The sequence below is a fragment of the Peribacillus sp. FW305-BF15 genome (genome assembly GCF_058783805.1).
This window is the reverse complement of record NZ_JBYSYV010000011.1, coordinates 25,356-76,710: the sequence shown is the minus strand read 5'-3', so window position 1 is coordinate 76,710 and position 51,355 is coordinate 25,356. Positions and strand designations below refer to the sequence as shown.

44 protein-coding genes, 1 riboswitch and 1 other annotated feature are annotated in these 51,355 nt (G+C 41.1%); of the genes, 31 read left to right on the top strand and 13 right to left on the bottom strand.

Translation table 11 applies throughout. The annotated features are described in order from the left end of the window. The coding region (locus AC3WLU_RS13595; RefSeq protein WP_492597398.1) for an SH3 domain-containing protein at window positions 1–1,748 on the top strand (1,748 nt) is incomplete at its 5' end. Window positions 1,749–1,792: 44 nt separating this feature from the next. On the opposite strand, the gene AC3WLU_RS13590 is transcribed toward AC3WLU_RS13595, so the two are convergent. After that, complete coding sequence (locus AC3WLU_RS13590; protein ID WP_057279116.1) at window positions 1,793–2,227, bottom strand: Rrf2 family transcriptional regulator; 435 nt, start codon at window positions 2,225–2,227, stop codon at window positions 1,793–1,795. 313 nt (window positions 2,228–2,540) lie between these two features. Between AC3WLU_RS13590 and AC3WLU_RS13585 the strand changes: the two genes are divergently transcribed. The 6 genes from AC3WLU_RS13585 (at window position 2,541) to galE (ending at window position 10,624) form a co-directional block, all read left to right on the top strand. After that, window positions 2,541–3,233: a DsbA family protein gene (locus tag AC3WLU_RS13585; protein ID WP_057279115.1), complete on the top strand. Its 693-nt coding sequence runs from the start codon at window positions 2,541–2,543 to the stop codon at window positions 3,231–3,233. A gap of 2 nt (window positions 3,234–3,235) precedes the next feature. Then, on the top strand, window positions 3,236–3,646 hold the full coding sequence (locus AC3WLU_RS13580; protein ID WP_063574908.1) for a disulfide oxidoreductase: 411 nt from the start codon (window positions 3,236–3,238) through the stop codon (window positions 3,644–3,646). A 270-nt stretch (window positions 3,647–3,916) separates the two neighbouring features. Beyond that, window positions 3,917–4,558 carry an NAD(P)-dependent oxidoreductase gene (locus AC3WLU_RS13575; protein WP_492597397.1) on the top strand — a complete coding sequence of 214 codons (642 nt, stop codon included), beginning with the start codon at window positions 3,917–3,919 and terminating at the stop codon, window positions 4,556–4,558. Between the two features lie 373 nt (window positions 4,559–4,931). Continuing rightward, window positions 4,932–5,819: a UTP--glucose-1-phosphate uridylyltransferase GalU gene (gene galU, locus AC3WLU_RS13570; RefSeq protein WP_098864690.1), complete on the top strand. Its 888-nt coding sequence runs from the start codon at window positions 4,932–4,934 to the stop codon at window positions 5,817–5,819. A gap of 137 nt (window positions 5,820–5,956) precedes the next feature. Next, a complete protein-coding gene (locus AC3WLU_RS13565) occupies window positions 5,957–9,559 on the top strand; it encodes a CDP-glycerol glycerophosphotransferase family protein (protein WP_492597396.1) in 3,603 nt (1,200 codons plus the stop codon). A gap of 93 nt (window positions 9,560–9,652) precedes the next feature. Next, window positions 9,653–10,624 carry a UDP-glucose 4-epimerase GalE gene (galE, locus tag AC3WLU_RS13560; protein ID WP_492597395.1) on the top strand — a complete coding sequence of 324 codons (972 nt, stop codon included), beginning with the start codon at window positions 9,653–9,655 and terminating at the stop codon, window positions 10,622–10,624. Between the two features lie 171 nt (window positions 10,625–10,795). Here the strand turns inward: galE and AC3WLU_RS13555 are convergent, their stop codons facing one another. Beyond that, window positions 10,796–11,620 carry an ATP-grasp domain-containing protein gene (locus AC3WLU_RS13555; RefSeq protein WP_145504282.1) on the bottom strand — a complete coding sequence of 275 codons (825 nt, stop codon included), beginning with the start codon at window positions 11,618–11,620 and terminating at the stop codon, window positions 10,796–10,798. 64 nt (window positions 11,621–11,684) lie between these two features. Continuing rightward, window positions 11,685–11,897 (bottom strand) — a binding site (T-box leader). Window positions 11,898–12,043: 146 nt separating this feature from the next. On the opposite strand from AC3WLU_RS13555, the gene AC3WLU_RS13550 reads away from it, so the two are divergent. Continuing rightward, window positions 12,044–12,934 carry a PhzF family phenazine biosynthesis protein gene (locus tag AC3WLU_RS13550; protein ID WP_492597394.1) on the top strand — a complete coding sequence of 297 codons (891 nt, stop codon included), beginning with the start codon at window positions 12,044–12,046 and terminating at the stop codon, window positions 12,932–12,934. A 123-nt stretch (window positions 12,935–13,057) separates the two neighbouring features. Here AC3WLU_RS13550 and AC3WLU_RS13545 read toward each other — a convergent pair whose 3' ends face one another. Together AC3WLU_RS13545 and AC3WLU_RS13540 are read right to left on the bottom strand one after the other, a co-directional pair. After that, window positions 13,058–13,777, bottom strand: a complete 720-nt coding sequence (locus tag AC3WLU_RS13545; RefSeq protein WP_492597393.1) for a pentapeptide repeat-containing protein — start codon at window positions 13,775–13,777, stop codon at window positions 13,058–13,060. A 16-nt stretch (window positions 13,778–13,793) separates the two neighbouring features. Next, a complete protein-coding gene (locus AC3WLU_RS13540) occupies window positions 13,794–14,072 on the bottom strand; it encodes a PadR family transcriptional regulator (RefSeq protein WP_222620182.1) in 279 nt (92 codons plus the stop codon). A 267-nt stretch (window positions 14,073–14,339) separates the two neighbouring features. Here AC3WLU_RS13540 and AC3WLU_RS13535 point away from each other — a divergent pair, with 267 nt between their 5' ends. The 4 genes from AC3WLU_RS13535 to AC3WLU_RS13520 all read left to right on the top strand — a co-directional run bounded on the left by AC3WLU_RS13535 (window position 14,340) and on the right by AC3WLU_RS13520 (window position 17,167). After that, complete coding sequence (locus AC3WLU_RS13535) at window positions 14,340–14,960, top strand: class I SAM-dependent methyltransferase (RefSeq protein ID WP_411740318.1); 621 nt, start codon at window positions 14,340–14,342, stop codon at window positions 14,958–14,960. 343 nt (window positions 14,961–15,303) lie between these two features. Next, window positions 15,304–16,005: a class I SAM-dependent methyltransferase gene (locus tag AC3WLU_RS13530; protein ID WP_492597392.1), complete on the top strand. Its 702-nt coding sequence runs from the start codon at window positions 15,304–15,306 to the stop codon at window positions 16,003–16,005. A 135-nt stretch (window positions 16,006–16,140) separates the two neighbouring features. Continuing rightward, window positions 16,141–16,320, top strand: coding sequence for a hypothetical protein (locus tag AC3WLU_RS13525; RefSeq protein WP_492597391.1), 180 nt, complete (start codon window positions 16,141–16,143; stop codon window positions 16,318–16,320). Between the two features lie 13 nt (window positions 16,321–16,333). Further along, a complete protein-coding gene (locus AC3WLU_RS13520) occupies window positions 16,334–17,167 on the top strand; it encodes an STAS domain-containing protein (protein WP_492597390.1) in 834 nt (277 codons plus the stop codon). A 115-nt stretch (window positions 17,168–17,282) separates the two neighbouring features. On the opposite strand, the gene AC3WLU_RS13515 is transcribed toward AC3WLU_RS13520, so the two are convergent. Both AC3WLU_RS13515 and AC3WLU_RS13510 read right to left on the bottom strand, forming a co-directional pair. After that, the gene (locus tag AC3WLU_RS13515; protein ID WP_063574917.1) at window positions 17,283–17,939 is read right to left on the bottom strand and encodes a potassium channel family protein; all 657 of its coding nucleotides are present in this window, start codon (window positions 17,937–17,939) and stop codon (window positions 17,283–17,285) included. A 23-nt stretch (window positions 17,940–17,962) separates the two neighbouring features. Beyond that, window positions 17,963–19,285: a TrkH family potassium uptake protein gene (locus AC3WLU_RS13510; RefSeq protein WP_492597389.1), complete on the bottom strand. Its 1,323-nt coding sequence runs from the start codon at window positions 19,283–19,285 to the stop codon at window positions 17,963–17,965. 152 nt (window positions 19,286–19,437) lie between these two features. Further along, a riboswitch (cyclic di-AMP (ydaO/yuaA leader) is annotated at window positions 19,438–19,580 on the bottom strand. Between the two features lie 329 nt (window positions 19,581–19,909). On the opposite strand from AC3WLU_RS13510, the gene AC3WLU_RS13505 reads away from it, so the two are divergent. After that, a complete protein-coding gene (locus tag AC3WLU_RS13505; protein WP_034310797.1) occupies window positions 19,910–20,101 on the top strand; it encodes a hypothetical protein in 192 nt (63 codons plus the stop codon). A gap of 400 nt (window positions 20,102–20,501) precedes the next feature. Here AC3WLU_RS13505 and AC3WLU_RS13500 read toward each other — a convergent pair whose 3' ends face one another. Further along, entirely contained in the window at window positions 20,502–21,101 is a 600-nt protein-coding gene (locus AC3WLU_RS13500; RefSeq protein WP_095679272.1) for a TetR/AcrR family transcriptional regulator, read from the bottom strand. Window positions 21,102–21,219: 118 nt separating this feature from the next. Between AC3WLU_RS13500 and AC3WLU_RS13495 the strand changes: the two genes are divergently transcribed. From AC3WLU_RS13495 to AC3WLU_RS13475, 5 genes are all read left to right on the top strand, one after another. Next, window positions 21,220–21,945: an ABC transporter ATP-binding protein gene (locus AC3WLU_RS13495; RefSeq protein ID WP_413003178.1), complete on the top strand. Its 726-nt coding sequence runs from the start codon at window positions 21,220–21,222 to the stop codon at window positions 21,943–21,945. After that, entirely contained in the window at window positions 21,942–22,958 is a 1,017-nt protein-coding gene (locus AC3WLU_RS13490) for an ABC transporter permease (protein ID WP_492597388.1), read from the top strand. Before AC3WLU_RS13495 ends, AC3WLU_RS13490 begins: the two co-directional genes overlap by 4 nt. 228 nt (window positions 22,959–23,186) lie before the next feature. Continuing rightward, window positions 23,187–23,795 (top strand): VanZ family protein, encoded by a 609-nt coding sequence (locus AC3WLU_RS13485; protein WP_187050157.1) that lies wholly within the window; start codon window positions 23,187–23,189, stop codon window positions 23,793–23,795. A gap of 38 nt (window positions 23,796–23,833) precedes the next feature. Further along, complete coding sequence (locus AC3WLU_RS13480) at window positions 23,834–25,300, top strand: aminoacyl-histidine dipeptidase (RefSeq protein ID WP_492597387.1); 1,467 nt, start codon at window positions 23,834–23,836, stop codon at window positions 25,298–25,300. Between the two features lie 1,023 nt (window positions 25,301–26,323). Continuing rightward, window positions 26,324–27,022: a GntR family transcriptional regulator gene (locus AC3WLU_RS13475; protein ID WP_057279099.1), complete on the top strand. Its 699-nt coding sequence runs from the start codon at window positions 26,324–26,326 to the stop codon at window positions 27,020–27,022. A 76-nt stretch (window positions 27,023–27,098) separates the two neighbouring features. Here AC3WLU_RS13475 and AC3WLU_RS13470 read toward each other — a convergent pair whose 3' ends face one another. Both AC3WLU_RS13470 and AC3WLU_RS13465 read right to left on the bottom strand, forming a co-directional pair. Further along, window positions 27,099–27,419, bottom strand: coding sequence for a hypothetical protein (locus tag AC3WLU_RS13470; RefSeq protein WP_492597386.1), 321 nt, complete (start codon window positions 27,417–27,419; stop codon window positions 27,099–27,101). A gap of 99 nt (window positions 27,420–27,518) precedes the next feature. Further along, window positions 27,519–28,268, bottom strand: coding sequence for a sulfite exporter TauE/SafE family protein (locus AC3WLU_RS13465; protein ID WP_492597385.1), 750 nt, complete (start codon window positions 28,266–28,268; stop codon window positions 27,519–27,521). A gap of 523 nt (window positions 28,269–28,791) precedes the next feature. On the opposite strand from AC3WLU_RS13465, the gene AC3WLU_RS13460 reads away from it, so the two are divergent. Further along, window positions 28,792–29,535: a hypothetical protein gene (locus tag AC3WLU_RS13460; protein ID WP_492597384.1), complete on the top strand. Its 744-nt coding sequence runs from the start codon at window positions 28,792–28,794 to the stop codon at window positions 29,533–29,535. A 775-nt stretch (window positions 29,536–30,310) separates the two neighbouring features. Here the strand turns inward: AC3WLU_RS13460 and AC3WLU_RS13455 are convergent. Beyond that, on the bottom strand, window positions 30,311–30,688 hold the full coding sequence (locus tag AC3WLU_RS13455; protein WP_413004227.1) for a YndA family protein: 378 nt from the start codon (window positions 30,686–30,688) through the stop codon (window positions 30,311–30,313). Window positions 30,689–31,326: 638 nt separating this feature from the next. Between AC3WLU_RS13455 and AC3WLU_RS13450 the strand changes: the two genes are divergently transcribed. Further along, window positions 31,327–32,739: a glycoside hydrolase family 18 protein gene (locus AC3WLU_RS13450; protein ID WP_413004229.1), complete on the top strand. Its 1,413-nt coding sequence runs from the start codon at window positions 31,327–31,329 to the stop codon at window positions 32,737–32,739. Between the two features lie 302 nt (window positions 32,740–33,041). After that, on the top strand, window positions 33,042–33,827 hold the full coding sequence (locus tag AC3WLU_RS13445; RefSeq protein WP_492597383.1) for a PhzF family phenazine biosynthesis protein: 786 nt from the start codon (window positions 33,042–33,044) through the stop codon (window positions 33,825–33,827). Window positions 33,828–34,052: 225 nt separating this feature from the next. Here AC3WLU_RS13445 and AC3WLU_RS13440 read toward each other — a convergent pair whose 3' ends face one another. Next, the gene (locus AC3WLU_RS13440; RefSeq protein WP_063574929.1) at window positions 34,053–34,637 is read right to left on the bottom strand and encodes a LysE family transporter; all 585 of its coding nucleotides are present in this window, start codon (window positions 34,635–34,637) and stop codon (window positions 34,053–34,055) included. 103 nt (window positions 34,638–34,740) lie between these two features. On the opposite strand from AC3WLU_RS13440, the gene AC3WLU_RS13435 reads away from it, so the two are divergent. The 9 genes from AC3WLU_RS13435 (at window position 34,741) to AC3WLU_RS13395 (ending at window position 48,795) form a co-directional block, all read left to right on the top strand. Next, complete coding sequence (locus AC3WLU_RS13435; protein ID WP_095679261.1) at window positions 34,741–35,295, top strand: helix-turn-helix domain-containing protein; 555 nt, start codon at window positions 34,741–34,743, stop codon at window positions 35,293–35,295. A gap of 181 nt (window positions 35,296–35,476) precedes the next feature. Beyond that, window positions 35,477–35,950, top strand: coding sequence for a MarR family winged helix-turn-helix transcriptional regulator (locus tag AC3WLU_RS13430; RefSeq protein ID WP_063596025.1), 474 nt, complete (start codon window positions 35,477–35,479; stop codon window positions 35,948–35,950). Between the two features lie 70 nt (window positions 35,951–36,020). Then, window positions 36,021–36,872 carry a pirin family protein gene (locus AC3WLU_RS13425; protein WP_413004236.1) on the top strand — a complete coding sequence of 284 codons (852 nt, stop codon included), beginning with the start codon at window positions 36,021–36,023 and terminating at the stop codon, window positions 36,870–36,872. Window positions 36,873–38,274: 1,402 nt separating this feature from the next. Beyond that, entirely contained in the window at window positions 38,275–41,085 is a 2,811-nt protein-coding gene (locus AC3WLU_RS13420) for a bifunctional metallophosphatase/5'-nucleotidase (protein WP_492597382.1), read from the top strand. Between the two features lie 54 nt (window positions 41,086–41,139). Further along, window positions 41,140–45,471, top strand: a complete 4,332-nt coding sequence (locus AC3WLU_RS13415; protein WP_492597381.1) for an endonuclease — start codon at window positions 41,140–41,142, stop codon at window positions 45,469–45,471. A gap of 589 nt (window positions 45,472–46,060) precedes the next feature. Then, window positions 46,061–46,723: an L-serine ammonia-lyase, iron-sulfur-dependent subunit beta gene (sdaAB, locus tag AC3WLU_RS13410; RefSeq protein ID WP_034310833.1), complete on the top strand. Its 663-nt coding sequence runs from the start codon at window positions 46,061–46,063 to the stop codon at window positions 46,721–46,723. A 40-nt stretch (window positions 46,724–46,763) separates the two neighbouring features. Then, window positions 46,764–47,639, top strand: coding sequence for an L-serine ammonia-lyase, iron-sulfur-dependent, subunit alpha (gene sdaAA, locus AC3WLU_RS13405; protein ID WP_053536547.1), 876 nt, complete (start codon window positions 46,764–46,766; stop codon window positions 47,637–47,639). A 299-nt stretch (window positions 47,640–47,938) separates the two neighbouring features. Further along, complete coding sequence (locus AC3WLU_RS13400) at window positions 47,939–48,085, top strand: YuzK family famiily protein (protein ID WP_162489976.1); 147 nt, start codon at window positions 47,939–47,941, stop codon at window positions 48,083–48,085. A gap of 173 nt (window positions 48,086–48,258) precedes the next feature. Beyond that, complete coding sequence (locus AC3WLU_RS13395) at window positions 48,259–48,795, top strand: DinB family protein (RefSeq protein ID WP_492597380.1); 537 nt, start codon at window positions 48,259–48,261, stop codon at window positions 48,793–48,795. 263 nt (window positions 48,796–49,058) lie between these two features. Here the strand turns inward: AC3WLU_RS13395 and brnQ are convergent, their stop codons facing one another. Next, the gene (brnQ, locus tag AC3WLU_RS13390) at window positions 49,059–50,399 is read right to left on the bottom strand and encodes a branched-chain amino acid transport system II carrier protein (protein WP_063574932.1); all 1,341 of its coding nucleotides are present in this window, start codon (window positions 50,397–50,399) and stop codon (window positions 49,059–49,061) included. Between the two features lie 309 nt (window positions 50,400–50,708). Between brnQ and AC3WLU_RS13385 the strand changes: the two genes are divergently transcribed. Next, window positions 50,709–50,957, top strand: a complete 249-nt coding sequence (locus AC3WLU_RS13385; RefSeq protein ID WP_492597379.1) for a hypothetical protein — start codon at window positions 50,709–50,711, stop codon at window positions 50,955–50,957. A 31-nt stretch (window positions 50,958–50,988) separates the two neighbouring features. On the opposite strand, the gene AC3WLU_RS13380 is transcribed toward AC3WLU_RS13385, so the two are convergent. Beyond that, a partial coding sequence (locus AC3WLU_RS13380; RefSeq protein ID WP_492597378.1) for a hypothetical protein occupies window positions 50,989–51,355 on the bottom strand: 367 nt, incomplete at its 5' end.

Sequence of the window (51,355 nt, the reverse complement as noted above, 5' to 3'; positions counted from 1 at the left end):
GAACGAAAATGACGGTGTATTCGGAATCCAAAGGCTGGGCGAAGATCAAAGCCAATGGAAAAGACGGCCATGTCAGTACCAAATATCTATCGACAACAAAACCAGGAACGGGATCAACGGCAGTCACGCCTGAAAAAACGACGACGAAATATGTAAACGTAAGCTCTGGAACGCTCAATATGAGAAAAAGCGGGTCGGAAAGTGCGAGCATAGTCGCAAAGCTGTCAAAAGGAACGGAAGTGACGGTCTATTCGGAATCCAAAGGCTGGGCGAAAATCAAGGCAAATGGGAAGGATGGGTATGTCAGTACTGACTACCTATCAACGGCAAAGCCTGGAACGGACTCCAAACCATCCATACCTGAAATAACGACAACCAAATATGTAAATGTCAGCTCGGGTTCACTGAATATGCGGAATAAGCCGTCGGATAGTGCTTCCATCATTGTGAAATTGGCAAGGGGTGTAGAGGTAGAAGTCATCTCGGAATCAAATGGCTGGTCAAAAATTAAAGCGTATGGCGGAGAAGGTTATGTCAGTACGAAATATCTATCAGCAACGAAGCCAGGTTCTGTACCGGGACTGAATCCAGATGGAGAAGCAAACACATTAGTTAAATATGTAAATGTAAGTGATGGCTCGAGTCTGAATATGCGTTCAGCAGCATCGGCTTCCGCTTCAATTATAGCCAAGCTCGTAAATAATACGACCGTAACGGTGTATTCAGAGTCTAATGGCTGGTCAAGAGTCACGGCCAATGGAAAAACCGGATATGTCAGTACGCAATATTTAACGGCCAAAGCACCGGAAGGTCAGGGAAGCTCGAATGGATCGATAATCAGGATCGATAAAGAGTATAATCTTACGATGGAAAAGATGGTTGAAATTCAAATGGCCGTAAACGGTCAGACGGATAAGAAGTATAAAACCTACATACGCGAAGATGGATTAACTTTAATCAATTCAACAAAAGGTACCGTTAAAGGAACCGGATGGCGTGTCAGGGGCGGAGCTGGATCGAATTATTGGGCAGTCGGACCTGTAAGCAATTATCAATCATTGAACATTAAATCAAAAGTAAGGGGCTCTGACGGATATTATTGGTATGAGGTGGACTATAACAAGACATGGGTAAATGCCAGTCCGGAAGATATAGAATATAATCTTAACCCAAATAATTTCGTGAATGATCCAGTCCATTCATTCCAATTCGTCAAGCTCTCCCAAGTCACCAACATGAACGTTTCTGAAGTGAATGATAGAATCCTTTCAGGCAAAGGGATACTACAAGGCAAAGCGGCAACCTTCACTGCGGCAGGGGAAAAATACGGGGTCAATGAAATCTACCTGATTTCACATGCTTTGCTGGAGACCGGGAATGGCACTTCTCCATTAGCGACTGGCGTAAAGGTGAACGGGAAAACGGTCTATAATATGTATGGAGTCGGGGCGTTTGACGGAACGGCGCTAAGCAGCGGCGCTCAATACGCCTATAATGCGGGCTGGTTCACCCCGGAAGCGGCCATCATAGGCGGTGCTGAATTCATCGCCAAAGGATATATCTCTGCTGGGCAGGACACGCTTTATAAAATGAGGTGGAATCCTACAGCTGCAGAGAAATATGGATATGCATCACACCAGTATGCGACTGATATTGGCTGGGCAACAAAACAAGTGAAACAGATTTATAATTTATATAGTTTATTAGATTCGTATAAATTGACGATTGAGGTTCCTAAGTATAAATAAGGAAATGGAAAAAAACACATGAGTCAGGCTCATGTGTTTTTTTGCTACTCAGTTTTATCCTTTTCCAGAATCCCCTTGACGACATCCTCGATCGTCACCGCTCCCAACGCCTTTTCCAAGGCAAGTTCAGCAACGGAAAAGATGGGTTCTATTGTATCTTGTATATTTCTTCCAACGGTGCATGCTGGATTAGGATTTTCATGAATTCCAAATAATTCTTTATCGGAGACAATGTTGACAGCGTGATAAACATCGAGCAAAGTGATATCAGACAATTCCTTGGCCAATGTCGCTCCGGCGATACCCGGCCGAACATTCACTAAACCTGCATTCTTCAGCATGCCAGTGATTTTTCTGATTAAGGCTGGGTTAGTGTTTACACTTTTTGCAATAAAATCGGAAGTGTTAACGCCTTCTTTGTTTATTTCTAAAAGAGATAATATATGGATTCCTACGGAAAAGCGGGTACTGATGGACATCTCTTTTTTCTCTCCTTTAAAATCTCTATTCCTATATAGTATAAATTATTTAACATGTAATTCAAGTGGTTACAAGTTATAATGGCCTGCAAGAATAATATTTATCCATTAACCGTTTCCTTGTCAAGTCACGCCGTTGCTGCAAAGGCAAAAATAAAAAGTATGTGTAATTGACAAACAAGCATGGTGAAACTTATATTATAACGTGTAAATGAATCAGTTACAGGTGAAATGTGCAGGAAGGGGGAATTGAAATCGGCCGCCATGGCTGGGTAAGGAATATCGACACAACTACAAGTGATGGAGGTATATGATGGCTAATAAAAAAAAGGGTAATCAAAAACAATCTTCTGCATTCACGTTTTGGATCATCGGGTTAATCGCTGTAATCATTATTGGCTTTATATTTTTAGCAAATGGGAAAAAAGACGAAGATACAGCCGTTAATGAAATCGATTATAAATCACAACCATATTTGGGAGAAAAATCGGCTCCTGTCCAAATAGTGGAATTTGGGGACTATAAATGTCCAGTCTGTAAGACATTCGAGAAGCAATTCTTCCCTTCTATACAAAGTGAATTGATTGATACAGGAAAAGCGCAATTTTATTTCATGAATTATTCGTTCATTAACGTCGATTCAACCAGATCCGCTAAATTCGCGGAAAGTGTTTATCAGGAATTAGGCAATGAGACCTTTTGGGAATTTCATGAGCTTTTGTTCGATAAGCAGCCAGCTGACCTGAAATATGAAAAGGAAGATGTCTTTACGGACAAATTCTTAGAAGAAACATTGAAAGAAATCGCAAATGACAAAGATGTGAAAAAAGTCGTTACCTCGTTTAAAGCCAAAAAGTCCGAGGACCAATGGAACAAGGATATGGAGTTGGCCGACGAATTGGGCGTTACTGGAACACCTTCCTTATTTGTCAATGGCAAGAAGTTTGAAGGAAATACAATCGATGATTTAGTGAAAATGGTTGATGATGCAGCGAAGGAGAAATAGTGATGAACAAGCCTCTATTATTTTCTTGGATCCTGTCCATCATTGCCACTGCCGGAAGTCTCTACTTTAGTGAGGTTCTCCATTATGTACCCTGCACCTTTTGTTGGTACCAAAGGATCCTGATGTACCCGCTCGTCATCTTATTGGGCCGGGCATTTTATGAACAGGACCTGAAAATCTATCGATACATCCTCCCATTATCGATTTTGGGCATGGCGGTGTCAGGGTATCACTATAGTCTGCAAAAAATTCCAGCACTACAGCATTTCGAAATGTGCCAAAGCGGTGTTCCCTGCTCAGGTGAGTATATAAATTGGCTAGGATTCATCACGATCCCGTTTTTGTCCTTCATCGCCTTTACGCTCATCACAATCTGCATGGCACTGCTAATGAAAAAGAAAATCAGCATGTAATGAAGCGCACCATTCTAAAAGGAATGGTGCGTTTTTATTTGGATGAAAATATCGACGAAAATCTTGATATATCATCAAAACTCGGACTATATCGACGAAAAACAGCAATAATTCATCGAAACCTGGATTATATCCACGAAACTGCGGATATATCTCCGAAACATCTCTAAATAATAAAGTTGACAAACTGGTAACCTGTAACTTATATTATTACATGTAAGTAATTTGATTACAATTGATTTTAAAAACAATATATAGGAGGAATGTAAAATGAAAATCGGTATTATTGGTGCGAGCGGAAAAGCTGGAAGTCTGATTTTAAAGGAAGCATTGACTAGGGGACATGAAGTTACGGCCATTGTCAGGGATGAAGCTAGAGTCCAAATTCAAGGAGCTTCCGTACTGGAAAAAGACGTATTCGATCTGAAAGCAGAGGATATTAAAGAATTCGATGTTGTAGTGAATGCATTTGGCGCTGCTCCGGGGAAAGAACATCTGCATGTGGACGCAGGAAAAATCTTGATTGAAGCAATGAAAGGCGCTCCACAAACGAAACTGATCGTTGTTGGCGGAGCTGGAAGCCTTTTTGTTGACGAAGCAAAAACGATTCGTGTCCTGGATACGCCTGAGTTTCCTAAAGAATACTTTGCAACAGCGTTGAATCAATCCAAGAACCTTGGAGATCTGCAAAACGCCACTGATATACAATGGACCTTCATCAGCCCTTCCGCCTTCTTTGATCCGCAAGGAAATAGAACAGGCAGGTATAAACTGGGTAAAGACAACCTTCTTGTAAACTCAAAGGGCGAAAGCTATGTAAGTTATGCCGATTTTGCCCTTGCAGTACTTGATGAAATTGAAAATCCGCAGCACATCAACCAGCGCTTTACCGTTGTTGCCGAAGCTGAATAATTTAGTGACGTCTCTCCTCTGGGGTGACGTCTTTTTTTTCGATAGTAACTTCTGAAATTGCCATACTCGCCAAGGAAGCCGATCAAAGAGCTGACGGTGGGCACCGATAGGGAAGAAACCAAGCGGAAATTTGAAGCGGGTGAGATGATCAATAATTGATAAGTCTTTAGATCTATGGGCGGTAAGTAAGAAAATAAGGCCTTTTCCTTAAAATCGGGGAAAGGCCTTAAATATTTTGGTTGCGTTTACAAATGAAGGAATTTTTTCTGTTAATATATTTACAAAAAGAGAGTCTATGTTACTATAAAAAGGATGATTCAGAAAAAAATGGGTCGTTTTGTTGATTTATCCTAATATGAAGGAGTTACAAAGAATGAAAAAAGTTAAAAAGGCCATTATACCTGCAGCGGGATTGGGAACCAGATTCTTGCCCGCAACGAAGGCTATGCCTAAAGAAATGCTGCCAATAGTCGATAAACCAACTATACAATATATTATAGAAGAAGCCGTGAAAGCGGGAATTGAAGATATAATCATTGTCACAGGAAAGAATAAACGAGCGATAGAGGATCATTTTGATAATGCGTACGAACTAGAGAATAACTTAAGTGAAAAAGGGAAATTCGATTTATTGGAGAAGGTGCGATACCCATCCAATTTGGCTAATATCCATTACATTAGGCAAAAAGAACCGAGAGGCCTCGGACATGCTGTTTGGTGTGCACGTAACTTTATTGGTGATGAGCCATTTGCCGTCCTTTTAGGCGATGATATCGTGGAAAGCGATGTGCCCTCCCTGCGTCAATTGATCAACGAATATGATGCGACAGGTTCGTCCATCATTGGTGTGCAGCCGGTGAATGAGAACGAAACACATAGATATGGCATCATCGACCCGCTTACGCAAGATGGCAGGAGATACGAAGTGAACCGTTTCGTCGAAAAACCAAAACAAGGAACGGCACCATCCAACTTAGCCATAATGGGAAGATACATACTGACTCCGGAAATATTCGATTTCCTGGCCAAGCAGGAAACAGGGGCTGGCGGTGAAATCCAGTTAACGGATGCCATCCAAAAACTGAATGAAATCCAAAGTGTCTTCGCTTATGATTTTGAAGGGAAACGCTATGATGTCGGAGTTGTCGATGGCTTTGTGAAAACGACAATTGAATTTGCCCTGCAACGCCCCGATTTAAGAGACGACATTTTAAAAGTAATGGAAAATATCCTCGAAATGCACAAGGCAGTGGATAAGTGATCTTTTAAATTAATAGAGTAATTAGTTTAGAAAAAATCTCCAACTATTGATCATTCATAGTTGTTATTTTTGGTTACTGAAATGCAAACATAATTTTGAATGGTGAATATAAATCCATAAAAGGGGATGCCTATTTAGTGAATAAGAAGGTAATAAAAAGAAAAGTCGATTTCCTTAAACAGCCTATTGTTAATTTCCTATTAAAGGAAAATCATCAGCGTGTAAATAGATATGCAAAGTATTATGAGAAATTAAGCATTCAAAAAAACACCATTCTATATGAGAGCCGTGATGGAAACAGTATGACCGACAGTCCATACGCGATGTTTAAATATATGCTGGAAAATCAGGACTATCAAGATTTTGTGCACATTTGGTCCATCCAGGATTTCAGTGTCCTCTCAGGTGTAATGGCGAAGTATAAGGATATGCCGAATGTTCAATTTGTTCAACGTAATTCAAAGGAATATTTAAAGTGGTTGGCAACAAGTGAGTATTTAATCAATAATTCCACATTCCAGTCTTTCTTCATCCCTAAAAGCGATCAGATTTACATCAATACCTGGCATGGAACGCCCCTTAAGAATATGGGCTTTGATATACCCGGTAATCCTTCGGTCTCTCAAAACGTGGTCAGGAACTTCTTGAGTGCAGATTTCATTTTGAGCCCTAATGCCCATACTACCAACATATTTACACATAGCTATAAGTTAAATGGACTGTATAAAGGTGAAATAATAGAAGAAGGATATCCGAGGATCGATTTGACGCTGAATACGAATCCGGAGGAGTTTAAGGATTATTTAAGGACCCTGGGTTTGAAAATCAGTGATGCTAAGGAAAATATTTTATATGCCCCGACTTGGAAGGGGACGAACCTGGCCAAGGTGGATAATGATCTTCTTCAAATCATTGCTGATATTCATTATTTACAAAGTCAAATCGGTGAACAATATAACTTATTAATTAAGGTGCATCCATTTCTATATAAAGAAGCGGCCAAGCACTCGGAAATCAAGGATCGGCTAATACCAGACCATGTGGATACAAATGAATTGCTTGCTGCAGTCGATTTGCTTATCACGGATTATTCCAGCATTTTCTTTGATTACCTTGTTACCGATAAGCCCATTCTATTTTACACTTGGGATACGGACGTTTATGCAGAGCAAAGGGGACAATATCTCCAAAATGACGAACTTCCGGGACCCATGCTTTTTAACTCAAAAGAATTGGCGCTAGCCATTAAAGATATTAAAGATGTGAAATTGAGATATTCCGATAAATATAAAAAAATGCAGGAAAAGTTCACGAACCATGAGGATGGAAAAGTAACAGAGAGAATAGTCAAAAATATATTCAATAAGTCTACGAAACAACTAAACATAATTACCGGGCTGGATTCCGCAAAGGAAAAAATATTAATTTATCCGGGCGGTTTGAGGGATAACGGGATTACATCCTCTTTCCTTAACTTAATGAATAATATTGATTATGATAAATATGATGTCAGCTGTTTTACGGGCACTCCTCACTCATACGAGGTTTTGAAAAATATGGGCAAGGTTAATAAGAATGTGCGTTTTCTATTCAAACCTGGCTTGCCTGTTTATAACATACTGGAAGTCTATAAAGATAAATTCATCCATAACAGAGGGGAAAGAGGTTTCTTAGGGAAGAAGCTTTACCCGGAAAATGCCTATATTAGAGAGCATGCACGTTTATTCGGCAAAACAAAGTTTGATTTTGTTATCGATTTTAGCGGTTATAGCCATTATTGGGCTAAATATCTGCTTGCGGCGGATGCAAAAAAGAAAGTTTGTTATATGCATAATGATTTGCTTTCTGATAGTGAACGCATCATTAACGGAAAAAGACCGCACCGGATTAATCTAAGGGGGATTTTTTCGGTATACAATCGATTTGATAAACTGGTAAGCGTGTCTGAGGGAACGATGGAATTAAACCGAAAGAATCTATTGGAGTATGCAGACTTCGATAAATTTGATTATGTAATGAATTCCATCAACCCGGATAAAATCCTTCAAATGGAGTCAAATGAGCCTGAAGGTAGCGAAAATGATGAAAAGGCGATGATCACAGAAAACTTCAAAGCGAGGGCGATATTAAAGGATGTCAAGGATCATCCTGTTTGGAATACCCTTCCGGGAATTTCGAATGCCGCTCAATTTCCATTGGAAGAACGATTTGAAGGTGCTGAAATCGTGATTTCGAGGAAAACCCATGCTGATCAAAAGACCTTTTATAAATTCAGTCATGACAATCAAATAATAGGCTGGATTAGTGAAGAAGCTGTGGAGCTTCTGCCAGACAGCATCATTTATGAAAAAGAAGTGGATAAAATAGCAAGGTTAGTTAGACCTCGATCGAACTATATTTGGTCCTTGCCGTATAAAGTTGAAGGAACGTACAAAGTTTCCGGCAGTCATGATTTTAAAGGGATCATTGTAAAAGTCGATAGGGAAGCAAAAACCCAGCATTCGATTTATAGCAGAATATCAGTAAAAGACAAGATCATAGGCTGGATAGATAATTCTGCTTTATCCGTGCTTGAACATTGTACAATCAATGAAGACATGAGCTATAATGACAAGCTGCAAATCATGATGAAAAGAAAATATATAATATCGAGAAACTATAAAAACAATAAAAAGTTCATCGATAAGATCGAGAATAGAACGCTGAAGGAAATAAACACCGGTAATCAGAAGTACGGTAAAATAACCAACCCGGAAGATCATACAATCTGGACGAAGGCATATCCGAACTACAAGGCTAAAAGAGTGAGCAAGGCAATCGATTTTGAAGGGCAAATCGTCAGAATCATCAAGTATAATAGAACCAACAAAGGCGGCTATTACCTTTTCGAGATAGACAATAAGATAATCGGCTGGCTAAATACTGGAGCATTTGAAATGATAGAAGAGCCAATGGTGCTAAAGGAACGGGAAGTGCGCGGCACTGCCGAAATTAAATTAGGCGATTATCATATATGGGATAAGCCTTATGGGCTGCAAGATGCCATGGTCTTGGAGAATGGGCCAACCTTTAATGGCCGGATCGTTGAATTCGATAAAGAAGCGGTTACTCAACTTGGTACGTATGCCCATATATCATTGGATGGGGTATCTATAGGCTGGATCGATAGACAGGCGTTAATCGTACAAGAGGTCCATGGGTTGGAAGTGAATGATCAATTCGTTCCATATCCTGATAAAAATGATTTTAACTTTGTCAATATGGGAAGGTTATCCCCTGAAAAAGGGCAAGATAATTTGATTCGTGCATTCGCAGGCTTTCATGGGAAACACAAAAATAGTAAACTGTATATTTTAGGACAAGGACCTTTAAAGGAAGATTTGCAGGCAATCATTGATGAGCTGGACTTAAATCATTCCATTCATCTTTTGGGTCAGCTTGAAAATCCATTTTCGTTCATGGAAAAATGTGACTGCTTCGTTCTTTCCTCACATTATGAAGGCCAGCCTATGGTATTATTGGAGGCAATGACCTTAGGAATGAAAATCATGGCTACTGATATAGTGGCTAACCGGACCGTTTTGGAAAACGGTAAATATGGTTTGCTTGTCGAAAATAGCATAGATGGACTGGAAAAGGGCTTATCTACCATGGTTAGTGATGATAATCCTGAACTAGCGAAGTTTGATTACACCCAATATAATGGACTGGCCATGGAAACCTTCAATAAATGCTTATAAAACGAGGGAGGTCCTTATAATTAGACCTCCCACTAATGACATATGCGAGATTTAAAGATTCATTCAAGCTTAAAGTAAAAGGGGTAATACTATATGATTTTGGTCGTTGGCGGTGCAGGATATATTGGAAGCCATCTTGTAAAAGAGTTAGTGAAAACTGAAGAGGTTGTCATTCTGGATAATCTCTCAACTGGATTTAGTTCGCTGGTTGATTCGAAGGCCACCTTGGTGGAAGGGAATTTAGGGGACGAAGCGGTCTTGAATGAAATTTTCCTTAAGTATCCGATTAAAGCGGTCATGCACTTTGCCGCTAATAGCTTGGTCGGGGAGTCTGTTCAAGATCCTTATAAATACTATGATAATAATGTAGGTGCAACTCTTACATTATTGAATACCATGCTTAAGCATGATGTTAAGAATTTCATTTTTTCATCAACGGCAGCTACGTACGGGATACCAAATGTGGATATGATTGATGAAGATCAGCCAACGAATCCGATTAACCCATATGGCCGCTCTAAATTGATGGTGGAACAGATCTTAGGGGACTTTGCAAAGGCATATGGACTTCATTATGTCGTCTTGCGTTACTTCAATGCGGCCGGAGCACATGCGTCAGCAGAAATCGGTGAAAGCCATGATCCGGAAACACACCTGATTCCAATCATTTTACAGCATTTATTAGGTCAACGTGAGAAGATTTCCGTGTTTGGTACGGACTATGACACAGAAGATGGCACATGCATTCGTGATTATATCCATGTAACGGATCTAGCCCAAGCTCATATAATCGCGCTTCAAGCCCTATTAACCGGGAAGAAGGATACGGCCATCTACAACCTTGGGAATGGAAAAGGATTTTCGGTTAAGGATGTAATCGACACTTGCGAAAAAGTCACAGGAGTTAAACCGACAGTTGAGTATGCAGACCGTCGCCCTGGAGATCCAGCCCGCCTGGTTGCTTCGGCAGACAAGATATATGAAGAACTCGGTTGGAAGGCATCGATAAATTTGGAAGAAATCATTGAAAGTGCGTGGAAATGGCATAAATCTCAAATGAATTAATGGTCCCTTAGGGCTCGGTAGTCATTTCGGACTGTAGACAAACTCGAAGAAAAAAAACGAGTTTGCCTGCAGTTTTTTTATTTGAGAATGTTCCAGCTGTTTTCAGAAATCCGCCCCCTTTCCGCCAACTGTTTCGGGTCTTGGCTAGCCAGTAATACGGCAGTTTTCATTCTAAGCTTGAAGAGCTTTCCGGATTGATTTTTTCAGGGCTTTTACAAAATTCTGACGTGTTTCTTCGGTTAATTCCAATAGGGAAAGGTACGGATTTAAATCTTCCAGCTCTACTAATAAAAGTTCACCTTGTTCATTCCGACAGGCATCTACTCGTTGGATGCCCCAATCAAGATTGTTCCAATCAATAAATCGTTTAGCAAAAGCCAGGTCTGCTTCAGTAGGGACATATTCTTTTAATTCCCATCTTTTCTCTTTATCAGGCGCATAAAGGGCGTATTGAAATTCCTTATCGATAAAATAAAAAGAGACTTCATACTCAAAGTTGATAAATGGCTGTACCAATGTGTTCTTTGATTTTGCATCCATTTTATCTCCCAATTCTTCTTTCGCGGCAAATTCCAAACCGATGGAATCCGCGCCATCTTTAGGCTTCACTATATACGCTTCCACATTGGGAAGTTTATGTAAAGATTCAAGTGTATCGATGGTCGGAATGACAGGGAATTGGGCATTCGTCAGTTCAATTAAGTATTCCTTCCCGTTCATATCAGCCTTTCCAACAAATGAGTTGTATGTTTTCAAATGGCCAGCAGCCACTCTATTACGGAATGCTAGATATTTGTCTTTAAAATTGGCTACTGGACCGGCATTTCGAAAGACGATCAAGTCAAAATCCTTTTCAAACGTTTCAATGTCTTCAGGATGGCAAAGCAGTAACTGAAAATCCTCCCTAAGCTTCGAGGTAAGGAACAAATCCTCCTCATAATAATTTCTTCCCTTTGCCTCATAGTATAAATCCGTTACGAATAATAGTGTATGCATGACTCCTGCACCCGCTTTCCCGATATTTTCATTGATTGGTTTACATACAAAAAATCCCGTCTCATTAAGAGACGAGATTTGAACTCGCGGCACCACTCTTGTTTAATAATTAAACACACATCCCATTTAACGGGGGGAAACCGGTAAAGCTTACTGAAGCTTCGGCTTTACTTCTCGGGGATGATCTTCGGTCAGATTCTGGACACTGGCTTTCAGCAAAGCACCAGCTCTCTTTGGAACAGAATGATAACGTACTCCTTCCCTTCATGGAATTTTACATTTGATGAATTTGAGTAATTGTATAATAGTCAGAAAATAAAATCAATGGTTGTTTCACTTACTATAGGACGAAAAGGGAATATGGATAGAGATATAGAATTACTATTCAAGTGAAGCACCATCATTTAATAGGAGATGTTAGATTTGAAAACGGTAAGGGTTTTTCATTACGATGCGTTCAGCAGTAAACCGAATAAAGGAAATCCTGCAGGTGTGGTTTTAGATGCGGATGGACTGACCGAAAAGGAAATGCAGGATATAGCGATGAAGGTGGGGTTCAATGAAACCTCTTTTCCGATGGAATCCGATATTGCCGATCTTAGGATCCGTTATTTTACACCGGGACACGAAATGAATCTTTGCGGACACGCGACAATGGCTACTATCCATGCACTGAAGACCAGGGGATTATTGGATAAAGATGAGCTGATGATTGAAACAGGAGCGGGAATATTGCCAATCAAGATCCATGCGACGGCGGGGCCTGATATATATATTACGATGAAGCAGGCCGCGCCGCAGTTTGAAGCGTTTAACGGAGATAAAGCTGGCTTGGCCAGTTCTCTCGGCCTTGATATAGAAGATCTGGAAAGTGAATTACCTATTGTTTATGGAAGTACAGGTTTATGGACTTTACTGGTTCCGGTAAAGGAAAGAAGTTCATTTAAAAGGATGAAGGCCAACAATAGCCTGTTTCCGCAATTATTAAAGGAAATGCCAAGAGCTTCCGTTCATCCCTTTTGCCTGGAAACGTACGATAATGATGCCCATATGCATGCCCGGCATTTTTCCTCGCCCTTTTCAGGTACGCTTGAAGACCCGGTTACAGGAACGGCTTCAGGTGTAATGGGCGCTTATTATGCAAAATACATAAAGGGTGATCTTGAAGATGAGGTGCATCTGTTAATCGAACAGGGGCATGAAATCGGAAAGGATGGCAGAGTTCGCGTTACAGCTACCAAGAACGATGGCACATACGATATTGAAATCACCGGGAATGCTGTCTACGTTAAAGAATTTGAAGTGGAAGTCTAAAGACATAATGAGATACAAGCCTGAAAAAGTATATTGAAAAAACCCTGTGCCAAGACGTTACGTGTCTTAGCACAGGGTTCTTGTAAATCAGAAACACGGGGTGGAAGCGCCAATCGCTGTACTTTAGATGAGGGTCACGCCGCTAAGATCAACCTTTGCTCCATGTAAAAAGTTGTAAGTGAGTTTATCCATCGAAGCTCCTGTAAAGTCGATTTTCTTTAAATCGGACATCCGAAATTGAACATTGATGAGGGTGGCATCGCGAAATGATGCCTTTCTCAATGAAGAACCTTCGAAAATGGTTTGTTTGAAAGTTTCCCCATCGAATATAAGACCAGATAAATTACAGCTTTTAAAATGGGTTTTATTATAAATGCTGTTCTTGAAAGTTACGCCTTTTAAATTGGCACTTTTAAATAAGGTGCTAGTTAAATTGGCGTTTTCAAAGATGCAATGATCTAAGTTACTGTTTTTAAATGTGCTGTTCGTCAGGTCGGAATGGCTGAAGTCAGAACGGCTTAAATCGCAGGAATTGAACTTCCCATCATGGACCGAAACCGAGCGGAAGTCGGAATCCAATAAGCGATGCCTGGAATAGTCCATGCTTATCGCCTGCTCAAGCACATTGTATTGCAGATTGAGTGATTCCATGAGCTCTGATACCTCCCCAATCGAATCCACAGTCAGTTTATACGCTTCCTGCTCGCTGGCACCATTCCTTCTATGGTCATCGTATTTTTCCAGTAAGTTTTGCAGCAGTTCTTCTTCCAATTCCGTTGCTGTTTTTGCACTTTTGTACGGAGCAAAAATGCTATGAACATGTGCATTCAGTTTTTCAATCACCTTTCATCTTCCCTTCTTAGAGAAGGCGCTCAAGTATTCGCTTGGCCTGCTCCCAGTCATTTTTATTTTGGATATATGTGTTTTCCCCGATTGGGGTGATTTTGTAATATTTCCTTCTTCCGCCTTGTGTGGCATCTCCCCAATAAGAGATGATGCATCCATCCTTTTCCAGTCGTTTTAGGCTGGAGTACATCGTCGCTTCCTTAATTTCATATTGCTCGTTGGAATTCGTATATATCAGTTTGCTGATTTCATAACCATATTTATCGCCACTTTGCAGGAGTTTCAGAATCATCGTATCTACATGTCCGCGAAGCAAGTCAGAGGATAGTTGTCGTTGAACCAAATCCTCACCTCCTTTGGTATATCTTATAGTATATTACTATGACAGTCAAGGTAGTTTGGTTACTATGGATCATACAGATTTGGAGGGTTTATGAAAAAAAACATGCCAATTTTCGTGAATCACTGCATCGCACACTTTTTAATTGTACTAATTTTCCATCCGCTTGGAAGGGATTTATGATGTTTCATGGAAGAAGTATGTAAGGGGGTGGGCATGTTGAATAATTCGTGGAATAAAGTGATTTATAAATTTTGGTCGCCCGTTTATGACAAAATCTTCAACTCTCATCTCTTTTTAGATGCCAGGAAAAGTATGTTTGAAGAGCTGGATTTTCATGATCATGCAAAGGTCCTGTTTGTGGGCGTAGGTACGGGGGCCGATTTGGAGTTAATCAAAAACCTTGACCTTGAGATAACGGCAATAGACCTGTCAGCGGATATGTTAAAAAAAGCGATGGGGAAATTTGATGATGCATCGATCAAGTTCCTCGAGATGGATGCACAGCATATGGAATTCACTAATGAATCGTTTGACTATGTAGTGGGAAGTTTGGTTCTTTCCGTCGTACCTGATGCCAATGAATGTCTTCGGGAAATGATCAGGGTTGTAAAAGGCGAGGGGAAAATAATACTATTCGATAAGTTTATTTCTAAAGATGAAATTCTTTCAGTGCCCAAAAAGCTTCTGAGGCCGATCATTCAATTTTTAGGAACGGATATTGGCTTGAGGTTTGAAGACTTGTTCAGTGGACATGGGGATATTATGGAAATTGAAGAAGATCGGCCGATCATGCTGAATGGAATGTATAGAAAGATAATCATCAGTAAACGGTTATGAGGACATCAGGATACCAGATAGAGCTGAGTTTTGCTTTTTGGAAGCTAAACCGGATACGCTGTAAAGAGCATGTAATATTTGACATGCATGTATAAAACCCATGTCTTCACTAACATGGTTAATGAGCTGATCATCGGGTTATTGAGTAAGAACGGATCATACCATCAGAAGGCAGTTTACATGCATAATTGATACCTTTAAATTCCAGTGAACATTATATAAACAACAAGGTCCAATGGTGTCTGAACGTCATATGTAACGAATTTTTTATGCGGCTGTTGCAGAGGCACCGGGCGAAATCAGTATAATTAAATCGTGGGATAAAATGGAAGAGGTGATGGTTTTGTCGGAGACGATTACAACCTATGAAGATCTATTGAACATGCTGGACTCATTATTGCGTGAACCAACTGGATTCTGGAATGGTTTTTATGAAGACCGCTCAAAAGGGGTTCCCTTTTTCGAAAATTACCCTGATGAGAATTTGGTTTCATATTTTGATGGTGGGTTAATTGGGCCAGGGAAGGTTCTTGAGCTTGGATGCGGACCTGGCAGAAATGCCATTTACCTTGCTCAAAAGGGCTGTTCTGTTGATGCGGTGGACCTTTCGAAGGAAGCCGTTGAATGGGGAAAAGAACGGGCAGGAGATAAAAATGTCCAAGTGAACTTCATTCAAAGGAATATATTTGATTTGGATATTGCAAAAGGACAATATGACTTCGTATATGATTCAGGTTGTTTTCACCATATTGCCCCACATCGAAGGATGAATTATTTGGAGATGGTGAAAAACGCGTTAAGGCCTAAGGGGTTGTATTCGATCACTTGTTTTGTCGAAGGCGGCATTTTGGGTGGTGCCGATATTTCAGATTGGGAAGTATATAGGCAAAGAAGCCTTAAAGGCGGTTTAGGTTTTACTGAAGAAAAACTCAGAATGATCTTCAAGGAATTCGAAGTGGTGGAAATACGGAAAATGAGGAAAATGGAACAATCGAATGAAACCTTTGGGGTGCAAGGTTTATGGACGGCTTTATTTATGAAATGAGAAGGAGAAATGGTTTTAAACCGAAGGATCTGGGATCAGGTCCTTTTTTGCGTGGAAATTGTTAACAAAAAATAAAAATGGTAAACTATAACAACACTATAAAGTTTTGGGAACGGGTATTTACCAGAATGATAGATGAAGGCTTTTGCTGATCTTTTTTTAAAAAACATGGTTTCAAAAACAGCTGGGAAGGTATATGGAAAGAGGGGGCCATCAGGCATCAGAGAGCATAAGGTTTTAAGTATGGAAGAGGTTGTCTTCTATGCTTGCTTTGTTGATAAATTAGATTTATCGATTTCTTTTTATAAAAACTAAATAGGAGGAGTTTATGCACGTAAATAAAGAATTATATGCCTTTTTATTGGGTGTGGCAGCACAATTGACTGAGGATTGGTACGCATCCTTGAATAAAAGTGATAGTACTGGTGTATATTGCTCAACCGATCCCAAAGTGATTAAAAAACTTAAGCAGCAAAATAATGAATTCCATTTACGTTTCTTTCAGGTTTTTGATACAGAGGAGAGGGAATTCTTTAAGCAGCTTGGTGATTGGATTGAAGCGATCGGTCAGGATGAGCAGCATTTAAACACACCCATCTATTTTATATTGAGGGAGTTTTTCCGTACGCAAGAGCAATACCTGGGTTATATTGACCAGTTTGTGAAATTGCATGGAGATCAATATACACAGGAGGAAATAAACTCCTGGTATCGGATAGTGGTGAAGGTGATCAGTGAAGTGATGGAGAGGTTTACGGAAGCGAATCATAGGTATGCCAATAAAATCATGAAAGCCCAGCAGGCAACGATCGATGAATTGAGCACACCCATCATTTCCCTTAAAGATAACACGGCATTGCTTCCCCTGATAGGCGATATTGACACGACGAGGGGCATGTCCTTGCTTGAAAACACCTTACAAAAGTGCGCTGAAAAAAATGTCACCAGACTTTTCATTGACCTATCTGGCGTTCATGCAATAGATAGCGGATCCGCACACAAGCTGTCTCAATTGATTGAGTCCTTGCATTTGATCGGAATTCAAACAACCCTTTCAGGACTTCGGCCGGAAATAGCCATGACTGCCGTTAAGCTTCAACTGCCTTTTGATAAAGTGACGATAAAGTCCACTCTTGCCCAAGCGATCAGTACGATAAAATAATACATACATACCCTGGGCTCGGGCATGTTCGTTATACATTTCATCGAGAAGACCTCCATATGGCGGTCTTCTCGTATGTATTAGCATTCAAAATAGGAGCAAGAGCCGGAACGATTTATTCAATATTGGCAAAGACGGCCAGATCTTCTTTATTGCCAACCACTAAAAGCATATCTTTTTCATGGATATCCTGATCCGGTGAGGGTGCTATGATAATTTCTCCATTACTCACGATGGCAATGACGCTGATATTATATTTTGCCCGTAAATCAAGCTCCCTGAGGCTTTTTCCCTTCATGCTCATGGGGAGGATGATTTCCTCGATATTGTATTCTTTAGAAAGCTCGATATAGTTCAGCATGTTAGGGGAAAGGAGCTGGTTCGCGACCCGTTCCCCCATATCCCTCTCAGGATAGATGACCCAGTCGGCACCGACTTTTGTCAGCACCTGACCGTGATTTTTATTAAGTGCCTTGGCAATGACCTTTTTGATCCCAAGTTCTTTTAAAAGCAAGGTAGTTAAAATGCTCGATTGCATGTCATTTCCGATGGCTACGATGACACAATCGAAATTACGGATTCCGATTGCTTTCAATGTCTCTGCTTCGGTCGTATCCGCCATGACGGCATGGGTAACGTTCAGTTCCGCATTCTCGACTCTTTCCTCGTTCACATCAATACCCAAAACCTCTTGGCCTGCCGTATATAATCTATGGGCCACACTGGTTCCGAATCTGCCTAAACCTATCACGGCGTATTGTCGTTTTCCCATCTTTTACACTCCTTCATTCATTATTAACCAATCATGATTTTCCCTTTTGGACGTCGGAACGGATCTGGCTTGCGCCTCATGGCGATAGCAAAGGCCAAAGTCAAAGGGCCAACACGGCCTGCAAACATCGTGAAAATGATGAGCATCCGGCCAACCGGTGATAATTCCGGGGTTAAACCCATTGAAAGTCCCACGGTGGCGAAAGCTGAAGTGGCTTCGAACAAAATCATCAAAAAGTCAGTTCCGCTTTCAGTGATGGTTAGCAGAATGGAGATGATGGAAACCACGAATACACCAATGAATGTGACGGATAATGCTTTAAAGATCGTTTCACTCACGATGCGGTGGCGGAACAAGACCACATCACCCTTACCTTTGATCTGTGACCAAACCGTTCCGGCAATCGTCGCCAATGTCGTCGTTTTAATCCCGCCGCCAGTCGATCCGGGTGATGCCCCAACGAACATCAAGAAAATGATGAGCAGTAATGCAGGCTGTGTTAAATCAGGGATATTCAGCGTGTTGGAGCCTGCCGTCCGTGGTGATACCGATTGAAATAACGACGACAGCATTTTACCCATGAAAGATAAAGGCTGCAATGTCTTGGCATTGCCGTACTCGAATAAAAAGATTAAAATCGCGCCGGCAATCGTAAGGGTCAAGCTAGTCGTCAGAACGATCTTCGTATGTACGGATAAACGATGTGCATTCCGATATTCGTATAGTTCATTCATCACGATAAAGCCTATCCCGCCAAACGTGATGAGGAAGGCAACGGTAAGGGTTACGAATGGATCCGATGCATATGGGGTCAAACTCCTGAATTCCCCCATTAAATCAAAGCCGGCATTATTGAAATTGGAGATGGAATGAAAAACACCGTAATAGATCGCCTTGCCGGTTGGCATGTCAAAAGAAAAGCGAATCGATAAGATAAGGGCACCCATGCCTTCAATGATAGCCGTGAAAATTAACAGCCGTTTCACTAATTTGACTACACCCGCCATGGATAGATTATTTAACGACTCCTGCAGAACTAACCTGCCTTTTAAAGAAATCTTTTTGCCTAATAATAAAAAGAAAAACGTCGCAAATGTCATGAACCCTAGGCCGCCTACCTGAATCAGTGTTAAGATGACCAACTCACCAAAAGTGGTGAAGGTCGATCCCGTATCCACAACGACCAGTCCTGTTACACATGTAGCGGAAGTCGAGGTGAATAAAGCATCCAGAAAAGAAAGACCACCATTTTCTGTGGAAATCGGCAGGGTCAATAAATAGGCCCCAATAAGTATCAGGATGGCAAAGCCGAGTACAAGTATTTTTGGCGGATCCAATTTTGTCATTCTCAAATGATCATCCCTACTGTATGACTTTTAATCATCAATCTGCTTTTCGAATCCGTTTAAAGGCATAATAAAAAGACCTGCGAAAACATCGAACAGCTGTATTGCCACAAATAGCGAGCAAAAAAAGCTTCCGAAATAGGCGGTCTTATGACCTCCTTCGCTTTAGCCGACGAAGTTAGCTGACGGGTAGGATGGCGAAAGAGCTGATCTCATCCCTTCTGCAAGGCAGAATTAACCCCAAATGATTGGGTCCTCCGTACTCATTTATAATGAGTTTTGGCCGAAATGCATTAAATTGATAAACGTATTCTACTCCCATCATTTAGCAGTTGTAAACCCCTAAATCGTAAAAAAATATTTCTTTAACAAAACTGAAAATTTACGTTTTATTTACATTTAGAAAACGTATTGACAAATATTAGTTAGCACATTATGATAGGTTCGATTAATCCAATTAAGATAACCGGCATCGATGTACTTTATTCAATAATTTCAAGCAGAACATGCTATTGCCAATCGAAATTTGTAATAGATATATTATGTTTCTTTTGTAAAAGATAAAGGAAAAAGCAGTACATTATTAGTCAAATTCAATACATTTTATTAAAAAGGCGGGCAATTATGGAGAAGACGTTCAATAGATATGTTATCAATGCTACAGGCAAGGGTGGCCAAACATATTTAACACAATGCCAGGATAAAGATGCACTAAGGAAATGGATAGCCGATCATGAGGATCAAATCATCATGAATGAATTAAGGATAACGGATAAGAAAAAGAATCCGTTTTTAAAACTGTTTTCCCCAAGGTAAATCAACTGATTCCAACATTCATAGCGGTATTCAATTATTGTAATCCCTGTGTTGTATCCAGGAACGGTGAGCGAAAAATCCATATCTTGTTTTGCTTTTAAACTCATTATATTTAATGAGTTTTTTTGCGTTATTTACAGTATCGAACCATTAATATTAAAATTTAGTAATTAATAATGTGGACGTAGAGAAGAGAAAAGTAAAATGAAATGACCACTTTCCGAGAGCAGCCGAGGATTGTTGATATGGGGGGCATTGCAAATTGGTCTCGTTCCTTGGGGACGGGGGTTTAAATTGTACGATCAAAGGGGGAGAAGCGATGACATTAAGAAATGCATTAGTATCCTGGAAATACCCTTCCATTCTTTTGTGCGGAATAGGTATCTCCAACTAAAATCGTTCATTGGATGAATGTGCGCAATTGGCTGATGAAGTTCAAGATTTTAAAATGGATTTTCGCCATTTCTTCCGCCGTTTGTTCTTCACAGTTCTCCAGCCACTCAGTAATCACCCCTAAAATCGCCGATGTCAGGAAGGCGTGCATATACATGCGGAATGCTTCATCTTTAGCTGCAGGATGCAGGCTGATCAAACGCTCCAACAGTACTTCACCGAAAACCCGTTTTATTTTTTTCGCAAAAGAAGGGTCGCCCTGATCACCAAGAATGGCCCTTAATGCGTGAGCATGTTCACTGATGAATTGAAAAATCGCTATGAAAGGCGGATAAAGTTGCTGTTGATTAAGAGCCAAAAAAGCCTCTTTAGGCAAAATGGCAGTAATGCGGGTTTGAAGTTCATGTAACAATTCCTGCTGTAAGTGATCCATCAATTCATATTTATCTGTGTAGTGCAAATAGAATGTGCCCCGATTAATATTGGCACGCTCTGCGATTTTCTTCACGGATACATGTGAGAACCCCTCTGCTTCAATAAGTGCAATAAAATGATGTTGTATCTGCTTTTTCGTCTTTTGTACCATATCCTCATGAATCGATGCCATGGAATGTCTCCTTCACTGAACATTTTTCCAAATGTGTTGATTGTATTAGACCGAATGCTACCTTAGAATGATGATACACTCAACACCGTGTCAATTAAAGAGGGAGGATGTGTGTGCAATGAAAAATGCGATTTCCATTGATGGAATTGCTAAGGGTTTTCAGCAGAAGAAGGTCATTCAGCCAATGAGCCTGAATATTGAAAAAAGCGGAATTTTTGGTTTGCTAGGTCCATCCGGATGCGGAAAGACGACCTTGATTAAAATGATTGTTGGATTAATTAAACCCGATGCGGGTAAAGTCACGGTTCTGGATCATGAAGTGCCAAATGAATCCCTGTTAATGGATGTCGGCTATATGGCACAGTCCGATGCTTTATATACAGAATTGACGGGAGCTGAAAACCTCGAATTTTTTGCGAAGCTATACCGTTTTTCGAAAAAGGAACGAAGGAAACGCATTCAATATGCAGCTGAAATCGTACAGCTAACGAATGATTTGAACGTTCGGGTTGCCTATTATTCAGGGGGAATGAAACGCCGTCTTTCACTTGCGGTTGCACTCATCCAAAATCCGGAGATTCTCATATTGGATGAACCGACAGTAGGAATAGACCCTTTGCTGAAACAATCGATTTGGGAGGAACTTGAGCGTTTAAGGAATGAAGATGATAAGACGATCATCATCACGACGCATGTGATGGATGAAGCGGAACGATGCGATAAACTGGCGATGCTGCGTGAAGGTGAAATCATCGCGGCAGGAACCCCTGCAGCTTTAAAGACTCAATTTGCCGCGGAAACGCTTGATGATGTTTTTTTAAGGATTGGAGGCGGCCTAAAATGAGAATTGCCTCTCTTGTTACTCGTATTACCCAGCAGATGCGCCGGGATCGAAGGACGCTCGCTTTATTTTTCCTGGCTCCATTGCTCATTTTAACGCTCATGTATTTTATTTTCGATACAGAGGCAAGTGATTTGAAAATCGTTGTTACAGGCAGTGATGAAACGATCGTTAAAGCATTGAAAAAAGCGGATTTTCAAGTGACGGCTGCTGAGGAATTCTCACAGGAAAAGATGATTGAAAAGGATACGGATGGCTGGCTTCATGTTGAAAATGGGAAAATGAAACTCATACTTTTGAACGACGAACCGACCCGGGCAAAGGCCGTTCAAATGCAAATGATGCAAGGCTTGCAAGGGAATGAAAAAAACACTCCTTCAATTGAGGAGAAATATGTTTACGGAGACGCCAACACAAAGGGTTTTGATACATTCAGTCCGATGCTCGTAAGCTTTTTCGTTTTCTTCTTTGTATTTTTAATAGCGGGGATTGCGCTTTTGAAGGAGCGTACAAGTGGTACGTTGGAACGGCTGCTTGCCACACCGATTAAAAGATACGAAATCGTAGCGGGCTATGTGATCGGATATGGCTTATTTGCTCTAATTCAAACCATAATTGTCGTGCTATATGCTGTCAATGTATTGGATATCGTCCTTATTGGCTCCATTTGGCTCGTTTTACTGACGAATATACTGGTCGCGCTCGTTGCATTATCCCTTGGTACATTACTCTCGAGTTTTGCGACATCCGAATTCCAAATGGTACAATTCATTCCTTTGGTCATCGTGCCGCAAGTCTTCTTTACAGGGATTTTCCCTTTGGATGGCATGTCAGACTGGCTCCAAAAAATCGGCAAGGTCATGCCTCTCTATTACGCATCGGATGCCATGAATGGCATTATGTACAAAGGTTTCACGTTCAATGAGGTCTTACTGGATCTCCTCATTCTCCTTGCATTTGCAGCCGTATTTATCACCATCAATATTATTAGTTTAAAAAAGTACCGTGCACTTTAAAATGAACTTATCATTAAACAAAAAAAAGCAGGATTCCCAAACATGGGGAACCGGCTTTTTTGTTTTACCGGAAAAAGGCCGAATTATCCTTCCTATCGGTTGATTTATTAGAAAAAGCCTCCCCCTCGACGGTTTTCTACTGACTGCAGTTTGTTGACGGGTTCTTAAAGTTGTCCTAGGATATAAGCATATGCAATGATTTGGAAAGAAATAGAAGGGGGGAGTTATATGTCTCTAAAATCGGTCATGCTTTCCCTTTTGCTGTCGCAAGCATTGTTTTTATGCGGTTTGCCTTTTTTCCTTCAGCTCCGATTATATTTGAATCCTTTGGTAATCATTGTTGTCTGGTTTTGTATACTTCTTTTCGTTTCATTTGCGGTACTTTTTTTTCGAGGTGAAACGGTCCGAATTCCGCGCCCTTTGTGGCAGGCTGTATTGTTTGGCTACAGTTTATCATTATTGGTTTTGCTGTTCTTTCGACCAGAAGGGCAGGTATATTCGTATAATTTAGTTCCTTTTTCTACGATTCTTTCATATTTATCGAACGATATGAACGGGCTTGTGTCATTTTATAACCTTAGCGCCAATGTGGGGCTGTTCATTCCATTCGGGCTGTATTTGTTGTCCAGAGAAGGGAAAGAGCCCTCCGATAAAAGGAAATTTCTTTATCCATTACTTTCGATTTCGGGCATCGAAATCTGTCAGTTCGTTTTTCGACGCGGAAGTTTGGATGTCGATGACCTTATCCTGAATATGATTGGTGTTTATCTAGGGTACGTTCTGTATCCATTGTTCACGAGGGTGGCAGTGTTCCGTTCTGGAAAAGTAAAAGGATGAGAGGCAGTAAAAATATTTTAAAAGAAAGGATGTTTTTCATGTATAGCACTTTAGAAGAATTATCGAGCCATCCGGTGTTTCATTATTTTGCAGCGATTTCCAAAATCCCGAGAGGATCGGCTAATGAAAAAGCGATCAGTGACTATCTGGTTCACTTTGCTAAGGATAGGGGCCTGGAGGTGATCCAGGATGAAGCGCTGAATGTCATCATCAAAAAGCCTGCCACAATTGGATATGAAAGTGCACCTACCGTCATTATCCAGGGGCATATGGATATGGTTTGCGAAAAGAACAAGGGAACGCTTCATGATTTCGAGAAGGATTCGCTTCAATTAAGGATTGTGGGAGACATGTTGTATGCAACGGATACAACATTGGGGGCGGATAATGGAATTGCCGTTGCTTATGCTTTGGCATTATTGGATGCGAATGATATTCCGCATCCCTCTCTTGAAATAGTCATAACGACTGAAGAAGAAACGACAATGAACGGTGCACTTGCCGTGGATCCGGCTCACTTCAAGGGAAAATTGATGATCAATATTGATTCGGAGGAAGATGGAAAGCTGCTGGTTAGCTCTGCTGGAGGAATACGAGTTCGGCAAATCCTGCAAATCGGATGGGAATCGGCTTCAATTGTTGAAGCTGTATCTTATAATATCAGGATTAAAGGGTTGAAGGGCGGACACTCCGGTATGTCCATTCATAAGGAAAGAGGGAACTCCAATAAACTTTTGGGCAGAGTATTACATGAATTAACGACAGACTTCCCTTGCTGCATCCAGCAAATCAACGGGGGCCTGAAAGGGAATGCGATTCCTCGTGAAGCAGAGGCGACTGTACTGATTTCTGTAGAAGATGTTCAGAAGATAACGGAGAGACTCCAGAAATGGGAGGATACTTTTAAAAATGAACTGCAATCTTCTGACCCTGAGATATCAATTAGGTTTGAAAAGATCGAAACGATTTCTTCAAACGTTTTTTCCAAGGAGACGGTGACTAAAGCCATTACCTCCTTACTGATAATCCCTCATGGCGTTCAAGGAATGAGCATGGGAATAGAAGGGTTAGTCGAAAGTTCGACGAATCTAGGGGTCGTTACAACAAATGAAGCGGAAATGATATTCGAAAGTGAAATCAGGAGTTCGGTCAAAAGCATCAAATATAATATGGTCACGCAAGCAAAGGCAATTGCCGACATGCTTGGGTGCGAGCTATTGGTTGACGCGGATTATCCGGAATGGCCCTATAATCCTGATTCTAAACTCAAGAAATTATTTGAAGAAACATACAAAGAAAAATATCAGGAGGATATTGAAATCATCGCTGTGCATGCAGGGATCGAGTGTGGGGTATTCATAGATAAGATACCAGGGCTGGATACTGTTTCAATCGGACCGGATATGTTTTCCGTACATACACCTGAAGAACACTTAAGCATCCCTTCGACCATAAACAACTGGGAATATTTTGTTTACACATTAAAGAGAATGAAGGATTTATAAACAACTGCATGGCTGGGGACAGTTGAAATTCAATAGATTTGGAGACATCCTATCGTTAATCGATTGGATGTCTCTTTTTTCATGGTTAGTAAAGCTGATCGTTGATTGGAACGTAGGGAACTCGCTTTCCGCGGGCGGTCTGCCCTCGTGGTCTCCCTTGGCCACGCTTTCCCCGCAAGAGTCTCGAACACCCGCTCCAATCAACTTTGTTTTATTTAGATAGAACCCTAATTGTTTACAAACTAGCTAATATTTGTTTGCCGACAGTCTTTTTTTTGTGGGTTTGTAAAATGGGGCGTTCATTGATTTCCACTCCAGGCACTCGCTTTCCGCGGGCGGTCCGCGAGCCTCCTCGGCTTGCGCCTGCGGGGTCTCCCGTGCCACGCTTTTCCCGCAGAAGTCTCGTACCTTACGTTCCAATCAACTTTGTGTTTTAAAAGAAAAAACTGCAGGCCGGTCTCATCACGAACCATGTTTGAGGCTAGTTTATCCTTTAAGTTTTTCACCTGTAAACCTCATTGGATGGAAGAAATATGCGATACTCCTGCCGAAATACTGTCTAGCCGAGACCCCACAGGCGCTTAGCCGAGGAGGCTTGGCAGACAGTCGGCGGAAAGGGAGCGGATTTCTGAAATCAGCTGGAATGTTTCTAGAACAAACTGTAGGCTGATCTTTTCCGAACCAAGTTTAAAACTAGTTTATCCTTTAAGTTTTTTTCCTGTAATCCTCATTGGATGGAAGAAATATGCGACACTCCTGCCGAAATACTGTCTAGCCGAGACCCCACAGGCGCTTACGCCGAGGAGGCTTGGCAGACAGTCGGCGGAAAGGGAGCGGATTTCTGGAATCAGCTGGAATGTTTTCTCGAAAAAACTTTAGGCTTCTCTTCGGATTTGTCAGCAGTCTGAAAGTAACAGAGGTTTCTTTACAATCGTTATAAAATAAACTATTGTAAAGAAAACCTATCATTCAGTCTAAGTTATTGTTCTAAATCATTATGTATAGAGGAAGGTACATGGAAATATGGTTGTAAAGTATAGAATGGTCGTAGAACAAATGGAGAAAGAAATATTAGATGGAAAATATACATTAAATACTAAGTTACCTACTGAAGAAGAGTTGATGAAGAAGTTCGATGTCAGCAGGAACACCATTAGAAAAGCAATCAACATATTGGTTGAGCAAGGGTATATCTATCAAGTTCAAGGAAGTGGCATATTCCTTAGGGAATTTACCAGACCGGGCTGCATTTCGATGAGGGATATGGGTGGCTTAACCAAAGTGTTTCCAAATGATGAAATGAAAAGTAAAGTGTTGAAATTAGAATTAATAGAAGCCGATGAGGAATTGGCCAAACGAATGAAATGCAATGTAAAAACCAAAATCTATAACCTGAAAAGGGTTAGATACTTAAATGGTCAACCCATTGTAATAGAAGAGTCATTTTTCAATAAAGATATCATTCCGATCATAAATAAAGAAATCGCAAATGGTTCCATTTATGAATATATAGTCGAGGATTTGAAGTTGAATATCGGGTTTGCGGATAAAATCATTTCGTGTGAAAAACTTAATGACGATGATGCTGGGCTTTTGGACTTGCAGCCAGGTGATCCGACTTTAATCGTTGAAAGTACGGTTTTTTTAAAAGCGGGAGCCGTTTTTGATTTATCAATCGAGAAATATAATTACACTTCAGCCAAATTATTAACATTGACTTAAAAAGTGCAGGGGAATTCTTGAATAAGATTTTACGGTGTGAATGGGAGATATCGATTCACACCGTTTTTTCTTAAATTCATTTCTCTTTTTCCCCAACGATCCCATAAAACAAAATCCTCATAATATCCTCAGTCAAAGGCAAGATGCTTTGATAAACATCTTCCCTTTGGATATATTCATTCATTGCTTTTATATAAAATAAAATCGCTTCATTAGATAAGTTCGGATCAACATATCCTTGTTCCTTCCCCTGGTTAAACAGATCTATAAAGCGGGGCAGGGCCTTTTCTGTATATATTCCGAAACTTCCTGTTGAAGATATGGACTTCATGAAAGTATCCATGCTTACAATCATAGCTATCTTATTACTGGCTGCAGGCTTTCTCGGATATAACAAACGGGATATCCGCGGTTGATGGTTCGACTATGATTCTATTATTCCTGAAAAAGCATGATTCCTCGTTGTTTTAATGAGAAATCAGGCTTTTATTGTTTATCAGTCATGGGGAATCAATAATAGTACACCTAGTGCAATGATGATGAAGAATAAATAACTTTCGAATTTCTTCGCGGGAATTCGCTTATTCATGAACATTCCGAGACCTGTCGCAAGTAATATAGCTGGAATGGAATAAGCGTAAAGAAAAAGTGAATCGGCTGTCCAAAGTCCGCCTAGCGCATGACCTGTCACGACCAGGATACCGGATATCAGGAAATGGGCTTGCAATGTTCCGCGGAATCGATCTGGATTCCATCTTCGCAAAGTTCCATAGACGACGACCGGCACCCCGTTAAAGTTATAGGCGCTGCCAAGGGCTCCCGACGCAAAACCGAACGGCCATACCCAGCCCTTGGAGTTAAGTAATGGTTTATCCACAGCCTGAAAAAGTCTTTGCTTTAGAAAAGAATATCCCCCATATGCAATCAAAAAAACACCCAGTGCAGAAGTAATGATCATAGAAGGTGCGTAATGGAGCAAAGCCAGGCCGGCTGGTATGCCAATCACCGTTGAAGCCGCCAGCCTGATTAATACCGAGCGATCGATATGCCTCCATCCGCTAACGACGGTTAGTGAAGCGACGGTAAGACCTGCCAATCCAATTAAGGAAACCGAAGTATTAAGCGGAATGTGAAGTAAGGCAAGCAAAGGCATGCTGACAATCGCTTCACCGAACCCGAACATTGTCCGCATCAAGGCGCCGATAAAGACTGCCGCCACCACCAATATGATGCTGCTGATCGTCATTCGTTCACCTCCTAAAAGCACAATAACCCTTCTATAATTATACCATGCCAATCCAGTTTTAGACCGAGGTAACCGCACTTAAAAACGGGTTATTTAAGGTGTTTTACGCTCTTTGTGAAGTGTTTGAAATAATATTTAATAGAGAGGTACACCCCCTTGTTTTTGTTGCTTATGAGTCAGAAATAAGGCAGGGAAAGAGGGGGTATATCTTGAGGTGTTAATTTATTTTGATGTGAGGGTTTTCTAACAGATTAATAGAGGTAGCGCAGAATCGTTTGTTAAATTAAAAAGTTTCCTAAAGTATTGGGGGATTTGCTTTAACTCTTGTTCCTCTACTGTAATCACTCCCTTGTTTTTCTCAATAAAGAATCCGGGCTCACATTGGGAAACAAAAATGATGCGTGTTTTTAGAACATTCCTTATATTAGAATATCTTTTTCTACTAAAAATCAATTGTATTTTTATAGAAAAATTGTTATTGTTAACTTTAACTTATAAAATATGGGAAAAATGGGAAGTTATATTGAAAAAGATTAAAAGAGTATTAGTTTTAGTTTTAGTTTTAGCATTAACATTTACCTTTGTCACTCCAGGATCTAACACAAAAGCAGCAGAAACAAAAAGCAATCCTTTAGAATCACCAGAATCATACATTGATTATTTGAATCAATTTAAGAAACAAACTCAAACTCGAACTTTTAGTACAAATACTACTGATACTGATGATGAGAATGTCGATGAAATAATTGATCAATTTAGTCAACTTTCATCTGAAAAACAAGAACTATTTTTAGATATTTTATCTAATACAGAATTAATGGCATTAGTGTATGCTGGAGAATCAGATGAATTAGGTGAATATGCCGAGTATATTCAATGGACTGAATCAGATGAAACTCCATTAATTTCTACTTTCGCATCAACTAAAACAAAAACAATTAGTCATACTGGAACTTTAGGAGTTTTAGGAGTCCCTATTACAAAATATAAAATCACAGGAAAATATAATTATACTTCTAGTGGTGCTACATCAGCCCTTTCAACTAAAGGAGAAGTAGTCTATCATTATAATCCAACCATCGCTACAGATTTAACTTATTATGGTGGTTATATCAATAATAAAAAATATTACGGAGAGGTAACTTTTTATTATAAAGTTGGAGTAGGATCGCTTGGTATTGTACAAATAGGAAATGTTTATCTTAAAGTATCAGGAAATCATCTAGGAAAACTCTCAGGTAGTATAAAAACTTCTGTAAAAAAATAAATTTTACATATAGTAGGTGATTATATGAAAACTTGGAAGAAAATACTTATTGGTGTAGTATCAATTCTAATAACCGCTATGATTATTGGAATTATAAGCTTTTATTCAATTTAAAGTTTAATCTGCTAACCAAAACAAAGATCATCATTATAAGATGGTCTTTGTTTAATGTGTGCCCAGCAGGGGTACACATTAAACGCCAAATCCTTTGTTAGAGGTGAATCCTTAAATAACAGAAGAGAAAAAAAGAACAATCAATCTAACGCTATGAAACTACCTTTTTTAGCTGAATAAAATCATACATAAACCATAAAAGTGAAAGACTATAAACCCCTTGGCTACAAGTGGTTTATTTTGGTGTAACTGCGTACAATATCGCTAAGTTTCATCGAAAAAACAATAAAAAAGTAAAATTAATAAAATAGGGGGACATGAAAGGGACAGTGATGGTTTTATTAGGGGACACAAAGGGGACATTGATGGAGTTTTCATGTACCCACAAACACTAGGCTTTGCCTATTTCAACAACTTAGTTGGGGACAGTTCTTCCTTATGCTCTTTCTTCTGCCAAAACCTTTAAGTTATGACACTTTCCATTTAGATAAATCAAGTAGTTATTTTCCTGCATAAGAAAAGGCTGAAGTGGAAATACATCAGCCTAAAAAACCCTATATATATTAGCAGTCATATTAAGGTGTTTACGCACTCATTTTAACAGAATATCCTTTAGCATTTACGAATCAATCTCAGGTCTTTTTTTCATTCAGTTAGTGAATTAATCATAAAAGATTAAATGCATATCACTGTTAGTCCTTGATTTCGCAAAAAATTCTGCTTCATTTCCTCCATCAACAAAGTTACCAATACCCCGGAAAATACCACATTGGCCTCGATCTAAATATCTTACCCCTACATAATCATTATAACTGTCAGGATCATACTCCCATAATTCAACTTTTAACTTACCCGCTGGACCCACGTAAGAATCCCGACAAATCTTATAATCACCACCAGTAGAGGGAAACTGATCACTTTCAGCACCATTAGAAAAAAGGGATTGTTCTCCTAAGTAATCCCAGCCACTTGCAAATGTAGAAGAAGGGAACAACAGCGCAGCTAACAATGTCACAGCACTCATTTTAAACATTTTCATGCTCATTCCTCCTCACCCGTTTTGACTTATTATTCTCCATATAATTCTAATCAATATTTTTTATATTATCATCTATCCAAAGATTCACTTTTTCATGAAGCGTTTTTGAAGTTTCCACTACTTCATGCCCAACATATGGAATTAGAGAAAAAGTGAAAATGTGCTCGTCATTCAGTTTTGAAATGTATTTCTGAATCATCTTTAAACTTTTAAGACTTCCCGGATCAAGTAAACGAATTACCTCTGAATCCACCATTTTGTAGAGACGTCTCGATTTCTAATACCAGCAATCAGCAGCATAGTTGCTGCTAAACTAACACTGCAATCCATGGAATAGGCCAATGCTGAAATTCTTTCATGCTCATAAGCTTTGAGTCTTAAATGAATCCTTTCCTTCTGAATAATAGATTCTCTTCTGGAATACTTCGGCTTCAAAATCCCCTCTAAAAATCGTATTATCATGCCTGCAGTCTCATTTAAAACATGGACAAGCCCTCCATACCTTCCCTGGAATTGATAGCTGCCATTATTATTTTTTTCCCTATATCCTTTACAGGCTTATGAACACAAAAAACATATTAGGGCTATCCAGGGAATAAAATGAAAGGAATATTTTAAAGGAAAGCGGGGCTGTGCATGTGAAAATCCATGTGGTGAATAGGGGGGATTCTTTGTGGGGAATTTCCCAGCAGTATGGTGTCAGTATCAACCGGATTGTTCGGATCAATGGCCTTGAAAATCCAGATAAGCTGGTGATTGGCCTAGCTCTTTTGATTCCTGAACCTTATCTTCAGTACAGGGTTCAGCAAGGGGATACTCTAAATAATATCGCAAATCAGTTTGGAATTACGGTACAGGAAATCATGCAATCGAATCGCATCACAAATCCTTCCGCTATCTATCCAGGGCAGAGACTAACCATCCCGGTTATTTATCATACCGTAAGGGAACGAGATACCCTTTATGATATAGCGAGACGTTATGGAACGACAGTTCAGGCCATTATGCAGATGAACAGGATTACAGATCCGTCCAATATCCATATCGGACGGATAATGAGGATTCCCCAGAAACCAAAACCCATCATTGAAGTAAATGGTTTTACAAACGTTTACGGGCAAGCCGGTGCGGAACAGGTACGTGAAGTAGCCCATGATTTGACCTACGTAAGTCCATTTGGTTATAGAATGAGGCAAGATGGCAGCTTAGAAGTCATAGATGACATCCCGACGATCCGGGCGGCACAGTCGACTGGCGTCATACCCATGATGTGCATAACGAATTTTTCCGCGACGGAAGCGGGAACTCAGCTTGCCCATACGATACTTTCCGATTTAAGTTTAGTGGAAACATTATTAACCAACGTCATAAAAACGATGAAAGATAAAGGATACCGTGGATTGAATATCGATTTTGAAAGTGTAAGACCAGAGGACCGTGATCTCTATAATCGCTTTCTCCAAAGAGCAGTGGAACGATTGCATCCAGAGGGTTACTTTGTGTCATCCTCCCTTGCCCCAAAAACTAGCGCCAATCAAAAGGGGACATTAGTTGAGGCACATGATTATCCAGTTCACGGACGGCTGCTCGACTTCGTGGTGCTGATGACATATGAATGGGGTTACCGAAAGGGGCCGCCGCAGGCAATCTCTCCCATTAATGAAATAAAGCGTGTCCTTGATTATGCCGTAACGGTGATACCAACAAATAAAATCTTCATAGGATTTCAAATTTATGCCAGGGACTGGCTTATTCCTCATGAAGAGGGACAGGAAGCAGAGACTTTCGACATGCAGGAAGCCATCAGGCGAGCCGTCCAATATAATGCAGAAATAAAATATGACGAGACAGCCCAATCCCCTTATTATAGGTACAAAGATGATCAGGGACGCACACATGAAGTTTGGTTTGAGGACGCACGCAGTGCCAAAGCCAAATTCGATCTGGTGAAGACTTACAGGTCAAGGGGTCTCAGTTATTGGGTACTTGGTTATCCGTTCCCCCAGAATTGGGAACTGCTTGGGGATACATTCATTGTACGGAAACTGTAGGGTGTTTTGTTACGGCAAGGTAGATCATATAATTGATATAGTGATGGGCAGCTTTTTTTATAAAGCTGTCTATTTTAGTGATTTCGAAATGCATTACAAGAATTACCGGTTTTTTATGACAACGTTTAAAATCGTCTGGAACCTGAGTAGATAAAGGGACTTAATCGAGGACGCCATATGGTGGTCCTTTTCATTTTAATGAGAACTCTTAAAAAACCAAGGGAATGGTCATTCAAAAAAGGAAAAGGGCTCCTCATTGTGGAATTAGGAGACTAGAATATCACTTACCGGAGGCACATTTTATGGAACTAACCATCATAAATACGTTTACAGATCAACCTTTTAATGGAAACCCTGCTGCAGTCTGCCTTCTTACCGGGGAAAGTGACAGCGAATGGATGCCGAGAATAGCTAAAGAGATTAATATGCCTGTTACCGCTTTTATTCAACCTCATAATGGTGAATGGAAGCTGCGATGGTTCACACCTTCCATTGAAATCCCGATTTGTGGACATGGGACGCTGGCAAGCTCTTTCTTTTTATGGGATAAAGGATACGTGCCAAGGAATCAGCCGATTGCCTATCAGACGAAAAGCGGGCTTCTCACTGCAAAATTCGTTGATGGGATGGTTCAGCTGGAGTTTCCGTCATTAAGGGAGAAGGAGACCGCTGCCCCTGATTTACTGATAAAGGCTTTAGGTATTGTGCCTGCGTATGTTGGGCAAAACAAATGGGATCTTCTAGTCGAAGTTCAATCAGAGGAAATCGTAAGGAATTTAAAGCCGGATATAGACTCCATTGCCCAATTGCCGGTTCGGGGCGTCATCGTGACGAGTCAATCCGATAACAGTGAATATGATTTCGTTTCACGGTTCTTTTCCCCTGCGCAAGGACTTGACGAAGATCAAGTAACCGGCTCGGCCCATTGCTGTCTGGGACCATATTGGAAAAGAAAGCTGGACAAAAGTATTTTTATAGCCTATCAGGCATCGGAAAGAGGCGGACTGCTAAAGGTTGAAGTAACGAAAAACACAGTTAAACTTTCCGGACATGCCGTCACAATATTCGAAGGGAACTTAACCATTTAATGCAGGGGGAAGATTTGAGTGGGTTCCATCTAAATTTTTAAAAAAGTTGATTGGAGCTGGTTTTCGAGACTCCTGCGGGAAAGGCGCTTCCAAGGGGGGGCCCACAGGCACAAAGGCGCCGGGGGCGGACCGCCCGCGGAAAGCGAGTGCCTGGAGGGAAATGAACGTTCGAAATTCACAAATCAGCAATCCTTCTTAATGAAGGTTTGTGCCCTTTACCTTTTTTTAGTGTGTAAGAATCGAAATGGCACTATACACTAATAACAAAGCCATGATTACATTAAACTGACTTCTATACTTTGATAAAAACGTTTGAAAAACAGAACCGAACATACTCCAGCAGAACGTACTCATAAAACCAACGAAAGCCAGAAATAATGAAAAGAATAGTAAACTGAAATTTGAAGAGTGATAAGGTAGGATGAAGGTCGATATTGCCGTGATGCCATATAAGATTCCTTTTGGATTTATGAATTGTAAAAGCATGCCTGCTATAAAACTGTTGTTCTTGTCATCATTATCGTCCTTCGCTTTATTTGAACTGGAAATGATTTTTATGGCCAGATACAGCATGTAAATTGCACCAAGGATCGTCATGATAAATTCAATCTTTGGTATGAAATTTTCAAGCAAAACATTAAAATAACTGCACAATAACATGATTACAAAAAAACCGGCACCTACTCCGAAACAAAATTTAATCGTCTTTTTTAACCCGTACTTGTTCGCAAATAACATGGCCATGATGTTATTTGGACCCGGAGTGAAACTTGTAACAAAAACAAATAGCAAAAAAGATAGTAATGGCATGGTTGACTCCCCTTTGTATGCTATAATGACCAAAAATGACACTATAACGATTTCCTTTTTATTGTACAATGCCGACGTTATATTGTAAATAAGGAGCATTTATATGGAAGAAATAAATTTTATTATTGCTAACAATTTAAAAGCCATCAGGGAAAGTAAGAAATTAAGTCTTGAAAAGGTTGCAGAATTGACTGGAGTAAGCAAAACGATGATCGGACAAATAGAAAGGGGAGGATCGAGCCCTACGATTACAACGATTTGGAAAATAGCCAATGGATTAAAGATTTCATTTTCTTCACTGATAAATAGTCCGCAGCCGGATACAAAAATTGTTTTAAAAAGTGAAATTCAATCATTATCTGAAGATAACGGCAAATATCGAGTTTATCCCCACTTTCCCTTTGAGGATGAGAAGCGCTTTGAAGTATATTCAGTCGAGATAGAAAAAGGTGGATTCCTAAGTTCCGATCCACATAGAGAAGGAACCGAAGAGTACATAACTGTTTTTGAAGGGGAAGTGACAGTACGTGTAAATAACGAAGAATATACGGTCAGGAATGGTGATTCTATCAGGTTCAAGGCTGACAGACCGCATGCCTACCATAATTCAGGGGACACAATAACTCGATTAAGCATGATCCTGTATTATCCAACTTAAAAAAGGGAGTAATGTAGTTCTGTTAATATATCTTAGCAAAGTGAATATCCCCTATGGATTGACTGTTGTATGGTCTGCCTGTTGGGGATACTGCTTCAAAAAGTCAAAGGCCCAACGATTTGACTTGTTATCAAATTACTAGTAAACTGATGGTGCATCAAAGATGGGAGGCAGGCTTTACATGGATAGACGGGGATTTTCGGATGAGAACAAATTGAGTTTGCTGATTTGGCTGCGAATGGTTCGTTTTTATCAAAGAAGCAATCAGCTTTCGAATGAACACTTACAGCATTTCGGCGTCACCGCTGCCCAATTCGATATGTTGGCACAAGTACTTATCCATCAGCCTGTTTCACAAATCGAATTAGCGGAGCACCTAACGATAAGCCGTGGAGGCGTATCACATATGCTGACAAGGCTGGAAAAAGAGAACTTGATCGTCCGTAATCAACAATGGAAGGTTAAATATATTTCTTTAACGGAAAAAGGGAAAAAGTTAATGGAAAAGGTCATGCCTATTCAATCCGATTTCCAAGCTTCATTATTCGATATATTGGATGATGAAGAAAAGAAGCGCATGCATGAGATGATGATAAAGATTCATAGACATAGTTTACAGATGGAAGTGCCTAATGCCAGCCAGGAGGAATCCTAAGACTGGATCAGGCAGCCATAATGATAGCATTTTTATCAGTTTACTAGTAACTTAAGGGAGGAATGGAGTAATGAAAAGTGAAAATCATTTTAAACGAGATATTGTCGAAGTAAAAGATGTGAAGCTTCAAAGGTATAGTCCGATTCATACGGCCGGACCAGTCATAGAACCAGGAAACTGGGAAAAGAGTGATCCGTTCCTTTTAATGATGGAGGATAAATTTCAAAAGGGATCATTCGATATCCACCCGCACAGGGGAATAGAAACCGTTACATTCGTCATTGACGGAACGATCGAGCACTATGACAGTCATACCGGGGATGGAGGGATACTTGGACCTGGTGATGTCCAATGGATGACAGCGGGAAGCGGCGTTGTGCATAATGAGGTGCCTTCCGAAGGTGTGACTGCCCATTCCCTTCAACTTTGGGTCAACCTTCCCCGGAGTGAAAAGATGACGACACCAAGATATCAAAACTTAATGGCAAAAGATATGCCGGTCAGAAAAGAAGAAGGAGCACTAATCCGTGTCTTTTCCGGATCATCCAAGGATGTTATTTCAACAACGAAAAACCATGTTCCCGTGACGATGGTGGAGATGGTCCTGGAGCCTGGAGCATCAATCACACAGAATTTACCTGGAAGCTACAAAGGAATCATTTATTTAATAGAAGGAAGCGGAATTTTCGGTAAAAACGAAGTGAGAGCTTCAAAGGGACAGGTCTTATGGCTGGGTACTTGTAAAGAATCAGGGGAAAGTGAAGTTGATATAACGGCAACTGAACCTTTAAGACTTGTTTTATATGCAGGAGAACCTTTAATGGAGCCTGTTGTTGCCCGCGGACCGTTTGTCATGAATACTGAAGAGGAAATCGATCAGGCATACCTTGAGTATCGGCAAGGCACTTTCTTGAAGCATTAGAATAAGATTTTTGACAAGGGCATCGTAACTGATGCTCTTTTTTTGTTTTTTTTGGGGTTTGCAAAATTGCGTTGATTGGACGGTAGGGGACTCTCGTTCCGCGGACGGTCCGCCCTCGGCGCTCACCTGTGGGATCTTCCTTGGACACACGTTCCCACAGGAGTCTCGAACACCCGCTCCAATCAACTTTGTTTTAAAGTTTAGATAGAAACCCTCCTTTTGACAAAAGGGTATGTGTAATGATTTCCACTCCAGGCACTCGCTTTCCGCGGGCGGTCCGGGAGCTCCTCGGCGCTCGCCTGCGGGGTCTCCATTGGCCACGCTTTTCCCGCAGGAGTCTCGCACCTTACGTTCCAATCAACTGGAACTTCTTTTTTTAGAAATATTTTAGGGAAACTGGCTCTTCTTTTCCAATTCGTCAACAGTCTGGCGGTTCCACCAATTTTCCGGCAAAAGGAGTTTTGAATTGTTCTCGCCGCGAACCATGATTTTAGAACAAGACTAAAATATCCATAATGTTTTTTTACTATAATCCTCATTGGATGGAAGAAATTTGCGAAACTCCTGCCGAAATACTGGCTAGCCGAGACCACGGAGACGCCTGAGTCGAGGAGGCTTGGCAGCCAGTCGGCGGAAAGGGAGCGGATTTCAGAAATCAACTGGAACGTTCCTTGAAAAAACTGTAAGCAAACTGGCTTTCTTAGAATTTGTCTACTATTAGAGGTTCGGAATAGTCTCATCCCGAACCAGGATTTTATAAGTAAACTAGTATCCTTAATATATTTTTTCAGTACCCCTCATTGGATGGAAGAAATTTGCGACACTCCTGCCGAATAACTGGCTAGCCGAGACCCCACAGCCGCTAGCGGTGAAGAGGCTTGGCAGCCAGTCGGCGGAAAGGGAGCGGATTGCTGAAATCAGCTGTAACTTTCATGAAAAAACTATAGGCAAACGCTAATCGACTGAAAAGTTTATTAAAAAACGCAGGCAAACTCGCTTTTCTTCGAATTTATGTACAGTCTGAGAGAGAGCTAAATCTCTCTCTTTTTTATTTTTGGTTAATTTAGGTATAAAGACCAAGGGTGATACCGACTGAAACTGATGCTATTTTACTAGTAAAACGTTTTTTTGATATATCATCTATCTGTTACTAGGTATTTTAGGGTGACTATAATGAAAATATTCTGTTAATATTTGGTGTGGTATTGTAAATTTGTTTTAAAATTGGATTATTTTGTTGTAATATAGGAGATACACGGATCTTTAGAGGAAAAAAGTAGGGTGGATTTGTGTATGGGTAAGTAAATTTGTCGGAATTCATTTTTTTGGAAAAGTGTGTCATTTATATGTATAAGTTATCAGAATGTTATGCCAGTATAGAACTAATGGGGGGATTACGATAATGGGGAAAAAGAAAATCGTAAAAATTGCTTCAGCTACCATAATGGCTGCGACAACGATCGTAGCAGTAGCACCGGCACCATCGGATGCTGCCACTAGCCTGAATAGTAAAATCAAAACGGCCAAGGCCGCCATCAAGAAACCATTCGATACCTATTTCTACACTTCTAAACTCGCTTCAGTGTCCACGGTTGAAAAACAAATAAAGTCTGCAAAACAAGCAAAAAAAGACATCAACTCTACCATTAAAAAATCAATGTTAAGCAAAAAAGAAAAAGATGCCAAATACAAAGAAATCGAAGCTTATGATAAGTACATCACTCGTTCGGAAGGTTATGTAAAAGGCTATAAAGCGGCTGAGAAAGCAAAAGCTGCACATGGCAAATCGATTGGCACCCTTACGAATTCAATACTTGCCAAGAAATCCATTGATATCAGGAATCAATACGAAGCATTGGATAAAGCCGTGAAAAAGGCAGATAAGGATATTAAAGATACGGTTTACGGTGCGAAAATCGAAAAGCTCCTATACGATAAATTCACTAAAGCGACCAAAACAGCTTTGAACGGTGACCTGAAAGTTCCATACTACTATGAAAAAGCTGCTTACTGGGTGAAGAAAGGTGATTTGAAGACCGCGGATAAGCGCATGCAAACCGTTTCTGCGCAATTGAAGAAGGTCAGCAAAACATCCAAGCTCGGAAAAGGCATACACGCCTATGTTAAAGAAGTGAAAGGTAAGTATGATGATGCGATATATGCAGAAAAGAAAAAAGAAGTGGCAAAGCGGGTCAATGCCTATGTAGCTCTTGCCAATGGGGAACTTAAAACGAAAGAACAGATAAACGCGGCTAAAAAAGCGAAAGCAGCGATTCATTTAAATGGAATCAAGGAGTCGGATCGAAAGGAATTCCTTTCGAAAATGGCATTGGCGGATAAGAAAGTCGCTGCCGCTGAAGAAGCTTTGAAAAATCCTGCGAAAGCGATCACGCTTTCCTTGATGCATACGAATGACACGCATGCCCACTTGGATAATGTGGCCAAAAGGGTGACGGCTGTTAAGGAAGTGCGTAAGAATAAGCCGCAAGCTCTTTTAGTTGATGCAGGTGATGTATTCTCGGGAACTCTCTATTTTAATGAATTCAAAGGGCAAGCGGATCTTCGCTTCATGAATTTAATGAAATATGACGTCATGACATTCGGGAATCATGAGTTTGATTTGGGTTCCAGCGCAGAAGGTCATCAAGCTTTGGCTGACTTCATCAAAGAGGCAAAGTTCCCGTTTGTCAGTTCCAATGTGGACTTCTCCAAAGATGATAAGTTCAAGGGACTATTCTCGGACCTGATTTCAAGTAAGCCGGAGCAAGGGAAGATATACAATGGCATCATAAAACAAGTGGATGGCCAAAAGGTAGGGTTCTTTGGGCTTACAACTGAAGAGACGAAAGATATTTCAAGCCCAGGAAGTATAGAATTCGAAAATTATCTTGAAGAAGCCGAAAAGGCGGTCAAGGCGTTCAAAGGCATGGGGGTCAATAAGATCGTTGCCGTATCCCATATCGGTTACGATGACAATGCAGCCTATGACAATGATTTGACATTAGCTGCCAAGGTCAAGGGCATCGATGTGATCGTGGGCGGACATAGCCATACGCAGTTGGACGCCCCTGTTGTTGTCGACAAAGATGATAAAGGCAAAACGAAAGAGCCGACTGTCATCGTCCAAGGGTATCAATATAGCGACTATTTAGGAACGATCGATGTGGAATTCGATAAGCAAGGCAAGATTGTCGGACAAGCCGGTCAGCTGATTAAGCTTTCTGAAAAACAGGATGATGCCGAAGCGGCAAAAGTGCTCGAAACCTATTCCTCGAAGATTAAGGAACTGAAGGAAACGAAGACAGGTGCAACTGCTGTGAAGGCCTTGGAAACACCGCGTGATGCAGGGGATGCAACCAAGCCGAGCGTCCGCAAAAATGAAACGGAACTGGGTAATTTAATTACGGATGGAATGCTTAGTAAAGCGAAGGAATTCAATAAGGATACGGCAATCGCATTCCAAAATGGCGGGGGAATCCGCGCTGGCATCGATCAAGGTGAAATCACTTTAGGGGAAATCCTCACCGTTTTGCCGTTTGGGAATACGTTAGCGACGATGAAGCTTACGGGTGCAGAAATCAATGAAGCATTAGAGCATAGTGTAAGCCTCGCCCCTAAGGAAAATGGCGGATTCCTGCATGTTTCCGGAATGAAATTCACCTACGACAGCTCGAAGGAAGCAGGCAATCGTGTGACAAAGGCAGAAGTCCTTGGACAAGATGGAACATATTCCGAATTGGATCCAGCGAAGGAATATACCGTGGCGACCAATGCTTTTACAGCCAAGGGCGGAGATGGATTCACCGTTTTCAAGAAGGCTTATGAAGAAGGAAGAGTGACGGATATCGGACTCGCTGATTGGGAGAATTTACGTGATTATGTAAGCGGGCTGAAAACTGTCGATCCAAGCATCGAAGGACGCATCAAGGATGTGGCGGGAAGCCATACAGACCCGACCGTGGTATTGGCTAAAGACTTTGGCGGAACGGCTGATGCGCCAAAAACACATGAAGGCAATGTAGTTGTGGATATCACGGATATTGCTTCATTGGAACATGCAGTGGTTAAAGGGAATCTTACATTAACAGGAACTCCTGCGGATGATTTTACTTTTTCAGAGGTTACAGTAGAGGGTGATTTGGATTTATCGGGACTTAACGGTAAGAACGTAAGCCTGAGCGGTGTCACGGTGAATGGCGAAACCATTCTTTAAGCGGTTTTCAAATGATTGCTGAGCCTATGGAAAAAAGTTAGAGGGGTTGAGATCTTGAAGAAGAACGGGATAAGCAAGCTTTTCTTTGCCATACTGATCGTACTGTCAATGGTTCTGCCCAATGCAGCCGCCGCAAATGCCGAAGGGACAATATCGGTCGTGGAAGCGATTAATAATAACAGCGGAACGGCGACGGTGAAGGGATATATCGTCGGTACAGCTAAAAGCGGTACAAGCTATCAACAAACATCGCCTTTTACTGAAAGTACGAACATAGGCATTGCCGATAGTCCGGATGAAACGGATGTTAAGAAAATCATGCCTGTTCAGCTTCCAGCCGGAAGTATCCGAGCGGCTTTGAATTTGGTCGAACATCCGGAATTACTTAAAGCGCAGGTGACGATTACGGGGAAGCTGGAAAAGTACTTTTCAGTACCCGGCCTGAAATCCGCAACGGATTTCACGATCATCACTGATGGGGGAACAACACCTGAACAGCCTGATGTGAAGGTTCTGGATTCCATTGCCGAGGCGCGCACGAATACGGAAGATGTCGTGCAGGTCGATGGGGTGGTCACGACGGGACTTGGTTATTGGGGAGGAAAAGGTTTTTATATCCAAGATGAAACGGCAGGGCTATATGTTTATGGTTCTTCGTGGCCTGCGGAAGTAAAGCAAGGGGATAAGGTTAGATTAATCGGACAAGTATCCGCTTATAATAAGGAATTACAAATCCAACCAACTTCCCTTGAAGTCGTATCTTCTGATAATGAACTTCCTGAAATCCAAAAGATTGATGCCTCAGGGGTCAATGAGGATACACAAGGTGAGCTGGTCACCATCGATAAGGCGACCATTACAGAATTGGCCCCATCGGGCACATACGGAACATTCGAATTCAAAGCGGAAGATATTGAAGGGAAATCCGTCATCGTTCGCCATGATAACCGGACCGGTTCGAGCTATGAAGATTTCGTGAAAAGCTTTAAAGCAGGGGATGTCATTTCCGTAACCGGAATCGGATCGAGGTTCAATGACACGTACCAGTTGAAGCCGCGTGGTATTGAAGATTATGAACTGGTGAACAAACCGGCCGTTTACACGGATATTTTCCCTGGTACGGTTAGTGAAAATACAAAGGTATCACTTGAATCTGGTTGGGAAGAAGCGAAAATCCATTATACGCTGGATGGATCCGCACCAACGTCTACAAGTGCTGTGTACACAGAACCTATCATTTTAACGAAAGATACGGTCATCAAGGCAATCGCTGTCAACGACAAGACATCGGAAGTTTTCACATTTGCCTATACCGTTAACAAAACCACTGAAGTGAAGATTCGTGACATTCAGGGGATGAATCATTTTTCATCTTATGAAACTCAACTCGTCTCAGGTGTGGAAGGTGTCGTCACTTATGTAAAAGATGCGAATAACTTTTACATGCAAGATCCCAACCCGGATAAGGACTTAACGACTTCCGAGGGAATACTTGTGTATAACAAAGCGCATGGCCTAAAAGCGGGCGATCATGTCAAAGTGGCAGGTAAAGTCGCCGAATGGTATATCGAAGGATACGCTGAAATGAAAACGACGGATCTGCCAACAACTGAATTGACCAATACGACGATTGAAAAGCTTGGTACTGCATCGATGCCAGAACCGATCGTCATCGGAAAGGATGTCATTCCGCCGTCTGAGAACATTGATGATGATAGATTGACAGATTTTAATCCGGGTGAAGACGGTATTGATTTCTACGAGAGTCTGGAAGGAATGCTTGTAGAAGTATATAACCCGAAAGTGGTTGCTCCCCAAGACTATGGTGAATTGGTCGTGATCCCAGGGAATATGGAAACGACGACTGCAGTTGGAGGCGTCAAAATAACGGAAATGGATTTCAACCCTGAAAGAATTACCCTGGATATAAATGATGAATCATTTCCAGCCAAAACGGGTGATTTCTTTGAAAGCCCGGTTACCGGTGTAATCAGCTATGGATATAGCAACTATAGGGTAGTGACGGATAAAGCCCAGCTGCCTGAGTTAAAGGATGGCGGTGCGGTCAGGGAAGTGACATCTTTAGAGAAGGATGCTGATGAGCTATCGATCGCTTCCTATAATATAGAGAATTTCTCCACTCAAACCGCTAATTCGAAAGTTGAAACGATCGCAACATCCATCATTGCCAATCTTAAACAACCCGATATCATCGGGGTAACGGAAATGCAGGATAATGATGGGGCAACAGACAGCGGGACAACGGATTCTGCCCAAAGTGCCAAGAAGTTAACCGACAAAATAAAAGAGCTGGGCGGACCGCAATATCAATACATCGATATCGCTCCGGAAGATAAACTTGATGGCGGTGCACCTGGCGGGAATATCCGTGTAGGCTTTTTATATAATGTCGACCGTGTCAAATTGACTGAAGGAACGAAAGGGACGGCAACACAGTCCGTGGCTTTCAAAGATGGGAAACTCACCTTGAACCCTGGACGAATCGAGCCTGCCGATCCCGCCTTCAAATCAAGCAGAAAGCCTTTAGCGGCTCAATTCGAATTTAAAGGCGAAAGCGTAGTGGTGGTGGCCAATCATTTCAATTCCAAGGGCGGTGACCAGCCGTTGTTCGGCAAAAACCAGCCACCTGTCCTTTCAAGTGAAACGCAAAGGCTTCAAATTGCCTCGATCGTCAATCGGTTTGTCAGTGATATCAAGTCACAGGATGCCGAAGCGAATATCGTCTTGCTTGGAGACTTTAATGATTTTGAATTTTCGGCTCCGCTTAAAACATTGAAGGGCAAGGATTTAACCAATATGATCGAGAAAGTCCCTTTTGAAAAACGTTATTCTTACACATATCAAGGCAACTCACAAGTACTGGACCATATCCTGGTATCGAATAATATGGCCGCGGCCACAAAAGTTGATATTGTCCATATTAATTCATCCTTCATGGAAGTTCACGGAAGGGCTAGTGATCATGACCCTGTACTGATTTCAACCATTTTATCTGAATCAGGCCGAGTTGAAACTCCCGCTCCAGAAAAAACATATAATCTGACAAAGATTATAACAAAAAAACTTACGATTGCTTCACCTAGTGCTTTGATCGATATTGACGAAACATCCAGCATCGAAGAAGGTATCTGGTTAAAAGGTTCATATGCTGTACTCAAAGGCCTTGGGCTGAAGAATGCTGCTGTGACGATTAAACCGGATAAGGATGGTGCAATCATTGATTTTGGCGGCATGGCGGTGAAGGAAGTCATCATTGATAATGCCCATGTAAAAGAAATCAGAGGCGCTGAAAATGTTCAGAAATGGTCGGTAACAGAAGGTGTCGACACATCGAATATCAAATTTGTCGATTCGAAAGGGGAAGCAATTGCTTCCCCTTTCGCCCCTAAAGAAAATCATGCGCCCGTCTTAACGAAAACACTGGAAAATCTCGAAGTGAAAGCCGGTTCAAAGGTCACCATCGATTTAAGTGAGCACTTCTCAGATCCTGATGGGGATAAGCTGACCTTTTCATCCACTATCGGTACAGTCACCGGCCAGACATTAATGCTTCCTGCAGATGAAGCTGGAACATACCTTGTCGCAGTCAAGGCCGAGGACCAGCTATCGGAAACGGTTGCCCGTTTCACGTTGACCGTATCGAATGATAAGCCGCTTGAAGCTTATTACGAAACGGCGGCAGGAAAAACGGGAACGGAATTGAAAGCGGTTCTGCACTCGATAATTAAGGGCCATACGATGTTATCTTATGATCAAGTGTGGAATGCCCTTAAAGAAACGGATGAAGATCCGGTGAACAAACAGAATGTCATCTTGCTTTACTCTGGAAAATCGATCTCGGAGAACGCGAATGGGGGCAATGCCGGACAATGGAACCGCGAACATGTTTGGGCAAAGTCCCACGGTGATTTTGGGACAAGCAAAGGTCCCGGGACAGACCTTCATCACCTCCGTCCCGCTGATGTGACAGTCAATGGAAAACGGGGCCACCTTGATTTCGACGAGGGGGGTCAAACATATAGTGGATGTGAATGTAAGTTTGATTCAGATTCATGGGAGCCGCCAGACCATGTTAAAGGCGATATAGCACGGATGCTATTTTACATGGCCGTCCGATATGAAGGAAACGGCGAGTTGGATCTTGAATTATCAGATACGGTCAATACGTATCCGAAGCCGCTTCATGGAAAGCTATCGACACTCTTGAAATGGAATGAGCTCGATCCAGTCGACGATTTCGAGAGCCATCGCAATGATGTCATTCAGGACTGGCAAAATAACCGCAATCCATTCATCGACCATCCTGAATGGGCATCCGAAATTTGGGGTGCCGCTGGATCCAGAGATGAAAAAAAGGCGAGTTAAATCGGAGATCGAAGGGAAAAGCAGCCTGATGGCTGCTTTCAGACTGTAGACAAACTCGATGAAATCGAGTTTGTCTATTTTTATGGCTTGTACAATTTGAACGTGATTTCCACTCCAGGCACTCGCTTTCCGCGGGCGGTCCGGGAAGCCTCCTCGGCGCCTTGCGCCTGCGGGGTCTCCCCCTGGACACGTTTTCCCGCAGGAGTCTCGAACATCTACGATCAGCTTAGTTATAAAATTAGATGCAAACCGTACTGATCGGTTGAAGGAATTGATTTGGGTCAGTTGGTTAGGAACATCCTTATTAAAAGTGGCCGCCAGGCTGCTTTTTTTTGTTTTCTTCAAATTTAATGGATAAAGGTTAATTATCTTAAAATACTGAAAAATCAAATATTATTTCTAAGTTAAATAATAAAAAAATATTGGTAGGTATGTTATGTAATATATGTTAATATGGGATATGCAATGAAAGGGTTTTCATTGCAAGAATGATAAAAATATTTTAATATAGTAATAATGCCGCTTTTTGATCTTCATTCACTTTAAAAGACGGTTAAAAAATTTATTGCCAGAAATGGGGCATTACACGATGAAATACAGATCTGCATTCGATATAATCGGTCCCGTCATGATTGGACCTTCAAGTTCACATACAGCAGGAGCTGCCAGAATTGGCAGAGTAGCAAGGACATTATTCGGAAAGCAACCGAAGAAAGCGATTATTTCTTTATATGGTTCTTTTGCAAAAACATACAGGGGACACGGTACGGATGTTGCTGTCGTCGGCGGGATCTTGGATTTCGATACGGATGATGAACGAATCCCTGCCTCTTTAACGATAGCGGAAGAAGCCGGTATGGACGTTTCCTTTACAATCGAGGATACTGTGATGGATCATCCTAATACAGTCAAAATCAGATTGTTCGACGAGGATAAGGAATTGGAACTTGTCGGGATCTCGATTGGCGGCGGAACGATAGAAATAACGGAGCTGAATACATTCAAGCTCAAATTGTCAGGGGAAAACCCAGCCATTTTAGTCGTGCATAACGATGTGTTTGGAATCATATCTTCCGTTTCGACCGTATTGGCGAATCATGAAATTAACATTGGTCATATGGAAGTCTCACGAAAAGAAAAAGGCCAAATGGCCCTCATGGTGATTGAAGTCGATCAGAAAATCCAGAGCGATGTCATGATGGAAATTGAAGGATTGGAAAACGTGTCGCAAGTCATAAGGATGGTTGAATGATCATCATTAAAAGTGCTGGCATAGATATGGAGGTAAAAACATGTTCCGAAATGTAGCAGAGTTGGTTGAACTTGCTGAAAGTAAAAATGTGAAAATCGCGGAAATCATGATTTTACAAGAAATGGAGTTCTCAGGCCTGTCGAGAGAACAGATCATCGAAAAGATGGACAGGAATTTGACAGTGATGGAACAAGCGGTGGAAAGAGGCCTGAAAGGTGTGCAATCCGTGACAGGCCTAACGGGCGGAGATGCCGTTCTTTTGCAAAATTATATCAAGTCGGGCAAGGCACTGGCAGGTAATTTATTATTGGATGCCGTCAGTAAAGCTGTTGCGACGAACGAAGTGAATGCAGCAATGGGAATGATCTGTGCCACTCCGACTGCAGGTTCTGCGGGAGTTGTGCCCGGTACATTATTTGCCGTGAAAGAAAAATTAAACCCGACCCGGGCAGAGATGATTGAATTTCTTTTCACTTCCGCTGCCTTCGGATTCGTGGTTGCAAACAATGCTTCCATTTCTGGAGCGGCTGGTGGCTGCCAAGCAGAAGTGGGCTCGGCAAGCGGAATGGCCGCAGCTGCGATAGTGGAACTGGCCGGCGGTACACCAAGCCAAGCGGCAGAAGCGATGGCGATCACTTTGAAGAATATGCTTGGATTGGTTTGCGACCCAGTGGCTGGATTGGTTGAAGTTCCTTGCGTGAAACGTAACGCAATGGGTGCATCCAACGCAATAACGGCAGCTGATATGGCACTTGCGGGCATTACGAGCCGCATTCCATGTGACGAAGTGATCGATGCCATGTATAAAATAGGATTGACCATGCCGGTTGCACTTCGTGAAACGGCAGAAGGCGGCCTGGCTGCGACTCCTACTGGGCGAAAATTGGCAAAGGAAATTTTCGGTTCATATAAATAAACATCCAATCCCATTAACAAGAGGTTTGTTAATGGGATTTTTAATTTGTCTTAAAAATAAATGAGGCTATTTTTGTGAATGAAAAAAGGAAATTAGAGGAAGACCGAGGGATTTGGCGTTTTTGGACACGGAGATGGAAACAGTCGTTAAAAAATCTGAATTATCAGTGAATATGGAGCCGTAGCAACTTTGTGAGTTATCCCTTTCAATGATAAGATGAGTACGAAATTCACTATGGGAAGGATTGATTCTTCATTAATTTTCTCGAACTAACGTACACGTCGGCAATGGAAAAAGCGATGTTTCAGGCTCATGGAATCGGCTATGCACAATATGCTCAAAAACTGGAGCAACGCATGATGGTTGAACAAGAACGGGAACAGGATTATTTACAGGGCAGGCGTATATCAGAGGAGATGAGAGCCAATCTTTTTTTGGGGAGCTAATTTCGATCTGCGATAGCGAATAACATAAAACGAAAAAAAAAAACATGAACAAGCGAAAGAGTAATCTTAAAGATTGCTCTTTTTGTCCTGCTCTAAAGGGTAATTTTCTATTAAAAAGGAGGAGACAACACGTTTAAATAGAATGTATGTGATGAAGAGGAGGATTGATCTTAGTGGAGAGACGAGCATTACTGGTATCTGCATTACCGGGATATGAAGAGGAAATTGGGCGGTGGCTATGGTGTTTAGAGGATGTTCGCCGTACACTTATATCGGAATTGATTGGAATCAGCCAAAATATACTCGATTTGAAAATCGATGAAAGGCAAACGATTGGCTCGATGTTATATCACATCGCGCTGATAGAGGCAGATTGGTTATACGAAGAGGTCCTTGTTACGGAATGGGATTCGGAAATATCCGCGTTGTTTCCAGTAGGGTGCCGTGCTGAAGATGGCTCCCTAAATCATATTGAAGGACAAACATTGGACGAACATTTCTACCGACTCAATAAGGTGCGTGAGGTATTTCTTTCAAACTTCCGCACGATGGACCTGACGGATTGGCGTAAACCGAGGGTACTTGATCAATATGACGTCACACCTGAATGGGTCGTTTACCATTTGATTGAACATGAATCACATCATCGAGGTCAGATTTTCCAATTGCTGAAGAAATTACGGAATAAATGTGAAATTAAAGAAATGTGATGTTTTTATCCCTTCTATCAACATGGTCTCACCCCGAACCATCCTTAGTGTTTTTTACCGTTATCCACAGGAATGTTTAATAAATAAAGAACCCGAAGACAAACTTGCTTTTCTTTCAGTCTGGAGCTGCCTTTATGGCAGAAAAATTAGCCATAAAAAACACCCCGTAAATGTTAGTTTGGTGTCTAACATTTACGGGGCAGTTCAACTCGCTTATCTCGAGTTCGTCTACAGTTTATATGCCTGGACTGACTTTATATCATTTAATCTATTTGGTGATCATGACCGAATTTCGACTTTAAGACGCTGCTTGCATACCCGATGAATCCTCCAACAATGGCAGGGACGATCCACCCAAGCCCAGCTTCATACATAGGAAGTATTGCAGTGAAGAAATCATTGATGAAAGTAATGTGTACACCTGCTCCATTTAATCCATCAAATAGACTGACGATGAATGTTAAAAGTAAGCTGCCTTGATAAACTTCAGGTCTTCCCTTAAATAAGGAATGAAGAAATGTTAGGAAGATCAAAACAATGGCTAATGGATAAATGGCTGTCATAACCGGTACTGAAATGGCAATTAACTCAGTTAGTCCAATATTGGCAATGATTGCACTGAAAATGGATAAACTTATGGCAATCGTTTTGTAAGGCAGACTTGGAAATAGTTTATGGAAGTACGTCGAGCAAGAGGTAATGAGTCCTACGCTCGTCGTAATACAAGCTACTGTGATCATTAATCCCAATAATAGCCCGCCATATGATCCAAAGTAGTAATCCGAGACTTTCGCCAAGATAATGCCTCCATTATCCAAGCGTCCAAGTTCCCCAACGCTTGAAGCACCCATATAAGAGAGAGCTGTATAAATGGTAGCAAGGATAACCGCCGCAATGGCAGTCGCTTTTCCACAAACGATCATGATTTGTTTTTTTGTTTTGGCACCTTTTTCTTTGATGGCATTAATGATGATGATGCCAAAAACAAAAGATGCAAGAGTATCCATGGTTAAATATCCTTCTCTGAACCCGTTGAAAAATGGTTGAACCATATAGTGCTCGGCAGGTGCTTCAAAATCTCCAATTGGATTAACGAAAGCTACTACCACCAGGATTCCAATGAACGTCAACTTGATGGGTGTCAAAACTTTCCCCACAATTTCGACAATTTTCGCGGGATTGAGCGAAAGAAGGCATGAAACTGTAAAAAAGATGATGGTGAAAATAAGTAAAGGCAATGGACCTGGATCTTCAGGCAAAAAAGGTTTTACACCGATCTCAAAAGAAACGTTTCCTGTTCTAGGCATGGCGAATAATGGACCAATGGCTAAATAAAGAATGGTTGTGAATATAATACCAAAGACTGGATGGACACGGCTTGCTAATGATTGTAAGTCATCTTTACCAGAAAAACCGAGTGCCAGCACACCAAGTAACGGTAATCCTACTCCTGTGACCAAAAACCCTGCATTAGCCGACCAGATATTCGTACCTGCCGATTGACCAAGCATTGGCGGGAAAATTAAATTCCCTGCACCGAAGAAAAGGGCAAATAACATGAACCCAATCACTACTATAAATGAAGATGGAACCTTATTAGACAAAATAAACCCTCCGAGTAAACCAAAATTTGCTATTTTAGAAAATTATTAAATTTTCTAAAAATTATATAAACAGTAATACTAAGACCGTACAGTATTATAACTAAATTAAATTGATATTTCAATATATTTTTTGTTTTTTATTATTTACCTTGATGATCAGTGATCCGCCCTTATTTATTTTGAACATCTAAGGGCTCTCATACTCATGAAATTTGAAATGAAAAGGAAATGAGGATACGGAAAAAACTGCTTTGCGTCGTGCAGTTTGAGCTCACGATAAAAAGTGACGGTTTAGATGCGGGATTAATTGTGGAAAATAAAGGAGGTGTTTTAGAATGGTTGAAAAAATTCTGGGATTGTTCTTTGAAAAACGGAAACAAAACAAAAAAGGATGTTTTATCACTAATTTTGATATTCGGCCTTTCCATAGTTAATATGGTAGGGTATTTCACGGAAATGGACTTATTTTGGTTATCTGGCATTGTATCAATTGCAATCATTGCTCTTGCGGCATCGATATATTTTGAAGGAAAAAGAAGCAGGGAAAATGATAGATAATACTTCGCTTTTTGTTTGAGGGGACGGTAGGCTAATTGTAGTTGTTTAAGGAAAATCGCGTCGAGGAGGCTTGGCAGACATTCGGCGGAAAGGGAGCGTTTCCGGAATCACCTGAAATGTAATATAAGAAAAAACCGTATGCTGGCTCATTAGAACCAAGTTTAAGACTAGATGCTCCTTCATGGTTTTTTACAGTAATCCTTAATGGATGGAGGAAATTTGCGACACTCCTGCCGAAATACTGGCTAGTCGAGACCCCACAGACGCTTGCGTCGAGGAGGCTTGGCAGACAGTCGGCGGAAAGGGAGCGTATTTCCGGAATCACCTGAAATGTAATATAAGAAAAAACCGTATGCTGGCTCATTAGAACCAAGTTTAAGACTAGATATTCCTTCATG

Excerpts from the sequence above, each read along its gene's own strand:
- AC3WLU_RS13590 (WP_057279116.1), bottom strand. The coding sequence starts at position 2,227 with ATGTCCATCAGTACCCGCTTTTCCGTAGGAATCCATATATTATCTCTT.
- AC3WLU_RS13585 (WP_057279115.1), top strand. The coding sequence starts at position 2,541 with ATGGCTAATAAAAAAAAGGGTAATCAAAAACAATCTTCTGCATTCACG.
- AC3WLU_RS13580 (WP_063574908.1), top strand. The coding sequence starts at position 3,236 with ATGAACAAGCCTCTATTATTTTCTTGGATCCTGTCCATCATTGCCACT.
- AC3WLU_RS13575 (WP_492597397.1), top strand. The coding sequence starts at position 3,917 with ATGAAAATCGGTATTATTGGTGCGAGCGGAAAAGCTGGAAGTCTGATT.
- galU (WP_098864690.1), top strand. The coding sequence starts at position 4,932 with ATGAAAAAAGTTAAAAAGGCCATTATACCTGCAGCGGGATTGGGAACC.
- galE (WP_492597395.1), top strand. The coding sequence starts at position 9,653 with ATGATTTTGGTCGTTGGCGGTGCAGGATATATTGGAAGCCATCTTGTA.
- AC3WLU_RS13555 (WP_145504282.1), bottom strand. The coding sequence starts at position 11,620 with ATGCATACACTATTATTCGTAACGGATTTATACTATGAGGCAAAGGGA.
- AC3WLU_RS13540 (WP_222620182.1), bottom strand. The coding sequence starts at position 14,072 with ATGATTCTGAAACTCCTGCAAAGTGGCGATAAATATGGTTATGAAATC.
- AC3WLU_RS13525 (WP_492597391.1), top strand. The coding sequence starts at position 16,141 with ATGAAGGCTTTTGCTGATCTTTTTTTAAAAAACATGGTTTCAAAAACA.
- AC3WLU_RS13520 (WP_492597390.1), top strand. The coding sequence starts at position 16,334 with ATGCACGTAAATAAAGAATTATATGCCTTTTTATTGGGTGTGGCAGCA.
- AC3WLU_RS13515 (WP_063574917.1), bottom strand. The coding sequence starts at position 17,939 with ATGGGAAAACGACAATACGCCGTGATAGGTTTAGGCAGATTCGGAACC.
- AC3WLU_RS13510 (WP_492597389.1), bottom strand. The coding sequence starts at position 19,285 with ATGACAAAATTGGATCCGCCAAAAATACTTGTACTCGGCTTTGCCATC.
- AC3WLU_RS13505 (WP_034310797.1), top strand. The coding sequence starts at position 19,910 with ATGGAGAAGACGTTCAATAGATATGTTATCAATGCTACAGGCAAGGGT.
- AC3WLU_RS13500 (WP_095679272.1), bottom strand. The coding sequence starts at position 21,101 with ATGGCATCGATTCATGAGGATATGGTACAAAAGACGAAAAAGCAGATA.
- AC3WLU_RS13495 (WP_413003178.1), top strand. The coding sequence starts at position 21,220 with ATGAAAAATGCGATTTCCATTGATGGAATTGCTAAGGGTTTTCAGCAG.
- AC3WLU_RS13490 (WP_492597388.1), top strand. The coding sequence starts at position 21,942 with ATGAGAATTGCCTCTCTTGTTACTCGTATTACCCAGCAGATGCGCCGG.
- AC3WLU_RS13485 (WP_187050157.1), top strand. The coding sequence starts at position 23,187 with ATGTCTCTAAAATCGGTCATGCTTTCCCTTTTGCTGTCGCAAGCATTG.
- AC3WLU_RS13480 (WP_492597387.1), top strand. The coding sequence starts at position 23,834 with ATGTATAGCACTTTAGAAGAATTATCGAGCCATCCGGTGTTTCATTAT.
- AC3WLU_RS13475 (WP_057279099.1), top strand. The coding sequence starts at position 26,324 with ATGGTTGTAAAGTATAGAATGGTCGTAGAACAAATGGAGAAAGAAATA.
- AC3WLU_RS13465 (WP_492597385.1), bottom strand. The coding sequence starts at position 28,268 with ATGACGATCAGCAGCATCATATTGGTGGTGGCGGCAGTCTTTATCGGC.
- AC3WLU_RS13455 (WP_413004227.1), bottom strand. The coding sequence starts at position 30,688 with ATGAAAATGTTTAAAATGAGTGCTGTGACATTGTTAGCTGCGCTGTTG.
- AC3WLU_RS13445 (WP_492597383.1), top strand. The coding sequence starts at position 33,042 with ATGGAACTAACCATCATAAATACGTTTACAGATCAACCTTTTAATGGA.
- AC3WLU_RS13440 (WP_063574929.1), bottom strand. The coding sequence starts at position 34,637 with ATGCCATTACTATCTTTTTTGCTATTTGTTTTTGTTACAAGTTTCACT.
- AC3WLU_RS13435 (WP_095679261.1), top strand. The coding sequence starts at position 34,741 with ATGGAAGAAATAAATTTTATTATTGCTAACAATTTAAAAGCCATCAGG.
- AC3WLU_RS13430 (WP_063596025.1), top strand. The coding sequence starts at position 35,477 with ATGGATAGACGGGGATTTTCGGATGAGAACAAATTGAGTTTGCTGATT.
- AC3WLU_RS13425 (WP_413004236.1), top strand. The coding sequence starts at position 36,021 with ATGAAAAGTGAAAATCATTTTAAACGAGATATTGTCGAAGTAAAAGAT.
- AC3WLU_RS13420 (WP_492597382.1), top strand. The coding sequence starts at position 38,275 with ATGGGGAAAAAGAAAATCGTAAAAATTGCTTCAGCTACCATAATGGCT.
- sdaAB (WP_034310833.1), top strand. The coding sequence starts at position 46,061 with ATGAAATACAGATCTGCATTCGATATAATCGGTCCCGTCATGATTGGA.
- sdaAA (WP_053536547.1), top strand. The coding sequence starts at position 46,764 with ATGTTCCGAAATGTAGCAGAGTTGGTTGAACTTGCTGAAAGTAAAAAT.
- AC3WLU_RS13400 (WP_162489976.1), top strand. The coding sequence starts at position 47,939 with ATGTTTCAGGCTCATGGAATCGGCTATGCACAATATGCTCAAAAACTG.